Source organism: Streptomyces sp. NPDC051172, assembly GCF_040682555.1.
Lineage (GTDB): Bacteria > Actinomycetota > Actinomycetes > Streptomycetales > Streptomycetaceae > Streptomyces.
This window is the reverse complement of the sequence record NZ_JBFBBE010000006.1, coordinates 133,769-177,215: the sequence shown is the minus strand read 5'-3', so window position 1 is coordinate 177,215 and position 43,447 is coordinate 133,769. Positions and strand designations below refer to the sequence as shown.

Sequence of the window (43,447 nt, the reverse complement as noted above, 5' to 3'; positions counted from 1 at the left end):
CAGGAACAGCTGCGTGTAGAGCGTCAGCGAGGTGTGGCCGGGGGACAGCACGAAACGATCCCGGCCGGTCCACTCGGGGTCCGCGGGATCGTGACACGACCTCTCTTGCTCACTTGCCCGGGCACTCCTTCCACGCCATGTGGTACGTGGTGCTGATGTTCCCGTCGGTCGAGTCCATGGTCATGAAGCTGACCTTGCCCGGGTTCGCGGTCCCCGCGTTCACTCTCAGCTCGGTGTTGATGTTGAAGTTGCGCTCAACTCCGCAGGGCGCCCAGACCAGTTGGGCCACGTCCGTGCTGTCGGTGGCCTGCCAGTCGTCGTTGTACGAGCCGCTGAACGGGTGGGTCTTGGGCACCGTGTTCGAGGAGCCCTGGAAGTAGTACGAGGCCTTCTGCGTCGCGGACGCGCCGGGCTGGAGCGAGAGGAAGCCCCGGTAGTCGGCACTGGCGATGGCGTAGGTGAAGCCCTGGGGGACGTGCACGATCAGGTTGAGCTGGCAGTTCTTGCGGAAGGCCGTGGGGTCGGAGTTGCCGCCGGACTGGGCGAGATACTGGCTGTAGGTCACCGTGAAGGCCGTGTTGTCCGGGGACACGGCGACGGCCGCGGTGCCCTGGGGACAGCCGGAGCCGTTCACGGTCGCCACGTCGATGACGATCTTGTCCGGGGGCGGGTTGTCGAAGACCCCGGACGAGTTGTGCGCGGGTATCGCGGTGGTGAGCAGAGCGGCTACGGCGCCGCCCAGAAGGAGTGCACCAGGCATGGTCTCTCCGGTTCTGTGAGTGGGGGGTGGCACACCCCGGCCCGCCCGGAGCCCTTTGAAGAAACCATGGGGATCCTGTGAAGGCACGAGGCGATCGCATCGTAGGGAGGCGCACGCGAACCCGTCAGGGCGAACTCAGGCCATTCACAGGTGGGGATTTCACACGGCAGAACGCCGCCCGGCCGCGATCACAGCAACGGCTCGATGATCTTCGCGAGCCGCCCTTCCGTCACCGCTCCCATCCGCACCGCCGCCACCTTCCCGGAGGAGTCGACGACGATCGTGAACGGCAGCCCCTGCGTGGTCACCACGCCTCGCGGCAGCCTCAACAGCTGCTTGCCCGAGGGGTCGTGCAGGGAGGGGTAGTCCAGCCGGTACTGCTTCTGGAAGGCGAGACCGGCACCCCGGCCGCCGTCGTTGTCGAGCCCGAGCACGCGCAGCCCGCGGGCGCCGTACTTCTGCTGGATCTTCTTGAGTTCGGGCGCCTCCGCCCGGCAGGGACCGCAGTAGGAGGCCCATGCGTTGATCAGGACGACCTTGCCACGGAAGTCGGACAGGCTGACCGTGCTGCCCTCAAGGGAGGGCCCGGAAAGGTCCGGAACAGCGGGTCGCTCGCCCTCCTTCCACGTCCTGATCAGCGGATCCCCGGGGCTGGTGTCGCTGATCGGCGCCGGGGCCGAGCAGCCGGCGAGGACCGCCGCACAAGCCACCGCCACCAGCACGTTCCGGTGTCGAGTCTTCGTCATCGGCCGGCCAGTCCCCCGCGCAGTTCGTCCGTCGCCGTCCCGCTGAGGACGACCTCCAGGCTTCCCGACCGCCAGACGCACAGCAGCCACGCGGCGGGCAGTTGGAGCGTGTACAGCGCGACGATCGCCATGACGAACGCCCAGTCGGCCGGTGCGCCGTCGCCTTCGGCCCACGCCGACACCCCCCAGCAGACCAGCAGCGCCGCCAGGTAGACAGACCCGTCGACCAGCGTCACGCGCCAGCGCGGCAGAGGCGCCAGCAGACGCCGGGCCGGCACCAGGGAGACGGTCGCGGCGCCCACGAAGACCGCGTGCCACGGGTTCTTCCACCAGAAATCGGCCCAGCCCCCGACGCTCCCGCCGGGGGCGGCCTGCCAGGCCAGGTCCACACCGGCGCCGACCAACCAGGACAGGACAACGACGGTGAGCGCGTACGAAACGGCGCCCCGCCAAGTGACGGTCACGTCACTCCCCCTTTCACCGACGGGCCCCAACTGCGGCCCGCCACACGGTCATTGTGCTCTCCGGCGCTGCGGGGACCCGGTCCGGGGTCGGCGGCGGACTGTCCTGACGTTCTGCCATGCCGTCGATACGTCTGCGTCCGACCCGCCTCACCCTGGCCGTGGGCCCCTGCGTCCTCGCCGGCGGCGCAGCCCTCGCCGCCCTCGCCGCCTACAGCTTCGCCTGCACCGACGCCGACGCCGGCGTACGCCCCGCCAGGTTCTCCGGCGCACCGCACTGCCACCGCATCGCCGACGGCGCCCCGGCCTCCCGCGGCGGCCTGTCCCGCAGGGACAGCAGCCTTATCGGGATCGCCGTCTGGGGGACCGGGACATCGTGCTGCGCTGCGGTGTCACGCCTCCGGGAGTCACCGGCGACCCGTGTTTAGGAGCTACCAGGGCGTTTCGGCAACGCGGCTGGGGGTCCCCCCACGCCCTTAAGGCAGTGGGGGAGTGCGTGCCAGGCGTCGCGCGCCCGGCCGGGGATATGACACAGGCTCTGACCTGCTAGGGGTTCTCCCAGGCCGCCGGCTCCGCCGCCAGTTCCCGTACCGGCTCCGGCAGGGCGTCCGCCGCGATGTCCGCGATGGTGACGCCCTCCAGGATGCGCCGGACGTTGGCCCGCAGCGCGATCCACAGCGGCAGCAGCGGCTGGGCGGACCCCGTGTACTCCAGTCCCGTGGGCCGCTCCCCGCGCACGGACACGATCGGGCCGTCGACCGCCCGGATCACATCCGCGACCGTGATCCGCGCGGCCTCGCGGGCCAGCCGGTAGCCGCCGCCTCCCCCGCGCCGGCTGTCGACGATGCCGCCGCGCCGCAGATCGCCGAGGATCCCCTCCAGGAACTTGTGCGGGATCTCCTGCGTGGCGGCGATGGCCTCCGCCTTCACGGGCCCGTCGTCCTGCCGGACCGCAAGTTCAAGAACCGCCCGTACCGCGTAATCCGCCCGTGCCGAGATCCTCATACGACCATTGTGCTGGCTGCGGCCGTACACAATGACCTCGCACGATGACCTCACACGCGCCGCCGACCGGCCGGTCCGACGGGAGGCCCCCTTGGGGCTCAGCAGACGTTCCTTCAACGCCCTCGCCGGCGCCACGGCCCTCGGTCTGGCGCTGGGCGGCAGCGGGGCCATGACCTGCGCCTACGCCGCCCAGACCGCCCCCACGGGCCCGCCGCCCGGCACGCCGGGCGCGGACGGGCGGCGGCACACGATCGGCTTCGACCGCTACTCGCTCCTCGTCGACGGCAGACGGCTGGTCGTCTGGTCGGGCGAGATGCACCCCTTCCGGCTGCCGAGCCCGTCCCTGTGGCGCGACGTCCTGCAGAAGATGCGCGCCCACGGCTACAACACGGTCAGCATCTATGTGTCCTGGAACTACCACTCCCCCGCACCCGGGCACTACGACTTCACCGGCGTCCGCGACCTGGACCTGTTCCTGCGGACGGCGAGCGAGACCGGTCTGTACGTCATCCTCCGCCCCGGCCCCTACATCAACGCCGAGATCGACGGCGGCGGCTTCCCCGGCTGGCTGACGGCCACCGAGGGCCGGGCCCGGACCGCCGACCCGGCCTATCTGTCGTACGTCGACGAGTGGCTGACCCAGGTGAACGCCATCGTCGCCCGGCACCTGTACACCAAGGGCGGCGGCACGGTCCTGCTCTACCAGATCGAGAACGAGTACGACGCGTACGTCGACGAGCCCACCGGTCGCGACTACATGGCCCATCTGTACCGCAAGGTCCGCTCCGACGGCATCGACGTACCGCTCTTCCACAACGACAAGGGCCGGAACGGGTACTGGATCCCCGGCTCCTTCGACACGGGCGGCGAGCGGGGCCGCTGGCTGTACGGCTTCGACGGCTATCCGTCGCCGACCCTGGCCCCGCCCGACTGGGGGCACTTCGGGACCGGCGGGGTCAAGGGCGGCGCGACCGCCAGTCCCCGAACGCCCGGTTTCGTACCGGAGTTCGGGGGTGGCTGGTTCGATCCGTGGGGCGGTGCCTGGTTCGGCGGGAAGGGGTACGCGGAGTCGCGGCGGCTGCGGGACGCGGCGTACGAGCGGCGCTTCTACCTCACCAACTTCGCCAACGGCATCACCCTGCACAGCGTCTACATGACCTTCGGCGGCACCTCGTGGGGCTGGCTGCCCGCGCCGGTCGTCTACACGTCGTACGACTACGGGGCTGCCATCGACGAGGGCCGGCAGCCGACCGCCAAGCTGATCCCCATGCACCAGCTCGGGCATCTGCTGCGGCACTTCCCCGATCTCGCCAAGCTGGACCGCGCGGCGGACGTCGAGCCGGACGCCGCGGCGGACGGGCTGAAGGTGTACCACCTGACCAACCCCGACACCGGCGCCCATGTGTACGTCCTGCGCAACGACGGCGAGGTGCCGGTCGCCTCCGAGCTTCCGCTGCACGGCGCCGAGCTCCCCGTCCCGGTGGCGGTCCCGGCGCAGGACGCGCGGCTGCTGGCCGCCGGGATCAGGCTGGGTCTGCGGAAGCTGCGCCACTCCAACGCCCAGCCCATGCTGGCCCTCACCGCCGGGCGACAGCAGATCGCCGTGCTCACCGGGCGGCCGGGAGAGGACACGGTGACCGCACTGGAGTGTGCGAGCGAGCCGACGGTCACCGTGCTGGAAGGGGAGGCCGAGCACGCGTACACGGACGGGCTGTTGCGGATCGAAGCCCAACTGGACGGTCTGACACGGGTGTCGGTGAGCGGCGGCGGGACCTCCACCCCCCTCCTGCTGCTCCTCGCGGACGACGAGACCTCCGTACGACTGTGGCCGCACGACACCCCGTCCGGCCCGGTCCTCGTGTACGGGCCCGCCCTGCTGCGGACCGCGGCCGTCGACGGAACGACGGTCCGGCTGACCGGGGACACCATCGAGGCGGCGGACCTGGAGGTGTGGGGACCACGCGGCATCCACGAACTGACCTGGAACGGACGCGGGTTGAAGGCCCACGCGACCTCCTCCGGCAGCCTGCGTGCCGCGCAGCCGCTGGCCGGTGTCGGGGCGGTGGCACTGCCCGCGCTGAGCAACAGCTGGCTGCGGAAGACGGAGAACCCCGAGTCGGCGCCCGCCTTCGACGACTCCTCCTGGACACCCGCCGACAAGACCACCACCCACAGCACCACACCGGTCCCCGCCGGACAGCCGGTCCTCTTCGCCGACGACTACTCCTTCCACTACGGCGACGTCTGGTACCGCGGGCGCTTCACCGACGCGACCGGCGCCGAGTCGGTGTCCCTCGCCTACAGCACGGGCACGCAGGGGCTCCTGATGGCCTGGCTGGACGGGCGGCCGCTGGGCACGCACCGGATGCCCGTGCCGGACAACAAAACTGTGCGTAAGGGGAGTTGGGCCGCCACGGCCGTCTTCTCCGTACCGCAGGAGCTGCGCACGGACGAGCCGCATGTGCTGTCGGTCCTCGTCCGCCGTATGCAGCACGACCAGGACGGAAAGTCCCTGGACACGCACAAGGTGGCGCGCGGGTTGACGGCGGTCACCTTCGCGGGGGCGGCCCCGCAGCTGAGCTGGCGGCTGCAGGGCGAGACCGCGCCGGACCCCGTGCGCGGGCCGCAGAACAACGGCGGGCTGTACGGGGAGCGCAACGGCTGGCATCTGCCGGGGTACGGCGACGGCGGCTGGGAGCCGGTGCAGCTGCCGCGGGCGGACCGGCGGCAGGGGGTGACCTGGTACCGGACGTCCTTCCGGCTCGCGGTCGACGCCGGCACCGACGCCTCCGTGGGGCTGGTCCTCGACGACGACCCGGCCCGCGCCTATCGCGTCCAGATCTTCCTGAACGGCTGGAACATGGGCCAGTACATCAACGACGTGGGCCCGCAGCACACCTTCCCGCTCCCGAACGGGATCCTGCGCACACGTGGCTCCAACACACTCGCCCTGGCCGTCCTGTCCGACGGAACCACACCATCGGGACCGTCGGACGTACGGCTGACGCTGCTGGGCGCGGCGGCCGGAGGAGTACCGGTGGCACCTGTTTCCTCCCCCGGCCGGTCGACCGCTAGGCCAGCCTGATCACGTTCCAGGACAGCGGCTCCAGTACGGCGGTGAGGGTGCCGTCCCGCAGCGCGGTGCCCTCGACCGTGTGCGGAGCCACCCGCTCGGGGTCGTCGAGGGTGTTGCGGGCGTCCGGGTCGGCGTCGGCGAGGGCGCTGTGCTCGACGACCTCCGTCAGGTCCAGGCCGTTCAGGGCGACTTCGAGGGGCAGCGCCTCGGTGCGGCTGCGGTTGACGGCGAAGACGGTGACGGCGCCGTCCTGCGCGCGCACGGCGGTGGCGTGCAGGAGGTCCGTCTCGCCGTACTTCTTCGTCTCGTACGTCGGTGAGTCGACCCGGACGTCGAGGACCTGGCCGCGGCCGTACCGCGAGGCCTGCGCGAAGGGGAAGAAGGTCGTCTGGCGCCACGCCGGGCCGCCGGGCTCGGTCATGATCGGGGCGATGACGTTGACGAGCTGGGCGAGACAGGCGACGGTGACGCGGTCCGCGTGCCGGAGGAGTGCGATGAGCAGCGAGCCGAAGACGACGGCGTCCAGGACGCTGTAGTTGTCCTCCAGGAGGCGGGGGGCCTCCGCCCAGTCCCGCGCGCCGGAGTTCTCGATCTCGTGCCACTTCGAGATGTACCAGACGTTCCACTCGTCGAAGGAGAGGTTGATCTTCTTCTTCGACTTCAGCTTCGCACCGATGTGGTCGGCGGTGGCGACCACGTTCTCGATGAAGGACTCCATGTCGACGGCGGAGGCCAGGAAGGAGTCGACGTCACCGTCCTCGGGCTGGTAGTAGGCGTGCAGGGAGATGTAGTCGACGAGGTCGTAGGTCTCCTCCAGGACCGTCGCCTCCCAGGCGGCGAAGGTCGGCATGGACTGGCTGGAGGAGCCGCAGGCGACGAGTTCGACGTCCGGGTCGATCTGGCGCATCGCGCGGGCGGTCTCGGCGGCGGTCCGGCCGTACTCCTGGGCGGTCTTGTGGCCGGTCTGCCAGGGGCCGTCCATCTCGTTGCCGAGGCACCAGAGCTTGATGCCGAAGGGGTCCTTGTCGCCGTGGGAGACACGGAGGTCGGACAGGGCGGTGCCGGCGGGGTGGTTGGCGTACTCCTGGAGTTCGAGGGCCTCGGCGACGCCTCGGGTGCCGAGGTTGAGGGCCATCATGGGCTCGGCCCGGGGGCCGATCTTCCTCAGGAAGTCGATGTACTCGGAGAGGCCGAAGCGGTTGGTCTCGGTGGAGCGCCAGGCGAGGTCGAGTCGGCGGGGGCGGTCCTCGGCCGGGCCGACCGAGTCCTCCCACTTGTAGCCGGAGACGAAGTTGCCTCCGGGGTAGCGGATGGCGGTGACGCCGAGTTCTCGGACGAGGTCCAGGACGTCCTGGCGGAGCCCGGCCTCGTCCGCCGCGGGGTGGTCCGGTTCGAAGATGCCGGTGTAGACGCAGCGGCCGAGGTGTTCTACGAACGAGCCGAAGAGGCGGGGGTTGACCTTGCCGACGGTGAAGGCTGGGTCGAGTGTGAAGCGGGCGGTGCTCATCTTGGCCTTTCAGGTTCAGTTTCGTCTGCAGGTGGTTCGTGGCTGGTCGCGCCCCTGAAAAACCTGTTACCCGGTTCGGTATTTCGGAATGCGCTCGTAACTTCGAACGGGACCGTAGATAGGGAGCGCTTGCCAGTCAATGGTTTGGACAGGAGTTACCGGCAAGGAGGCCGTTCGCCGTTGAACGACGGCGTAGTCTCGGACGGCCTGTTGTCGGAAGGGGGAGCGATGGACATCGCGGGCGCGCGGCGGAAAGCGGCCCGGATCGCCGCCGGGCTGCGGCGCTCGCGGAGGGTGTCCGGGATGCGGAAGCTGACGGACGGCCTCGGAGCGGCGATGCGGGCCAGACCCCGTCCGCCGGCCGATGCGCGGGAGCTGTGCCGGGCGCTGTGCGAGGAGATGAGCGTGCTGCGCGGCGGGCGGCCGGTGGAGCTGCGCTTCGAGCGGTTTCCCGACGAGATCGAAGTCACCGGGCTGTGGGTGGAGTTCTCCGACTTCGACCTGGTGATCGTCGAGGAGCGGGCCGAGGCGGTGCAGCAACTGGTCATCCTCGGCCATGAGTTGTGGCATCTGCACGCCGGGCACAGCCATCACCATGTGGCGGGGGCGGCACTGGCCGACCGGCGCAAGTGGAACGCCTTCAAGGACGCAGCCCTGTCGGTGGCCGCGCGCGACGGTTCCCGCGTCGCCGACGAGGCGGAGGCCGACGACTTCGGGCACCGGCTCGCGAGCACCTTCCGGCCACTGCTGACCGGGCATGGCGCGGACCCGCCGCCGGGCCCGCTGCAGCGTTCGCTGGGCTACCGCAGGGGCGGGAGGGCAGCGGGGTGAGCACGCAGTCGGCGCTCGAACCGTCCCGCCTCCTCGGCGAGGTGTACATCTCGTTCTGGATCCCCGCCGTCGTCCTGGCCACCGCACTGGTGATCAAGCTGCCCAGCATCCTCAAGCTGTGGCGGGACCCGCTGCTGCGTGCCGTCGGCGGACTGCTGCTGTTCGCGTGCGCGGTGTTCGCCTTTGCGGCCCCGGGCACCATCGTCTGGACCAACCGGGTCACCGGCGTGCCGAATATCGCCGCGCCCTTGGTGTACTCGCTGATCACCGCGTTGTCCGCGTCCTGGCTCCTGCTGGTCGTGCACTGGCGCAACGGCCCCACCGACCGCCGGGAGCAGACGCGGCGCGCAACCCGCTGGGTGATCTCCGTCTACGCGGCCGTGGTCATCACCCTCTGGGTGCTGTTCGCGCTCGCCGACGTGCCCGTGGAACAGCCCCGGAACCTGGACACCTACTACGCCAGTACGCCGTTCATGCGCGAGGAGATCCTGCTCTATCTCACCGCGCACACCGTGGCCTGCACGATCACGACCCGGCTCGTATGGAACTGGATCCGCACCGACGGCCTGGACGCCTGGCTGCGCTGGGGGCTCAGGTTCCTGGGCATCGGTTACGCGACGAACCTGCTCTTCAGCGCGGCCAAGTTCACGGCGGTGGCAGCCCGGTGGACCGGTCACGACCTGGACTGGCTGAACGCCAACATCGCACCGTCGGCCGCCTGCATCGCCGCCACCCTCGTCGCGGTCGGCTTCATCGTCCCGCACGCCGGACAGTACCTCCAGGACCGCTGGCTGGTGCGCCGGCGGCACCGGGAGCTGAAGCCGCTCGCCCGGCTGATGCGGACCGTCGTGGGCAGCCGAGAACCGCTCGCTCTGCGCGCTACCGCGGAGATCCGCCTGATCCGCCGCGAGACCTACATCCGCGACGCGCTCCTGCAGCTGTCGAGGTTCCTCGACGAGGACCTGCGCGGCCGGGCCCACGACGCCGCTCTCGCCCTCGGCCACGAACGCGGCCGGGCGCAGGCCCTCGCCGCCGCCGTGACGATCCTTCAGGCCGTCGGGACCGGACGGCACGCTGCGGACGGCGACGGCGACGGTGGCACTGACGGGCCCGACACCTCGTATCTGCTCCAGGAGATCCAGGCCGTTTCCGAGGCCCTGCGCCACCCCGACGAGATCACGGCGGTACGCACCCTCGCGACCGCCCCGGCAGAGAGCATGTCCACGCATGACTGAACGTCCCTCCCCCGCCAGAGTCGCCGTAGTCCTCGGGGGATCCCACACCGGCATGCTCGCGGCCGGGGCCCTGGCCGGCCTCGCCGACCGGGTCATCGTCGTGGAACGCGACGAACTGCCCGCCACACCCGCGCCCCGCAAGGGACTTCCGCAGGCCGGGCACGCCCATATGCTCTGGTCGGGCGGGGTACGGGCGACGGAGGAACTGCTGCCGGGCATCACCGGGGCGCTCCTGGACGCCGGGGCGCGCCGGGCGCCGGTCACCACGGACGTCGTCGCCCTGTCGGCGCACGGCTGGTTCAGGCGCTGGCCCGAGTCCCACCATGTCGTCCTGGCCGGGCGGGACCTGCTGGACGCGACGATCCGGGCGCACGTCCTCGCGGACGACCGCGTCGAGGTGCTCCAGGGCACGGAGGTACTGGGGCTCGCGGGCGGCGCGAAGGCCGTCACCGGGGTCCGGGTACGCGCACGCGACGGCCGGGAGCGGACCCTCGACGCCGGCATGGTCGTCGACGCCACCGGCCGCGGCTCCGGAGCGCCCCGCTGGCTCGCGGCCCTCGGACTGCCCGCGCCGGAGCGCCGCCAGGTCGACACCGGCCTCGCCTACGCCAGCCGGCTGTACCTCGCGCCCGACGGGGCCCGCGACGGTTTCCCGGTGGTCAACGTGGCGCCGGACCCGCGGGACGGCAGCCCCGGCCGGGCGGGCTTCCTGCTGCCCATCGAGAACGGCCGCTGGATCGTCACCCTCAACGGCACCCGCGGGGGTGAACCGACCTCCGCCAACGCCGACTTCCTCCCGTTCGCCCGCGAGCGGCTGCGCCACCCGCTGATCGGCGACCTGCTCGCGCAGGCCGAGCCGCTGTCCGACGTCGCCTTCACCCGCGCCACCGTCAACCGCCGGTACTTCTACGAACGGATGCCGGCCTGGCCCGACAACTTCACGGTCCTCGGCGACGCGCTGGCCGCGTACAACCCCGTCTACGGTCATGGACTCGCCGTGGGCGCCCAAAGCGCCCTTCTTCTACGTGAGTCGACTCGGCATCACGGCTTTGGTGCGTCCGGCCTGTCCCGGCGCGTCCAGAAGGCGGTCGCCCGGCCGGTCTCAGCGGCCTGGGACTTCGCCATAGGGCAGGACGTGTTCTATCCGGGAGCGACCAAGGACGGGCCGACGGTGCGGGATCGCATCGTGGCCGCGTACGTGTCCCGGCTCATGTACACGGCCACGGGGAACGGGCGGATCGCCCGCCGTGTGACGGATGTGACGTCGCTGGAGCGGGGAGCGGGGGTGCTGCTGACACCGTCCGTGCTGCTGGCCGCACTCGTCGGCCCGCTCAGACCGGCGTTGAGCGGGCCGCCGTTGACGGCCGAGGAGCGCAAGGCGGCGGGGCTCAGCCCCTGAAGGGCGGTTGCTCCAGCCCCTTTCCGGCGCCGGGTACGACCAGCAGGGAACCCGCCACCGGGTGGGGTGCCGCAAGGCCCACCCGGGCTGTGGTGATGTACAGGTCCGTGAGGTCGGGGCCGCCGAAGGTGCAGGCGGTCACGCGGGGCGTGGGGAGTTCGATCACGCGGTCCAGTTCGCCGTCGGGCGTGTAGCGGCGTACCGCCGCGCCGTCCCACAGCGCCACCCACACACAGCCGTCGGCGTCCACCGTCAGCCCGTCGGGGAAGCCGGCGCCGTCCTCGATCTGCGCGAACCTGCGGCGGTCCGCGACCCGGCCGTCCTCGTGGTGGAAGACGTCGACCTGCCGCGTCGGCGAGTCGATGTAGTACATCAGGCGGCCGTCGGGGCTCCAGCCGGTGCCGTTGCTCACGGCCACGTCGTCGAGGACGAGCTCGACCGAGCCGTCCCCGGTGATCCGGGACAGTGTGCCGCCGCCCGCCGCCTCGTCGTAGCGCATGGTGCCGGCCCACAGGGAGCCGTCGGGGGCGACGGCGGCGTCGTTGGCACGGCGGCCGGGGACGACCTCGCGGTGCAGCCAGCGGAAAGTGCCGTCGGGGTCGACGAGGCCGACTCCGTCCCGGAGGTTCAGGACCAGCCCGCCGCCGGCCCTCGGCTTCGCCGCGCCCACGTGCTGGTCGGTGACGCGGGTCGTGCGACGGCCGGTCACCGGGTCGTACGTGTGGACCCGCGCGCCGAGGATGTCGATCCAGATCAGCCGTCCGGCCGCCGCGTCCCAGGTCGGCCCCTCGCCCAGGGTGGCCTCGGCACGCACCGCCACCTCGTACGCCGTCATACGACGGTCCGGTGGCCGAGGCGCTCCGACAGCTCGACGGCACCCTTGGCGGCGAGCTGCTCCAGCTCGGCGCGGCGCTCGTCGCTCCAGCGGATCATGGGCACGGAGATCGAGAGCGCGGCCACCACCTGCCCGGTGCGGTCCCGCACGGGCGCCGCCACACAGCTCACGTCCGGGTTGGACTCACGGTTCTCGACCGCGAGCCCGCGCTGACGGATCTGCGCCAGGGCCTCGCGCAGGGCGGACGGCTCGGTGATGCTGTTGGGAGTCATCGCGACGAGCTCGGCGTCGTCCGGGATCCGCGCGGTGAGCTCCTGCTCCGGAAGGGAGGCCAGCAGCATCTTCCCCACAGACGTGCAGTGCGCCGGCAGCCGCCGTCCGGCCGCCGACACCATACGCACCGCATGGGTGGAGTCCACCTTGGCGATGTAGATGACGTCGGTACCCTCGAGGATCGCCACGTGCACCGTCTCGTCACAGGTCTCGGCGACGGACCGGGCCACCTGCTGCCCCTCGGCCGGGAGGTCCAGCTGCTCGGCGTACCGGCTCCCGAGCTGGTACGGACGTACACCGAGCCGGTAGCGTCCCGGCTGCCCGGGCACCTGGACGATGTACGACCGGGCGGCGAGCGTGGTGACCAGCTCGTGCACGGTGGTGCGCGGCAGCTGCAGCTTGCGCACTATGTCGGGGGCGGAGAGCGTCCCGTCCCCGTCGAGGAAGAGCTCAAGAATGTCGAGAGCCCGGGTCACGGCAGGTACAAGGCGTCCCACGACCGGCCCCCTCCCTTGTTATCTGAGGCTGTCTGTTCGAAATTTCAACAGACGATCGGCATGACGAACACAGGCTACGCATGGTGCGTTTGCCAGGGCAATGGTTCTGCGCAGACCAGGTGGGTCAAGGAAAGCCCAGTAGCTCCCAAACCGAGTCGAACCATGCCTGCGCGCCCTCCGCGAGCATGAGGCACCAAACAGACCTGCCGAATCTCGCAGCCCACCAACGCCACGAGCCGAGTGACCTTGAGCGTGATTCTTTCCGGGCGCCCGGCCGACGGAGATGGCCGTGGGTGGCTGCTTCCCTCGATCGGGTGATCCGTTCCGAACGTGTGGTGGCGGCCCGTACAGCTGTGTACGTTCGGTGATCGTGAAGCTGATCGTGCAGGTGAAACTGCTGCCGACACCCGTACAGGCGGCGGCACTTGAAGCGACCCTGCACGCGTGCAACGAGGCCGCCACCTGGTGCAGCCGGGTCGCCTTCGAGAAGGACGTGAAGCGCAACTTCGCGTTGCGAGAGCACGCCTACGGGGAGATCAGGACCCGGTGGAGCCTGGGCGCGCAGGCCGCCCAGCACGTCATCAAGAAGACCTGCGACGCGTACGCCACCCTGAAGGCGAATCTCAAGGCCGGGAACCTGGGCAGACCCGGCTCGAAACGCTACCGCAGGGCGACCGAGAAACCGGTCGCCTTCCGGCCCGAGGGCGCGCAGCCCTACGACGACCGGATGCTGTCCTGGCAGATCACCGAACGGCGGGTCTCGATCTGGACGGTGGCGGGCCGGGTCAAGGACGTGGCCCTCACCGCATCGTCGGAGCAACTGGCCACGCTGGCCCTGTACCGCCAAGGCGAGTCCGACCTCGTGTGCCGCGACGGCATGTGGTTCCTGCTGGCTACGTGCGAGGTCCCCGAGGCACCGCCGAACACCGATCCGGTGGACTTCCTCGGCGTCGACCTGGGCATCGTCAACATCGCCACCACCAGCGACGGCGAGATCATGGCCGGACGCGAGCTCAACCGCATCCGTGCGCGGGAGCGGAAGTTGCGCGCCAAGCTGCAGAAGAGGAACACCCCGTCCGCCAAGCGCCGGCTGAAGAAGCGCAGGCGCAAGGAGGCGCGGCGGGCCAAGGACATCAACCACAAGATCGCGAAACATGTGGTGGCCGAGGCAGAACGCACCGGTCGCGGGATCGCCCTGGAAGACCTCACGGGCATCCGCGAACGGGTACGGCTTCGCAAGCCCCAACGGTCCACCCACTCCAGCTGGTCCTTCCACCAGCTGGGGCAGTTCATCGCATACAAGGCATGCAAGGCGGGAGTGCCGGTAGTGCACGTCGATCCGGCGTACACCTCCCGTACCTGCGCCGAATGCGGGCACGTAGACAAGGCGAACCGGGTCTCGCAGGCCTGGTTCGCGTGCCGGAACTGCGGATTCGTTGATCACGCAGACCGGAACGGCTCCCGTAACATCCGCGCCCGCGCGTGGGAGTTGTGGCGACGCGGGGCCCCGTCAACGGCCCCTGCCCCACCACCGCGCCAGCGGGACGGGGCTGGACGCAGACGCACCATCACAGCCAGTGATGCCCGTTGTGCAAGCCCGGCGCTTTAGCGCCTGGGTAGTTGACCTTCACCACGGTCGATGTGCGGGACGTGGCCGACGCGCACGTCGCCGCGGCCGAGAGGCCGGACGCACACGGGCGTTACATCGTCGCGGCGCAGCGGATGACGTCCTCCCACGAGATGGCGCGGATCATTCCGGGGCAGCATCCGAGGAATGTGCGGCAGCCGCGAACCCGCATTCCACACGGGCTAGTTCGCATCCTCGGCCCTGCTCTCGGGGTCACCCAGGACTACATCCGGGGGCACCTCGGCATCAGGTTCCGGGTCGACAACAGCCGTAGCGTGCGGTGGTTGGGGATCGCCTACCGGCCCGCCGAGGAGACCCTGCTGGACCACTACGAAGCGAGGCGCCCACAGCGCTCCAAGTGACGCGGGTGAGGCAAACCTCCGTCGCCCCGGCGGCGACCCGGAGGTGAAATCCCGTCCATTACGGCCTCTGAGCCCTGCCGGCCTGACTTTCGTCACCGCCGCCCCGCCTCCCCCACCACCCCCCTCAACCGCTGGGCCCTGAGCACCAGTTCCAGCTCGAAGCGGCGGTCCGGGTCGTCGATCTCGTCGCCCCACAGCTCGCGGATCTGGCGGAGGCGGTAGCGGACGGTCTGGGGGTGGACGCCCAGCCGGGCAGCCACCTCCGGGGCCCCGCCTCGCGTCTCCAGCCAAGCCAGTAACGTTTCAGCAAGCCGGCGCCCGTGCGCCGGGCCGCAGTGGGCGAGCGGGGCCAGACAGCGCAGCGCCAGGTCGTCGATGAGTTCCTCGGGCTGCAGCAGGACCAGGGCCTCGGTGTGTTCCGTGCAGTACAGGACGTCCCCGGCGGGCAGCAGCCCCCGTTCCATCAGGCCTACGGCCGCCTCGGCCCAGCGCAGCGACTTCCCCGCGTCGGACAGGGGTACGGGCGGCCCGATCGCCCCGGACCAGCCGGTCAGCGCGCGGTGCAGCAGTTCGGGGCGGCCGGCCGCGTCGGGTTCGGGGACGACCATGCGGGGCTGCTCGTACTCCATGTCGAGCAGCACGCCCTCTCCCACGGCGGGTGCGACCGCCTCGCGGGCCGGGCGCAGCAGCACGCCCACCGCGACCTTGCGCGGCAGCGTCCAGCCGACCCGGGCGGCCCGTTCGGTCAGCGCGTCCGCCGGGTCGCCCCGGTGGTGTTCGGCGAGCAGCAGTTCCATCAGCCGCCGCTGGAGCCTCAGCCGCTCCCCGGCCTGCCTGGCCGCCGCCTCCGCATAGCCACGCACCGACTGGTCGACCAGGCCGTCCAGGTACTCGTAACCCGCGTCGACGAGTTCGTACATCGCGGGCGGCGGGATCTCGACCCGCTGCCCGATCTCGGCGAAACGGCGCCAGGCCAGGCGTACGCCCATCCGGTAGATCGCCTGCAGGGAGTCCAGTGAGCGGCCGTGCAGGCCCTCGCCTCGGCCGAAGTCCTGGAAGACGCCCGGCGGGACCGTCGGGCGGCCCTCCGACTGCTCCAGGTGCTGGACGAAGACCTCGATGGCGCGGCGGATGCCGACCATGGCCTTCGGCTCGCCCGACTCGTCGAGGACCACGGGCAGGTGCGGGTACTCGCGGCGGATCTCGCGCAGGATCTCCTCGGCGAGCGCGGGCGCCTCGGCCATGGCGAGGGCGGCGAACCGGCGGACCTGGAGACGGGGGACGTCGCGCCAGGCCGAGCGGGCGGTGACGGCCGGTGAGTGAGCGGGCGTCACCGGTCAACTCCCTTGCCCGGCTTGCTCGTACGTGATCAAGGGGGTGTTGGGCTGGGCGGGCGTCGCATCGAGCAGCGCGACGATGCCGAGCGCGGCGCCCACGGCGAGTGCGGCGGCGGCCACGACGGTGAGAAGGGCAGCGAGCAGTCTGGACATCGCAGGGTCAGCCTCTCTGTCCGGAGGTCGTCCCACCCCGGTGCCCCCACCCCTGCCTGTCGGCCCCAGTTTCGACAAGCATTGACACCCCGTCAAGAGCAGCCTACGGTTCCCGGCCCAAGGCCCTGTCTACTCGCCAGTCCGGCGTCGCGGGCCAGAGCGGCCCCAACTCCGTCATCCCTCCCCCTGGAGTGTCCGGATGCGCCGTACAGCCTCCCCCCTTTCGCTGATCCTGCTGGGACTCGGCACGTTTCTGCTGGTCCTGGCGCCGATGCTGGCCTGGTACGTCGAACCGCGGGCCGCCGTGAACCCGATCGACATCGACACCACAGCCGTCTACAGAGGCACCGGAAGCTACTTCGACACCGACCAGATCCAGACAGTCCACGACAAGCGGATCACGGTCACCCAGCAGGTGCGCGGCAATGTCGCGGACAGCGAGAAGAGCGGGCGGGCGGTGTGGGACGTGACGACGACGGTCGACACGGACAAGTCGCTGCCGGCCGCCGATCCGCACGACGCGCTGGAGTTCTTCCTCAACCGCTGGGTGACGAACCGCCACACCAACCAGCCGGTGCACTGCTGCAAGGAGAACCCGTACTTCGAAGGTGACGCCTATCTGAAGTTCCCGTTCGACGTGCGCCGAAAGTCGTACCAGTGGTGGGACAACTCACTTGGTTCTACCGTCACTTTGCATTACTCCGGTACCAAGAAGATCCAGGGATACCGGGGTTACCGCTTCACCGGCACCGTCCCGCCGTCGAAGATCGGGACGCGGCTGGTCCCCGGCACCATCGTCGGGCAGAAGAACAAACCGCAGGTCCTCGCCGAGGAGTGGTACTCCAACCACGGTATCGAGTTGGTCGTCGACCAGCGCACCGGCCGGGTGCTCTACGCCCAGGTCGGCCCGCGGCGCACCCTGCGGGCGCCGGGCGCCGAGAAGGATGCGGTGGTGCTGCTGGACAGCCAGAAGCTGGCGTTCACCACCGCCACGCAGAAGGACCAGGTGAAGCTGGCCAAAAAGGAGAGCGGCCGGCTGCTCATGGTGGGGCAGACGTTGCCGATTACCGCCGCTGTGGCCGGATTCGTACTGGCGGTAGTGGGTGCGGTTTTGGTGGTACGAGGACGGAAGCGTCCAGATTCACCCGAGATACCCCGGACTTCACAGGCTTAGCTCACGATGTGACATGACGTCAGTTCTAATAAGGCGGAAATTTGTCACCCCGGTGAGTAGCCGTGGCGAACGGCTGGGCGAAAACTGTCCAACCCCACCCAAGCACAACGTGTCCACACCCCCCGCCCATGAAGAGCTCAGTCCCCCCACAGCAAGTCCGGAAAGCCACTGCTGAGTTCCGCACCCTGAGACGAGTTGGAGCACCCATGCCCCAGCACGTGCCATCCCCGCTGCGCACCACGCACCCCTGGCCTCCGCAGCACCCCTCGGCGCTCCCCCCACAACCGCGCCGAATCGTTTTCCTCGCCCACCGGGATCTCGACAATCCGGCGGCCGGCGGCTCGGAGCTGCTGGTCGACCGGCTCGCCGACGGACTGACCGACCTGGGCCACCAGGTGACCCTGATCTGCGGGGGGCCCGCGGCCTTCCGGGACTACCGGGTCGTGTCGGCCGGCGGCGAGTTCGGCCACTATCTGCGTGCGCGTTCCGCCTTCGCCCGTCAGGTCGGCGAGACCGATCTGCTGGTCGAGGTCTGCAACGGCATGCCGTATCTCGCACCACTCTGGCACCACGGCCCCACCCTGTGTCTGGTCAACCACGTCCACTCCGACCTGTGGAAGATGCGGTTCGGCGGGCCCCTCGCGCCGGCCGCGCGGATCGGCCGAAGACTCGAGCAGTGGGCGCTGACCGGTGCGCAGCATCGCAGCCTGCTGGTTGCGGTCTCCCCCTCGACCGCGCATGCCCTGCGGGGGATCGGTGTCTCGCGGGACCGGATCCGTGTGGTGCACAACGGCGTGGAGGAGCCCGGACCGCGTGCCGACCGGTCGGCCGAGCCGCTGTTCGTGGCCGTCGGCCGGCTCGTCGAGTACAAGCGGATCGATCTGCTGCTGAGGCTTTGGGAGCGGGTGCGGCCGGTGACCGGCGGTCGGCTCGTCATCGTCGGTGACGGGCCCGAGCGGGGGCGGCTGGAGCAGCTTGCCGGGCCCGGCGTGGAGTTCGTGGGGCACGTCTCGGAGGCGGAGAAGCACCGGCTGTTGTGTGCGGCCTGGTTGTTGCTGCATCCGTCTGCGGTGGAAGGGTGGGGGTTGGTGGTCACCGAGGCTGCGACCCGGGAGACGCCGACCATTGCCTTTGATGTGCCGGGGCTGCGGGATTCCGTCGTGGACGGGGAGACCGGGGTGCTGGCGCACGGGGAGTCTTCGTTTGCGGCTGCCTGGTGCACGCTTGCCCTGTCCGGGCATCGGCGGGAGTTGATGGGGAAGGCTGCCCGTGACCGGGCGGCGCGGTATCGGTGGCACCGGACGGTGAGACAGTTTCGGGCGGTGGCTGCGGAGGCTCTGCGGGGCTGGGCTCCGTGAGTCGGCTGCGGGTGCGTCGTGGCTTGTCGCGCGCACGCGGCGGTAGCCGCATATTCAAAGCAGCCCCGCGCCCCTCTTGGGGCGCTCCGGTGCCCGGCGGTTTCAAAGATCCCTCCTTCCGACGTTCCCTTGCCCTCTTCCGTGCCTTTCGGCACGAACAGGACGACCCCGAGTCCTGTTACGAGTTGCTCGCCCGTGACGCTGCCGATCAGGTCGAGGCCTACGACGGGCCTGTCGTCGGTCGTACCGTCGTGGACGTCGGCGGTGGTGGCGGGTACTTCACGGAGGAGTTCAGGAGGCGGGGCGCCCAGGCCTACCTCTTCGAGCCGGACGTGCGGGAACTCGGGGAGAAGCCGCTCGAAGGGGCCGTGATCGCCGACGGGTATCTGTTGCCGTTGCGGGACGGCGCCGCCGACGTGACGTTCTCCTCCAACGTGCTGGAGCATGTGTCCGATCCGCAGACGTTCCTCAGTGAACTCGCCCGGGTGACGCGGCCCGGTGGGCTGATCTATGTGTCGTTCACCAACTGGCTGTCCCCGTGGGGCGGTCACGAATGGGCGCCGTGGCACTACCTCGGTGCCGGGCGGGCCCGTGCCCGCTACCGGCGGCGTACCGGAAAGCCCGCCAAGCACACCCTCGGCGAGAACCTCTTCGCCGTGCACATCGGCGCCACCCTGCGGCAGGTGCGCGCCCGCGACGACGTCACGGTCGTCTCGGCGCGCTCCCGCTACTGGCCCTTCCTCGCGGAGACCGTCGTGAAAGCGCCGGGGATACGTGAGGTGGCCACCTGGAACCTCCTCCTCATCCTCCGGCGGTGTCCCCCATGACGACCACGGTCCAGGCCCCTCCGCCGGCAGCCGTCCACACCACCGCGGCCACCTCGGGCCCGCCGGAGGGCCCCCGGTCGCGGCGCTGGCTGGTGGGGTTCTGGGCCGTGGCGTTGCTGCTGTTCCTGGTGGTCCACCCGGGGCGGCAGACCTTCGACACCAAGCTGGGCGTGACGGTCGACCCGGGTGCCTTCTTCTCCGGCCTGGGGCAGCTGTGGAACGACCAGGGCAGCTTCGGCGGGATCCAGGACCAGTACGCCGGCTATCTGTGGCCGATGCTGCCGTTCTACTGGCTGTGTCACGCGGTCGGTCTGCCCGTGTGGCTGGCGGAGCGGCTGTGGATGTCGTTGATCGTGTCCGTCGCCTTCTGGGGTGCGCTGCGGCTGGCCGAGCGGCTGCGGGCGGGGAGCAGTGGGGCGCGGCTGCTCGCGGGGGTCGCGTATGCGCTGTGGCCCGTCTTCACCATCGTCGTCGGGTCGACGTCCGCGGCCGCGCTGCCCGGTGCCTTTCTGCCCTGGGTGCTGCTGCCGCTGACGAACGAGCGGTACAGCGCCCGGGTCGCCGCCCTGCGCTCGGCGCTGGTCGTCCCCTTCATGGGCGGCGTCAACGGCGCCTCCACGCTGGCCTCGCTGCTGCCGGTCGGGCTGTATCTGCTCTCCCGCCCGCCCGGGCCACGGCAGCGCAAGCTGATCGCCTGGTGGGTGCCGGGTGTGATCGTGGCGACCGCCTGGTGGTGGGTACCGCTGCTCATGCTCGGGGTCTACGGCGAGAACTTCCTTCCGTACGTGGAGAGTTCGCAGACCACGACGGCCACCATGTCCGCTACGGAGGCGCTGCGCGGGGCCGGTAACTGGGTCGCCTATCTGCACTTCGGGCAGGCCTGGCTGCCGGCCGGGTGGACGGTCGCCGCGTCGGTGATCGTCGTCGTGTGTTCGGCGCTCGCCGCCGGGCTCGGTCTCGCGGGGCTCGCGAGACGGGACATGCCCGAGCGACGGTGGCTGGTTCTGACCGTGATCTCCACGGCTCTGGTGCTGCTCGCCGGATACGGCGGCGCGTTCGGCGCACCCTTCCACGGGGTCGTGCAGGACTGGCTGAACGGCGGGCTCGTTCCCTTCCGGAACATCTACAAGTTCCAGACGGGGCCGGCTCTGGCACTGGTGCTGGGGCTCGCGCACGTGGTCGGGATCGCGGCCGAGCCGCGGGGTGCCCGGCGGGTGCGTGGGCGCCGGTTCGCCCCACTGGTCGCTGCGTTGCTCATCCTGCCGGGACTGCTGTGGCCGTACCTCAACGGCTCGATCCTCAACCCGGGGTCGTTCCAGGAGCTCCCCAAGTACTGGAAGACCACGGCCGGTTGGCTGGAGAAGTACTCCCCCGACTCCCGCGCTCTCGTCGTCCCGGCCACCTCGCACGGCATCTACACCTGGGGCTCCCCCATCGACCAGCCCCTCGACGTCCTCGCCAAGTCCCGCTGGGCACAAAGGGATTACGTCCCCTTCGGCACCCCAGGCAACCGGCGCGCCATGGACGCGGTGGAGGACGCGCTGGCCTCCGGGAGCGACGTGCCGGGGCTTGCCGACTACCTGAGCCGGGCGGGGATCTATTACGTCCTCGTACGCAACGACCTCGATCCCGACCAGATCGGCTCCGTGCCGACCACGACGGTGAAGCGGACCCTGGAGCAGTCGGGGTACGTCCGGGTGACCGGGTTCGGGCCGGTCATGACCGGCGGCCGGATCGCCCATGACGCTCCGCTGCAGGTGGAAGGGCTCTATCCGCGGCAGCGGGCGGTCGAGGTCTACGAACCCACGGACAAGGACGTCCCGCGACCGGGCCAGGCCCATCTGCTGCCCGTCTCCGACACCGCGGTCGTCTCCGGCGGGCCCGAGGCCCTGCTGCCGCTCGCCTCCGAGCTGCGCGGCCGTGCGACCGTGCTGACCGGCGACAACCACCCCGGGCTCGGCTCCCCGCCGCTCCAGGTGGTCGGCGACGGACTGCGCCGCGCGGACACGCGGTTCGGGCTGGTCAGCGGCAACACCTCGTACACGTACACCAGTTCCGAGCGGAACGCGCCGGACGCCGTACAGGATGCGGGGAAGCAACCGCACCAGATCCTGCCGGCCAAGGGGCTCGACCACCAGACGGTGGCCCAGCTGCGCGGCGCCCGCTCGGTGACGGCGTCCTCCAGCGGCAACTGGCTCTTCCACCTCCCGCAGTACGACCCGGTGAACGCCTTCGACGGCAACCCGGACACCGCCTGGGCGGAGGGCGCACCCGGCTCGGCGGACGGGCAGTGGCTGCGGATCGGCTTCACCGGCTCGTACGACATGCCGTCCTCGTTCAAGGTGACCCCGCTGCCGCAGCAGAGCGTGCGGTCGGCCGCGACGAAGGTGCGGGTGGAGACGGAGAAGGGGGCCAGGACCAGTTTCCTGCGGCCGAACGGCCAGACGCAGAGCATCAAGGCACCCGCGGGCGCGACCAGTTGGATGAAGCTGACGATCGTCGACTCGGTGGAGCGCCGCTCGGGTCTGACGGGTGCGGGCTTCTCCGAGATCGCCCTCCCGCACGTCCAGGTGACCCGGCTGCTGCGGCTGCCGACGGACGCGGACGACTCCGACGCCGCCGCCACGCTGATCTCCCTGCACCGCACCCCCGACCCCACCGGCCTCTCCGCGACCGGCACCGAGGCGGGCCTGCACCGGCGCTTCACCACGGCCACGGCAGGGACGTACGAGGTGAAGGCGGGCGCCGTGCCGGTCAGCGGCGAGGCACTGGACAAGCTGCTGTACGAGGTCGCGCCCGACCAGCAGAACCGCATCGTCGCCACCGCCGACTCCACGGCGGCCCTCGGCGCGGGCCTGTCGGCGCGCAACCTCACCGACGGTGATCTGACCACGGCGTGGATCGCGGGCGACCGGCCGACGATCCATCTGAGCTGGAGCGGCAAACAGCCGGTGGGGGAGATCGTGCTGGCGCCCGCGGGCGGCCTGTCCACCCGTCCCACGCAGGTGGCCATCAGCTCCCCCGACGGCGCGACCATCGCCGGCGTCGACGAGAACGGCGTGGCCCGCTTCGACCCGATCACCACCGACCACCTGGACATCACGATCACCCAGACGGCACCCCTGACCCTGCACAACCCCGTCGCCGACGAGGACCTGCAGCTCCCGGTGGGCCTGAGCGAGGCGTACATCCCGGCGCTCGACCAGTACCGCACCCCGCAGCCCAGCAGCTCCCGCGCCTTCTCGCTGCCGTGCGGGCAGGGGCCGGACGTGGCGGTGGACGGCAAGCTGTACCAGACCAGCGCGAAGGGGACGGTACGGGATCTGACGGAGCGCCGGACGGTCGAGGTGACGCTCTGCCGGCAGGGCCGGGACGACGGCGAGGTGGAGCTGGCAGCCGGTACGCACCGCGTCGAGGCCGGGGACGCCGGACCGCTCACCCTCACCGATGTGACCCTGACCCGCGGCCCGGTCACCGAAGCCACCGCTGTGGAACGGCAGTTGACGATACGGGACTGGCTGGGCGACCGCCGCGAGGTGACGGTCGGCTCCGGGGCGGCCACGTATCTGACGACGTACGAGAACTACAACGACGGCTGGAAGGCCACCCTGGGCGGCAAGGAGCTGACCCCGGTCCGCCTCGACGGCTGGCAGCAGGGCTGGCGGATCCCGGCCGGGGCGGGCGGCACCGTCAAGCTGTCGTACGAGCCCGCGACGACCTACGAGGGCGGGCTGATCGGCGGCGCGGTGGGCCTGGCGGTCCTGGTCGGACTGGTCGTCTGGCGCCGCCGCTCGCCGAACCCCGACCTGCCGCAGCCGGTACCGCCGCTCCCCGGGCTCTGGCTCGGCACGGTGGCCCTGACCGTGGTGGGCGTGCTGATCGCCGGATGGTTCGCGCTGCTGGTACCGGCGCTGGCGCTGCTGGCGCACCGGCGGCACGCGCTGCTCGTGCCGGTCGCGTTCGTCGCCCTCGCGGGGGCCGGGATCGCGGCGGCCACGGGGGCCGGGGAACCCGTCGGCGCGGGCGGGGGCGCCTTCGGCCACACGGCCCAACTGCTCGCGCTGATCGGGCTGTTCGCGGGCGTGGTGAGCGTACGGGAGCCCGACGAGGGACCGGGCTCGACGGCGGTGCTGCCGCCGGCGCCGGGCTCCGAGGCACCCACCCGACCACTCCCACAGCGGCGCCGGGGCGTGACCGGACCGGTACCCGAGGGCGAGACCCCGCCGCCCCCGCCCCCCGACGCCGGGCCGACCGTCTCGGCACGCGGCCCCGGCGGGCCCGATCCCGACCCGCCGACCGCACGGATCCAGTTCCGCAAACCGAAGTTCCGGCCGACTCCGACCGAGCAACCGGAAGCCCCCAGGGGGAGGGACGAACCCACGTGACCGCACTCCAGCACCCCGCCCGCGCCGACGGCCCTGCGGCCCGACCGCCGGCCCGCATCCCCTTCCCCGTCGTCGACGAGGTCGCCCGGCACTGCCTTCAGGAGGAGGAACCGGAAACGGTCCACATCGAGGTCCACCTACCGGGCCGCCTGGACCGCGACCGCCTCCGCACAGCCTTCGCGGAGGCCCTCCACCGCCACCCCCGCGTCCTGATGCGCGAGGCCTCGGGCCCCTGGTACCGACGCCGCTACGAGTGGGAACTGACGGCGGCCCCGGACACGGAGGTGGTGACCTTCCCGCCAACGGGCCCGTCGGCGTTGCGGGACGCCCGGACACGGGCCCTGACGACGGCACCACCGCTGACCTTGTCACCGCCGATACGGCTGGAGGTGGTGGAGGGGGCGGGGCCGGCGGAGGGCAGCGAGGCGTCGGACGCCGTGGCGGCACCCCGCAAGCGCGGGCCGGCGAACCCACCCCCCGGCAAGAGCGCCTCCGGCGCCGTACAAGGCACCGGAACCGGCACCGTCCTCTTCCTCACCATCAACCACACGGCCCTGGACGGCCCCGCCTGCCTCCGGGTCCTGGCCACCGCGGCCGAGATCTACAGCGGCAAGGACAACTCCCCCGCCGCACCCCCCACACGCCCACCCGGCAGGACTCCGCAGGACCCCGTCGACACCCCGTCCAATTGGTCCCCACCCGCCAGGCTGGCCCAAGGCACCCCCGAACCCTCCCCCGGCAACGGCATGCTCGTCACCGAACTCCCCCTCCCCCACCGCCCCAAGGGCTCCCCCTACACGGTGAACGACCAGCTCATGGTCACCACAGCCCTCACCATCGCCCACTGGAACAGAGAACACGGCGCACCGCCCCGCCCCCTCCGCATCACCATGCCCGTGGACGACCGCCCCCGAGACGCCACCATGCCCATCGGCAACGGCACCCGCCTGGTCGAAGTCCCTTTCTCCCCCGAGGAATTGGCCGCCCACGACCCCACCGCCATGCCCGCCCTGCTGCGCCGCACGGCAACCCGCACACGCGCCCTCAAGTCCCTCCCCCGCCCCCAACTCGGCCACGGCGCAGCTTTCCTCACCGCCCCCGTCACCCCCGTGGCCTGGCGCGCCGCCCTCACCCGTGGCCTGCGCAGAGCAGCCGCCCCCTGGACGTCGACGACACTCCTCAGCAACATCGGCCGCATCCCGTACCCCCTCGACTTCGGCGAGGAGGCGGGCCGCGCGCACGCGGTCTGGTTCTCGGCGCCGGCCCGTATGCCCCGCGGCCTCACCGTCACCACCGCCTCCACCGCGGGCCGCCTCCATCTCGCCCTGCGCTGGTCCCGCGCCCTGCTCGGCCACGGCGACGGCGCACACCTCCGCGACCTGTTCGAGCACTATCTGCACTCCACGGAGGTGACCCCGTGAACGCGACCACCGCCCCCGTGCACCGCCCGGACCTGCGTGACTTCTACGAGGACCCCGCCGTACCGGTCGCCTCCGGCACGCCCCGCAGCCTCCGGCAGGCCCGGATGCTGGCCGCCGCGCTCGGCCCGGCGGCCACGGGCCCACCCCGCACCATCCTCGACATCGGCTGCGGCGACGGCACCGCGGCCGCCACCGCGGCCCCGCTGCTGACCGGCCACCGCATCATCGGCGTCGACTGGTCCCAGGACGCCCTGAAACGGGCCCGCACCCACCTGTCGTACGCCATCCGCGGCGAACTCACCGACGGCGGGCTCCCGTTCAAGTCCGGCTCCGCCGACGCCGTGCTGTTCAGCGAGGTGATCGAGCACCTGGTCGACCCGGACGCCGCCCTCGACGAGATCCGCCGCATCCTGCGTCCGGGCGGCCACCTGATGCTCTCCACCCCGAACCTGGCCGCCTGGTACAACCGAGCCCTGCTGCTGGCGGGCGTACAGCCCGTCTTCTCCGAGGTCAGCCTGCGCGCGATCCACGGCCGCCCGGGCACGGAGGTCGTGGGACACCTGCGGCTGTACACCGCCCGCGCGCTACGGGAGTTCGTCGCCGCGTCCGGCTTCGAGATCGTGGACGTCAAAGGCGCCCCCTTCCACGGCGTACCCCGGCCGCTGCGTCCCCTCGACCGCCTGGCCTGCTCCAGACCCTCGCTCGCCTCGATCCTTCTCCTGCACGCACGGAAGACAAAGACGTAGAGGGGGCACGTCATGTGGTGGGGAGTGGCCGCGGCGCTGCTGGCGAACACCCTGTACAGCCTCGGTTTCGTCCTGGAGAAACGGGCGCTCACCGCGCTGCCCGAGGTGACCATCCGCAACCCCGCCCGGCTGCTGAGACTGGTGCTGGGCAGTCCGCTGTGGATCGGCGGCTCCCTCGCCCTCGCCTCCGGTTTCGGCGCACAGCTCGTCGTGTACCGGACGCTGCCGATCGCCGCCGCCCAGGGCATCTTCGTCTCCGGTCTGGTGCTTCTCGTCCTGCTCTCCGCCCGGCTGCTGGGCGAGGAGACGACCGGGCGGGAACGGTATGCGCTCGGTGCGATCCTCGCCGCGCTGCTGATGGTCGTGCTCTCCCTCAAGGAGGGCTCGGACACGGTCAGCCGCAGCGCCCCCTACCAGCTGATCCTGCTGGTGTGCGTGCCGTCACTGGCGGGCGGTGTGTGGCTGTACGGCGCCGCGGAGCGACGCACCCGGCACCGCCACCGCGCACCGACGACGGGCGTGGAGTACGGAGTGGCCGTCGGCCTGCTGTACGGGGTCAGCTCGCTCGCCATCAAGGGCGTGTCGAGCTACCTGACGTCGAGCGGGCTGGGCGGTGCGGTGGCCGGCCTGCTCAAGTCCCCGTATCCGTATCTCCTCCTCTTCACCGGCGCGTTCGGTCTGGTGATGTCGCAGGCCGCGCTGCAGCGCTGCCGGGCCTCGCTGATCGTGCCGGTGTGCACGACGGTGACCTGCCTCTACACGGCCGTACTCGGCACCCTCTCCTTCGGCGAGGCGCTCCCGCACGACCCGCTGCGGCTCGCCCTGCGTCTTGCGGGCACGGTCCTCGCCGTCTCCGTCCTGCTGGCCATGCCCAAACACGACCAGCCCCCGCCTCCGACGCCTTCCCAACCCCCCGTCGCCACCAAGGAGTTGACCCCTCCATGAACCCCGACGACCCGCTGCTGCGGATCCTGGCGTGCCCGCTCGACAAGGGCCCGCTGCACCTCGTGAGGCCGGACGGCCCGGCCGTCCCCGAGGCGCTGTACAACCCGCGCCTGCACCGCCGTTACCCGATCGTCGACGGCATCCCGCAGCTGCTGCCGTCGTCCGGGGAGCAGGTGTCGGACGACGAGCACGAGGCCTTGCTGAAGCGGATGGCCCAGTGACCGTGACCCCGCCCCGCACCCTGGCCGCCCGACTGGCCCCGCTCCTGCCCGTCCGCGTGGTGGCCGCCGCCGCCCGCGCGGTCTACCCGCGCTTCGAACCCGAGCTGGCCCGGCTCGCCGACCTGTGCCCGCCCGGCTGCGGCACCGCCGTGGACGTAGGCGGCTGGTACGGCCCCTGGACCCGGCGCCTGGCCACCCGCTCCCGCCAGGTGGTGACCGTCGAACCGGTCCCCCATCTGGCCCGCCTGCTCACCTCCGCCGCCCCGCCGAACGTCCGTGTCGTCCAGGCCGCCGCCTCCGACCGCCCCGGCACCGCCCGGCTGTGGCTCCCGCCGGACGACGCGGGCGACCGGGGCGTGTCCTCGCTGGTCCGCCGCGACATCCACGCCCGGGCCCTGCACGTCCCCTGTGTCACCCTCGACGAACTCGGCCTGCGGGACGTCGGCTTCATCAAGATCGACGTGGACGGCAACGAGCTCGCGGTGCTGCGCGGCGCCACGGGCCTGCTGGCCCGCGACCGCCCGGCCCTCTTCGTCGAACTGGAGTCCCGGATCCAGCCGGTCACACCGGTCGTCACCTACCTCTCCCTCCTGCGCTACGAGGGCTGGGTGCTGCCCGGCGACACCTGGATCCCGCTGTCCCGCTTCCCCCTGGAGGCCCATCAGGCAACCGCCTCGCACGTCGTCGCCCAGGGCCTGCTGGGCCGCGTCCTGCCCTTCCGCAAGCACCCGCGCTACGTCAACTCGGTCCTCTTCCTCCCGGACGGCCGCCGTCCGGGCGCCGACACGGTGGGCCACCATGGTTCCCATGCCGTCCGCCAAGCGCCCCGCTAGCCGCCCCTTCACGCCCCTCGACTTCCAGCTGGTCCTGCTGCGCCGCATGGCCGACCACAACCCGGACCTGGTGGAGGACGCCCGCCGCGCACTGGGCGTCTCCATCGCCGACATGAGGGAGGCCAACAGGCGGTGGCAGGCGATGCTGCACTCGCCACACTCCCGAGCCGCCGCCACGCGGTACCGCTCGATCCTGGGCGCCCCCGAGTCGACGATCACCCGCAAGGTCGGCGACCTGGACTGCGAGGCCCTCCTCTGGCCCGTTCCCCTCTGGCCCGACCTGCGCTTCGAAGTACTCCTCGCCCCGAACGGCGCCGTCTGGAACGAATGGCTGGTCCGCGCCCCGGGCACCCCCGGCCCGACCCTGCGCACCCTCGACGACCTCACCCCCTGGTCCTGCACCGTCGACGAGGCAGCCCGCGCCTTCGCCCCCGCCCGGCCCCTGGAGGGCACGGCACCCACGCGGTGGGGGCTGGCGTTCACGGCGCCGGACGGGAAGGGGGTGCGGCGGGAGGTGACCGCCGAGTTCTCCTGGGGGTTGTTGCAGCGGGTGGCGGTCAGCGACCGGTCGCCGTCGCCAGAATCGCGTCCCTGACCACCGCCACCGACCCGGGATGCAGACCGAGGAACAGATTCGGCTCGACCAGCTCCAGCTCCATCAGCCGCGGCTCCCCGTCCGCTCCGTCGACGAGGTCCACGCGCGCGTACAGCAGCTCGGGGGCATCCGGAACGGCAGCCAACGCCCGTTCCGCGACGGCGAGTTCGGCCTGGGTCGGGGTCCACGGGACCAGGTCCGGGTGGGCCACCTTGGTGGCGTCGTAGGCCGTGCCCGGTGCCAGTACGGCGCCCTTGCGGATGGCGTGCAGGAAGCGGCCGCCGAAGAACTGCAGGGCCCGCTCGCCGCTGACGTCGATGCCGGACAGATACGGCTGGACGATCGCGGTCAGCCCCTCCTCGTGCATGCGCGCGAGGTGCCGTACGGCCGTGTCGTGGTCGTCCGGTGTGTAGCGGGCGGCGTACCGGGCGCCCGCGCCGGAGGTCGGCTTGACGACGTACTCGTGGTCGTCGGGCAGGTCGGGGGCGTCGCCGGGCGCGAGATACCGGGTGGGGACCACCGGTACTCCCGCCTCCGCCAGGTCCCCGAGGTACCGCTTGTCGGTGTTCCAGCGCACGACCTCGGCCGGGTTGGCCAGCCGGGTGACCGCGGTGCACTTCTCGGCCCACGCCACGAATTCCTCCGCCCGCCAGCTGTAGTCCCAGGTGGACCGGATGACGACGAGGTCGAAGCCGCTCCAGTCGGTGTCGGGGTCGTCCCACGGGACGGCGACGGCCTCGGCTCCGGCGTCCCGCAGAGCCTGCACCAGCACGGGCAGGTCGCGGTCCTTGCTCGGCTGCGCGCCGGGGTCGTAGGTGGCGAGTGCGACTCGGGGCACGGCGGACTCCAGTTCGTAGGTCATACGGCGGTCAATCGTTCCGCAGGCTAACCACGGTCCCCGCAACCGAAGCAACCGGATTGACCTTCCCCCTCGGTGAAGCCGCAGCATCGGTGACAGGAACACGGAGAGGACTGCCGGATGCGCAGGGACATCCTCACGATCGGTGCGTTCGCACGGGCCTGCCGGCTCTCGCCGAAGGCTCTCCGCCTCTACGACGAGCTGGAGCTGCTGCGCCCCGCCCGGGTCGACCCGCACACCGGCTACCGCTACTACGCCCTCGGACAGCTGGAGCAGGCCCGGCTGGTGGCGTGGCTGCGGCGGCTGGGCATGCCGCTGGCCCTGATCCGGGAGGTGTGCGCTCTCGATCCGGTGGCCGCCGCCCGGGAGATCCGCGCGTACTGGGCGCGGGTGGAGGCCGAGACGGCGGTACGGCGGGATCTCGCCGCGTTCCTCGTGGATCACCTGACGGAAGAAACCAGGAAGGACACCACCATGCTGGAACTGCGTTACTTCGCCCACTCCGACCGCGGCCGGGTGCGGCCCGCCAACCAGGACACGGCGTATGCGGGCACGCGTCTGCTCGCCGTCGCCGACGGCTTCGGGCCGGCCGGTGCGCCCGCGAGCAGCGCGGCCGTCGAGGCGCTCAGGTTCCTGGACACTCAGGAGGTGCCGGCCGGCAGTGTGCTCAACCTCCTGGAGGACGCCGTGCAGGGCGCGACCGAGGCGGTCCGGGACGCGACGGACGACCCCGACTCGAACGGCACGACCCTCACCGCCCTGCTCTGGACGGGCTCCCGCCTCGCCCTCGTCCACATCGGCGACTCCCGCGCCTATCTGCTGCGCGACGGGGAGCTGTTCCGCATCACCCACGACCACACGGTGGTCCAGTCGCTGATCGACGAGGGCCGGCTGACCGAGGAGGAGGCCACGGCCCATCCGCAGCGCACCCTCCTGCTCAAGGCCCTCGGCACCGGCACCCCGGACCTGCGTCTGCACGACGCCGCCCCCGGCGACCGCTACCTCCTGTGCTCGGACGGTCTGCCCACCGTGCTTCCCGACGCCCGTATACGAGAGCTTCTCTCCACCGGGGCCCCGGACGTGGCCGTCAGGGCCCTGGTGGACGCGGCGAACGAGGCCGGGGGCCCGGACAACGTGAGCTGTGTGGTGGCGGACGTGGTGCGGGAGGCCTCCTGATCGTCGTCGTCGGGGCGGCTGGTGTAGGAACGGGGGTGTCGTTCTGCCCTGACGGATGGAGTGCATCGCGTGTCCTCTCTCTTTCCCGCCCTCCAGAGCCCGAGCGAGCGGGTGGCTCTGCGCTTCGGCGACCGGTCCCTGACGTACGCCGAACTCGCCACCGCGACCGGTGCCCTGGCGGCCCGGCTCCCGCCCGGCGGACGGGTCGCGATCTGGGCCACGCCCACCCTGGAGACCGCGGTGGCCGCGGTGGCGGTGCTGCGGGCCGGGGCGGCCGCCGTTCCGCTCAATCCGAAGTCGGGCGGCAAGGAGCTCGGGCACATCCTGTCCGACAGTGCGCCATCGGTGGTACTGGCGGCTCCAGGTGATGAACTGCCTATGCCTGTACGGGACTTGGAGCGCATCGATGTCGACGTGGCCGGCACCGGAAGCACCGCCCTCGCCCTCCTGACCGACGACGAGGCCCCCGCCCTGATCGTCTACACCTCCGGCACCACCGGCCCGCCCAAGGGCGCCGTCCTGCCCCGCCGGGCGATCGCCACCACGCTGGACGCGCTCGCCGACGCCTGGCAGTGGACCGGCGACGACGTACTCGTGCACGGGCTGCCGCTGTTCCATGTGCACGGGCTGGTGCTGGGCATCCTGGGCCCGCTCCGGCGCGGCGGCTCCGTCCGCCATCTGGGGAGGTTCAGCACGGAGGGCGTGGCGCGCGAGCTGAACGGGGGCGCGAGCATGCTGTTCGGGGTGCCGACGATGTACCACCGGATCGCCGGGGCCCTGTCCGAGGAGCCGGAGCTGGCGAAGGCCCTCGGACGGGCGCGGCTGCTGGTCTCCGGGTCCGCCGCGCTCCCGGTCCACGACCACGAGCGCATCGAGGCCGCGACCGGACGGCGGGTCATCGAGCGGTACGGCATGACGGAGACGCTGATGAACACGAGCGTGCGGGCGGACGGCGAGCCGCGCGCGGGCACGGTGGGCGTGCCGCTGCCGGGTGTCGAGCTGCGGCTGGTGGAGGAGGACGGAACGGCGATCACGTCGTACGACGGCGAGACGGTCGGCGAGATCCAGGTGCGCGGCCCGAACCTGTTCACCGAGTACCTGAACCGGCCCGACGCCACGGCCGCCGCCTTCACCGCCGACGGGTTCTTCCGGATGGGCGACATGGCCGTCCGCGAGTCCGACGGGTACGTCCGCATCGTCGGCCGCAAGGCCACCGACCTGATCAAGAGCGGAGGTTACAAGATCGGGGCCGGTGAGATCGAGAACGCGCTTCTGGAGCATGCGGGGGTGCAGGAGGCGGCGGTCACCGGGGAGCCGGACGCGGACCTGGGTGAGCGGATCGTGGCATGGGTGGTTCCGTCGGACCCCCAATCGCCGCCCGCCGCCGAGGAGTTGGCGGACCACGTGGCGGCCCGTCTCGCCCCGCACAAGCGCCCACGCGTGGTCCACTACCTGGAGAGCCTCCCCCGCAACGACATGGGGAAGATCATGAAGCGGGCCCTGCACCGTGCCTGAGCCCCGCCTCTCCGCCCGCGAGCTGCTCGCGCTCGTCACCGACGCCTCGACCCTCACCGAACTCCCGTACCCGGCAAGGGAGTCCAGGCCCGACGGGCCCCTCGCCTGGCAGGGCTACGACGCCTCGCGCGCCCGCGCGGTCGAGCGCACCGGCGAGACGGAGTCGGTCGTGTGCGGCACGGCCATGGTCGCGGGCACTCAGGCGGTGCTGATCGCCTTCGAGTTCGGCTTCCTCGGCGGCTCGCTCGGCGAGCGGACCGGCGACCGCCTGGAGGCCGCCTACGGCCACGCCCGTGCACACCGCCTCCCGGTCGTGCCGCTGGTCGCCACGGGCGGCAGCCGTATGCAGGAGGGCATGATCGCCCTCACCCAACTCCAGCGCGTGGCCCGCCAGTCGGCACTCACCCGCGAGGCCGGCCTCCCCCAGATCGCCGTCCTCAGGGACCCCACGACGGGCGGCGGCTGGGCCACCCTCGGCGCGGGCGCAGACGTGATCCTCGCCCTGCCGGCCGCCCAGGTCGGCTTCGCGGGCTCCCGGGTACGGCCGGCGGACGCGGACCCGTCGGCGTATACGGCGGAGGCGCAGCTGGCGGCGGGGGCGGCGGACGCGGTGGTGCCGGTGGCAGACCTGCGGGAGACACTGGGGCTATGGCTCCGCCTGCTTTCGAGCCCGACGGCGCGGGAAGCGCCCCGAAGGGGCGCGGGGCTGTATCGATCAGCGGCTCCGCCGCGGGGCGCGACCAGCCACCACGGCGCCGCAGACGCCATACGACCCAACCCCGCACCACCAGCAGCGCCGCCCCCCTCCGCCCTCGGCGCCGAGGAAACGCCCACCACCGGCTGGGACGCAGTCCAACGCGCCCGCTCCCCCCAACGCCCCCGCGCCCACGCCTACTTGGACGCCTACTTCACCCACCGCGCAGCAATCCAAGGCGACCGCTCCGGCGGCACAGACACCGAGGGCATCCTCTGCGGCTTCGGCGAACACGCGGGCCGCACAGTCGCCTACGCCGCCCAGACCGGCACCCCCACCCGCCCGGCGGGCTACCGGACAGCGACCCGCCTGGTCCGGCTGGCGGACCGCCTCGGCATCCCGGTGCTGACCCTGGTGGACACCCCGGGCGCGGCCAACGACGCGGAGGCGGAACGGCTGGGCGCGGGCGCCGCGATCGCGGACCTGTTCGCCGCGGTGGCCGCCGCCCGCGTCCCGGTCACCACCCTGGTCATCGGCGAGGGCGGCTCCGGCGGCGCGCTGGCGCTGGCCGCGGCGGGCAACACCTGGGCCACACCGGACAGTTACTTCTCGGTGATCGCACCGGAGCTCGCCGCCGCGATTCTCAAACGGCCGGCACAGGAGGTCGAGGCCACGGCCGACCAGCTGCGGATCCGGCCGCAGGACCTGGTGGAGCTGGGGGTGATCCGGGGCATCGTCGGGCCCTGACCGGCAGCCCGTCCCCGCAGAACCCGGGACATCGCCAAGCACCGTCGGCAACAATGAAGTTCGGCGAGGTCACACAGCACACGGGGGAGCGAGCGGCGCCATGGACGGGTTGATGGAGTTCAGGACCGAGGACGGTGCCCGGGTGGTCGTGGAGGGCGTGCAGAGCGGGACCGGCGCCCGGCTCGTCTCCCGCGGCGGCAGTCCCGTGCTGGCCGCGCGGACTTTCGAAAGCGCCCTGGACGGGGTGCGGGCGGCGGCCGAGTCGGCGCTCAGGGTGTTCCGGGACGGTTCGCTGAGGCCCGACACCGTGGAGCTCGAGTTCGGGGTGAAGCTCAGTGCGGAGACGGGCGCGGTCATCGCGAAGGGCGCCGCGGAGGGGCATCTGGTGGTGAAGCTCAGCTGGTCGCCGGAGCAGTCCCGGCCCGCTCCGGAACCGCCGCAGGCGCCTTCCGCGGACGCCGGCCGGTCATGAGCACAGCTGCCTGGCACGCCCGTATCGAGTGCGGGAACGAGGTCGGCGCGGGTTTCCTCGTCTCCGCCCGGCGGGTGCTGACGTGTGCCCATGTCGTCAGGCAGAGCGGCGCGGCGGCCGTGACGGTGTCGTTCCCGCAGCGCATGGAGCTCGGCGCACTGTCCGCCTCGGTTGCGGTGCACGGCGGCTGGCAGGGCGCCGCGGCCGACCCGGGCGACCTGGCCGTACTGGAGCTGGACCGTGAAGTCCCGCTGGCCCCGGCCGTGTTCGCCCCGCCGGGGACCGAGCACGGCGTGCCCTCGCCGCTGCTGGAGGCCTACGGCTTCCCGGACGGCTACGACGAGGGCACGCTCGCCCAGTACCGAGCCGTGTCGAGCACGCTGATCGCCGGCGAGTGGGTGCAGCTGGAGGCCGCAACCGCGCACGGACAGCCGCTCGCCGCCGGGTTCAGCGGGGCGGCGGTGACCCTGGGGGACGGCCGGGTCGTCGGCATGGTCTCGGCGATCGCGGGCGCGAGGGACGTACGGGTGGGCCGGATGCTGCCCACCCAGGTGATGGCCCGCTACTGGCCGGAGCTCGGCGAACTGGTCCCCACGCCCGAACACCGGCCCGATGCGATGAAGCGGCTGTACACGCTGGTACGGCGGGCGGTGGCCGAGGGCGCGGACTGCGACCCGGACCGGCTGTACGTCGACGCCGTGGGCCCTTTCGGGCCGCCGCTGCCCGAGGGCGGGTTCGGGTCGCTGTGGGACGCGACCGGGTATGTGCAGTGGGAGGTGCCCGATCCCGAGGCGGCGACCCGGCTCGCCGACCGGCTCGCGGAGCTGCTCGACGCGCCGGACGGTGCCGCCGCGTCCGCCTGGTCCCCGATCCTCGTCGAGCTCGACCGCAGCGGCGCGGGCGTCGACCAGGTCACCGTGGAGGTGTCCGCCTACCGGGGCGGACAGCGGCGGCGGGTGGGCTCGCACCGGCTTCCGCGCACCGCCGTACGGGCCTACGTCCAGGAGCGCATCGACGAGGCGTTCACCCAGCTCGCCCCGGACGCGGACGAGCTGATCACGTTCGTGCTGCCCCGCGAGTGGCTCAACGAGCCGGTGGCGCAGTGGGAGTGCGGTACCGACGACTCCACACCGCTGGGCTGCGCCTATCCCCTCGTCGTGGTGGACCGGGCCCGGTACCGCAGCGGTGGCCTGCGCCACCGGCTGGCGAAGAAGTGGCAGAAGCTCGATGCCTGTCCGGGGGCGCGGCTGCACCGCGTCGAGTGCGGCACCCCGGAGCAACCGCCCAGACTGCGCAAGCGGCTGCGGGACGACGACGCCGAGCTGGCCGGCTTCGGCTTCCCGCCCGCCACCGCCCGGCGCCACTTCGAGATCGGCCTCAACACGCCCGTCCCGGTGCTGCTGTGGCCGCGCACGGGCTGCGCCGACTCCCGGCACCGCACCCCGTGCACCGGTACCGCGTTCCTCGACGAGCTCGCCGCCTCGGTCGCCGGCATTCCGCCCGCCGAACTACCTTCCCATATAAGGGAGTTGCGGGAGACCGCGGAAGCGGACGAGGACCCGGAGCAGCACTGGGCGAGGGACGTACAGCTCCTGTGGGACGATCCGCGCTGCTTCCCCGAGCCCGCCGCCAGCCTCCACTCGCCCGTCGCCTGAGCCGCCCGCCGCACCTCACGGAGAGAAGCCCCATGCCCCTGTGGCCCGTCTACACCGGCACCAACGAGCCGCACGACGGCATCACCGAGCTGCCGCCGCCCCCGCCCTGGCGGGCCTTCGACGGCGGACCGGTCCTAGACCTGCCGGACCCGGGCGAGGACACCGCGGCCGCCTCCCCGGACCGCACCCATCGCGCCGAGACCTACCGGGCCACCGAGCAGACCGTCCAGCTCGTCAACGCGGCCCTGTATCTGCGCCGCCCGCTGCTGGTCACCGGACCGCCCGGCACGGGCAAGTCCTCCCTGGTCTACGCGGTCGCCCGCGAGCTGCGCCTGGGCCCGGTGCTGCGCTGGAACATCACCAGCCGCAGCACCCTGCACGACGCCCTCTACCAGTACGACCCGCTCTCCCGCCTGTACGCGGCCCGGGGCAGCACGACCTCGGAGACGGGCATCGAGGACCATCTGCGCCTGGGCCCCCTGGGCACCGCACTCCTGCCCTACGCCCGCCCCCGCGCCCTGCTCATCGACGAGATCGACAAGAGCGACCTGGACCTGCCCAACGACCTGCTGAACGTGTTGGAGGAGGGCCAGTACGAGATCCCCGAACTGGTCCGCACCGCCCGCCGCACCCCCGAGGCGGAGGTGATGGTCGACGGCACCGACGAGCGGGTGACCGTGCGCCGCGGCCGGGTCCGCTGCAAGGCGTTCCCCTTCGTCGTGCTCACCAGCAACGGCGAGCGCGAGTTCCCGCCCGCCTTCCTGCGCCGCTGCGTCACCCTGCGCCTGCGCCAGCCCGACGACGGCCGGCTCGCCGACATCGTCCGCGCCCACTTCGACGAGGAGCCCGACGCGGACGCGCAGCGGCTGATCGACCGGTTCCTGGCCCGGGTGGGCGGCGGCGACCTGGCCACCGACCAGCTTCTCAACGCGATCTATCTGGCCCGGTCCTCCGACCTGCCCGCCGAGAACCTCGACGAGCTGGCGGAGCAGCTCATGCCCTATCTCGGCGAGACCTCGCAGAGCGATGCCTTCTGAACCCTCCGGCGCCCCGGAGCCCCTCGCCCGCCTGGCCGACGTACTGGCCCAGGCGGCCGACGGCACCCGCCCGACCCCGCTCGAACTCGCCGAACTCCTCTGGCTGGCCGGCCACCTGGAGCCCGCCGCCGAGCCTGCCGCACCCCCGGCGCCACAGCCTCCCGCACCGGAACCCCACCCGGCAGAAACGCCCGAACCCGCACCCACGCCACGCCCGCCCCACCACGACCCGGCCCTCGCCCGGCCCTCGCGACCCCACCGCGTCCCCCTGCACCTCCCCGGCCCCGGACCTGCGACGAAACCGCACACCACCCTGCTGGCCCCCGCACCGCCGATGCTGCGCCACCCCCTGGCCCTGCAGCGCTCCCTGCGCCCGCTCAAGCGCCGTATCGACGCTCCCGTACACCTCGAACTGGACGAGCAGGCCACCGCCGACCGCATCGCCCGCCTGGGCGCGGGCCCCGAGTGGTGGCTGCCGGTCCTGCGCCCCGCCCAGGAGCGCTGGCTGCGTCTGAACCTCGTCCACGACGACGGGCCGACGATGCCGGTCTGGCGCCCCCTGATCCACGAACTGCACACCGCGCTGGCCCAGTCGGGCATCTTCCGCACGGTCGCCCTCCACCGCGCCGGCCCCGACGGCACGATCCGCCGACCCGGCGACCACACCCCCGCCGACGGCCGCACGGTCACCCTCCTGGTCAGCGACTGCATGGGCCCGCAATGGCGGGAGGGCCCCGCGGGCAGCCGCTGGTACGGCATGCTGCGCCGCTGGGCCCGGCGGATGCCACTGGCCGTGGTGCAGCCGCTGCCGGAGCACCTCTGGCCGGACACCGCCCTGCCGACGACTCCCGGCCGGCTGTCCGCGCCGCACCCGGCGGCCCCCACCGCCGCGCTCACTTTCACACCGTACGACCCGACGGTCCGCCACGAGGGCAACGGCGCCATCGCCCTCCCGGTGCTGGAACCGGGGCCGCAGTGGCTGGCGCACTGGGCGGCGCTGATCGCCACGCCGGGAGGCACGGAGCATCCCGGCTCGGCGGCCCTCCTCACCGGTCCCCTCCCTGCCGACGCCGACGACCGCACGGATCTCGCCCGCCTCTCCCCCGAGGACCTGGTCCTCCGGTTCCGGGCCACGGCCTCCGCGGAGGCCTTCCGGCTGGCCGGTCACCTCGCCCTCGGCCGCCCCGACCTGCCCGTCATGCGGCTGGTCCACGCGGCGCTCGAACCCCGGCCGCGCCCCCAGCACCTCGCCGAGGTGATCCTGAGCGGCATGCTCACGACGGTCCCGGGCCCGCCCGGTTCGTACGCCTTCCGCCCCGGTGTGCGCGACCTGCTGCTGCGCGGCCTGCCCCGCACGGCACGCGGGCGGACCACGGAACTGCTTGCCCGGGTGGGCGGGTTGATCGACGAGCGGGCCGGGGCGGCACCCGGGGAGTTCCGGGCCACGACGCCCGCGACGGGCGGGACACCGACGGCCGTGGACGGCGAGGCGTTCGCGACCATACGGCCGGAGAGTGCGCGGCAGCTGAGCGGGGCGGGCGGCCTGACGCCGGCCTCGGTTCCGGGGCGCCTGGGCACCCGCTACCGGGTGGTTCGGCGGCTCGGGCCGACCAGGTCCCTGTGGCAGGCGCAGGACACCGAGGAGAACCGCACGGTGGTGCTGCGCCTGCACGAACCGGTCACGGATCCCGCCCGTCGCGGGGCGTTCCTGCGGGACGCACGGCTGCTGCGGGAACTGAACCAGCGCAACGTGGTCACCGTCCACGACTTCGGCATTGAGGACGACGTTCCGTACGTCGTCATGGAGCACTTGGACGGCCTTGCTCTGAACAGCCTTGCGGCACCGAGTGGTTACCGTCTGCCGGCGCCGCTGACCGTGTCACTGGGGTGGCAACTCGCCCAGGCCGTCGGCGCGCTGCACAAGGCCGGTTTCGCCCACATCGGGCTGGACATGACAAAGGTGCTCCTGCTGCCCGACGGTACGGCCAAGCTCACCTTGCTCCCACCGGAGCGGATGACGGATCAGGACGCATACTCGGCGGACCTCCGGACGCTCGGGCAGTTGCTGTTCCATCTGGCGTCGGGCCACCCGGGCGGGGACGGCACGCCGGTCTCGCCCGATCGCCTCACGGGCCTACCGGTCCCGCTGCGCGCGCATTTCGCGGCGGCGCTCGACGCGCTCCTCGGCGGCGATCTCGACGACCAGCGGGGCGGCCTCGGCCGGCTCCAACACCCGACGCTCCTGTCTCCCCTGGCGACGGCGCACGCTCCCCTCCGCTACGCCCTCCTCGGCCCACCCGCCGTCCACCGGAGCGAAGGCCGCCCCCTCGCCCTCGGTTCCCCCCAGGAACAGGCGATGCTGTGCATGCTCCTCCTCCACCACGGCCGTAAGGTGACCCGCGCCGAGCTCACCGAAGGCATCTGGGGGCGCAAGCCTCCCGCACGCGCCGACGCCCTCCTGGGCACCTACGCCTCCAGACTCCGCAACGCCCTGGGCCCCGGCGTCCTGGCCACCCTGTCCGACGGGTACGCCGTGCACACCAGCGCCGACATCGTGGACGTGATCCACTGCCAGCAACTGGTGGTCGACGCGGACAGGGAACGTACGGCAGGTCGCGTCGAACTCGCCCACAGGTGGGTGAACGAAGCCCTGGGCCTGTGGCACGGCGACACCGCCCTGGACGGTGTTCCCGGCCCCGCCGCGGCCGCCGCCCGCACCCGGCTGCTCCGACTCCGTCTCGACCTGTACCGCACCCGGGCCGAACTCGACCTGGACCAGGGCGAGTTCGAGACGGCCGCGACCGGTCTCGAACACCTGGTCGGCGAGTACCCGTCCCGCGAGGACTTCCGCCGTCTGTACCTGATCGCCCTGAAGCGCCAGGGCCGGATCGCCGAGGCCCTGGAGGTCTACGAGGAGTACCGGCTCTCCGGCGGCACAAACCCCGAACTGCGCCTGCTGGGGCGGGAACTGCGCGAGGAGCTCGGCGAGACCGCCGACGAGGAGCCGGAGCCGGAGTACGAGCCGGGCCCGGACCAGAACACCAGCTTCGGCCTGTTCGCTCCGGACGAGACACCGGAGGGCAGCTTCCGGCCGGAGGAACTGCCTTCGCTGCTGTACCCGGACGAGGAGCCCGCCGAGGCCCCGCCCGGGTATGCGGCCGTCGCCTTCTACGACCTCGCCGACGACCCCGAGGACCAGGACTCCCTCCCGGCGCTGGGCCGCTGGGTGCTGCGGCTGATCACGGAGAGCGGACTGGAGGAGAGCTCCTACGAGTTGCGCGGGCGCGAGAAGGGCTACGCCGTGTCCATGGACTCCGGTACAGCGCGGCCCCTTCTCAGCGCCACCTTGAGCCGGTCGGAGGGCCGGCTGACCGAACCGGCCGGCACCCGGCCGGCCATCAGCTTCCACGCCGTGGCGGACGAAGAGCCCGACTGGGCGGCGGCCCGGCGGCTCCTGGACACGTCCGGCGCGCCCGGCGTCATCGCCGTGTCACCCGTCCTGCGAACCGAGCTGGGCGTGACCTCCGGGTCGGCGGCCGGCTGGCAGCCCCTCCCCCACCTGCCGAGCGGGTCCCCCGACAGCGCCCCTCCTCCTCTCGCGCTGGGCCCGTATCCCCTGCCCGTCGGGCAGCCCCTCCCCGAACCCCGCGGCAGAACGCGGAACGTCGTCTACGTCCTCCCCGGCGGCGAGCTGAGCCTCACACGCGCCCCGTACGCCGAGAGCTACTACGAGGTCGACCTCACCGTCCGGCATGCCGCCCGCGAGGTCGTCCTGCCGAGTTCCGGGGGCGGCACGTTCATCGCGTCCGTCGAACTGTCCTGGCACGTCGACGATCCGGTGGAACACGTCCGCGGCGAACCGGCGAACGTTGCCGAACGCCTCCTGAACCACCTCATCGGGGAGGCGCGTCGAATCACCCGCCGCCATCCGTCCACGCGCGGCGGGGCTGCCCAGAACGCCCTGCGTGACGCACTGCGCCACTGGCCGGTGCCGGGGATATCCGTGGCGTGCTCGATTCGGCTGACGGATCAAGACTGGGCCTAGCGACCCCACAGCGCCGAACATAAACCGCAAAACCCCCATTCGGCTGCGCCCCGACCGGCCCCCCACAAAAGGCGCCACCCGCCTCCGGCACCGCACGATGCCATTGGGACCCGCTGCCCGGCGGCCCCACGGTCTGCGTTTTTCTGGAGGACCCTGCATGACCGCAAGTCTGGAGCAGTTGCGGCGCTGCCATTTCGCCGTCGACCTGGGGGCGGCCCGGACCCGTGTCTACGTCAGGGGCGTCGGCCTCGTCGTCGACCAACCGTCCGTCGCCGCCGTGAACACCCGTAGCGGTGCCCTCATCGCCGTGGGTGACTTCGCCGAGCGGATGAGGGGCCGCACCCCGAGCCACATCCGCGTGGTGCGCCCGGTGTCCGGCGGCACCGTCGTCGACATCGAGATGGCGCAGCGCATGCTCCGGGGCCTGCTCGGCGACAGACTCCGCCGCGCCCTGCGCCGCAAGCCCTTCCTGCGCGCCGCGGCCTGCACCCCGCACGAGGCCGACCCGCTGGCCCGGCGGGCGGCCGTCGAGACGCTGGTCGGGCTCGGCGCACGGCGCGTGGAGCTCGTCGACACGCTCATCGCCGCGGCCGTGGGGTGCGGGCTGCCCGTGCAGCAGCCCGAGGCCACCATGATCATGGCCTGCGGGACGGCGACCACCCAGGTGGCCGTGCTCTCGCTCGGTTCGACCGTGAGCTCCGAACGCATTCCCGTCGGCGGCGACGCCGTGGACCACGCGATCGTGCAACACCTTCGCCACCAGCACGAGTTGATGCTCCCCAGCCAGTCCGTACGCCCTCTGCACCTGGCCCTCTCCGACATAGGGCTCACCGCCCAGGGTCCGAAGTCCACCGTGATCCGGGGGCGGGACGTGGTCACCGGTCTCGTCCGTTCGGTGCAGGTCGACACCGCCACCGTGCGCGAGGCGATCGAGACCCCGCTGACCGCCGTGGTCGACGTCATCGGCCGGGTGCTGCGGGAGTGCCCGCCCGATCTGGTGGCCGACCTCGTCGACCGCGGGATCATGCTGGTGGGCGGCAGCGCGCTGCTGCCGGGGCTGGACGAGATGGTCCGGCAGGCCACCGGCATGCCGGTGCACATCGCCGAACGGCCCGACGTGTGTGCCGTACAGGGCCTGGGCTACATGCTCGAGGGCAGGGTCGAGCCGCTGGTGCTCGGTGCGACCGTCATGTGAGCCCCGGACGGACGCCGAGGAGTAAGGCGCCCGGTCAACGGGCGAACCAGCAGCGCACGGTGGTGCCGTCCGGACCGGTGTACACACGCACCAGGTCCGCGACGAGGTTGACCATGAGGAGCCCACGGCCGCCGCGCTGTTCACGCGGGACCGGTCTGCGGCCGGCCAGCGGGTCGACCAGGTGGCCCTTGTCGCGGACCTCGCACACCACGTACCCGTCCTCGGCCCACACGCCGAGCACACCCGAACCGCCGCCGTGCACCACGCTGTTGGTGACCAGCTCGGCGGTGGCCAGCGCCAGGTCCTCGGCCCGACAGGACGCGAGGCCGAGGCGTACGGCCTCGTCGACGGCGAGGTGGCGGGCCTGGGAGAGGGAGTCCGTGTCGAAGCGGAAGGACAGGGAGGGCGGGACGTCGGGTACGGGCGGCAGCGGTTCGTTGTAGCGGGCCACGACCTCCCCGGGAGCGTAGGCCCGGCTGTCCTCCTGCCGTCCGGAGCCGCCGCGGACGAGGGTGGGGTGGGTGGCGAAGGCGTCCGCGACGACCTGCGGGTCGAGGCGCAGGATGTCGTACGGGCACAGGATGGTCGCACTCCGGCCGCGGAAGGCCGCGTTGATCAGTGCCTCGTGCTGGACGCAGGCGGGGTATTCGGAGGGTGTACGGCCGGCCCAGATCGGTTCGCCGATGATGCTCACGCGGGTGCCGGGCGGCTGGGCGTCGGCGAAGGAGCGCAGCACCGCGGGGATGATCCGGCCGGGGTTGCGCCCGGCCTCCCGCATGTCCAGGAACCGCACGGTGGCGGCGTCCTCGCCGAGCGCGTCCCGGATCAGCCGGAGGCGCTCCCCGGGCACGGCCACGGCGACGGGTTCACCGGCCGCGAGGGCGTCCCGGACGAACGGGACGGTGCCCGCGAGGTACTCGTCCTCGTCGCCGTAGAGGAGCGCGGGGTGCACGAAGGGGGCGAGATCTGTGTCGGCGGGGGTCACTGCCGACCACTCCCGTCGACGTACATGCTCACCACCGCCTCCCCTGCCCCACTGGCTCCCTTGATGCAGCCCGCGTACCCCGAAGGACGGCCGCCATTCCTCCCAGGGCCCCGGGAGTCGTCGGTTGCGGTATCAGTACGGCAGGATCCGCCCCGAGGGCGTCCTGCGGTCGATGGTGGTGTCGCGGGGCGCGGCGGGCCTGCGGTTGACACGGACGCGGGTCTGACGGTTCATGACGCCCTCCTCGGACCGGCTGGCTTACGTGAACCAGCCTGGTCCGCGCGCCACTTCGCCACATCGTGCCCACGGAGACACCTGCCATGCCTCCGAAGCACGACCCGGGGCAGAAACCGCCACTCCCCCGGGATGAGGACGACCCTTAGACACCCATTGGCCCGCTATGTGCGAGCCGGCTTGAACCAGTCCGGATCGGCCCAGCGCTCGCGGCCGGCCAGGTC

General features: G+C 72.0%; 36 protein-coding genes and 2 pseudogenes (1 of these 38 only partly in view). 25 read left to right on the top strand and 13 right to left on the bottom strand.

Annotated features, from left to right (window positions below):
* The 4 genes and pseudogenes from AB0N07_RS05620 to AB0N07_RS05605 form a co-directional block, all read right to left on the bottom strand.
* Positions 1 to 93: pseudogene (locus tag AB0N07_RS05620) on the bottom strand (hypothetical protein); the annotation flags it as partial.
* Positions 94 to 109: 16 nt separating this feature from the next.
* Positions 110 to 760, bottom strand: coding sequence for a DUF4360 domain-containing protein (locus AB0N07_RS05615; protein WP_365832354.1), 651 nt, complete (start codon positions 758 to 760; stop codon positions 110 to 112).
* A gap of 188 nt (positions 761 to 948) precedes the next feature.
* Positions 949 to 1,506, bottom strand: coding sequence for a TlpA disulfide reductase family protein (locus tag AB0N07_RS05610; RefSeq protein ID WP_365832352.1), 558 nt, complete (start codon positions 1,504 to 1,506; stop codon positions 949 to 951).
* Positions 1,503 to 1,970, bottom strand: coding sequence for a hypothetical protein (locus AB0N07_RS05605; protein ID WP_365832350.1), 468 nt, complete (start codon positions 1,968 to 1,970; stop codon positions 1,503 to 1,505). The genes AB0N07_RS05610 and AB0N07_RS05605 overlap by 4 nt, the downstream gene beginning before the upstream one ends.
* Positions 1,971 to 2,086: 116 nt before the next feature.
* On the opposite strand from AB0N07_RS05605, the gene AB0N07_RS05600 reads away from it, so the two are divergent.
* Entirely contained in the window at positions 2,087 to 2,395 is a 309-nt protein-coding gene (locus AB0N07_RS05600) for a hypothetical protein (RefSeq protein ID WP_365832348.1), read from the top strand.
* A 118-nt stretch (positions 2,396 to 2,513) separates the two neighbouring features.
* Here the strand turns inward: AB0N07_RS05600 and AB0N07_RS05595 are convergent, their stop codons facing one another.
* Positions 2,514 to 2,972, bottom strand: coding sequence for an Rrf2 family transcriptional regulator (locus tag AB0N07_RS05595; protein ID WP_115908355.1), 459 nt, complete (start codon positions 2,970 to 2,972; stop codon positions 2,514 to 2,516).
* Positions 2,973 to 3,063: 91 nt separating this feature from the next.
* Here AB0N07_RS05595 and AB0N07_RS05590 point away from each other — a divergent pair, with 91 nt between their 5' ends.
* Positions 3,064 to 6,057, top strand: a complete 2,994-nt coding sequence (locus AB0N07_RS05590; protein ID WP_365832346.1) for a beta-galactosidase — start codon at positions 3,064 to 3,066, stop codon at positions 6,055 to 6,057.
* Here the strand turns inward: AB0N07_RS05590 and AB0N07_RS05585 are convergent.
* Positions 6,044 to 7,555, bottom strand: a complete 1,512-nt coding sequence (locus AB0N07_RS05585) for an alpha-N-arabinofuranosidase (RefSeq protein WP_365832344.1) — start codon at positions 7,553 to 7,555, stop codon at positions 6,044 to 6,046. The genes AB0N07_RS05590 and AB0N07_RS05585 overlap by 14 nt on opposite strands.
* A 228-nt stretch (positions 7,556 to 7,783) precedes the next feature.
* On the opposite strand from AB0N07_RS05585, the gene AB0N07_RS05580 reads away from it, so the two are divergent.
* From AB0N07_RS05580 to AB0N07_RS05570, 3 genes are read left to right on the top strand one after another with little or no spacing between them, the layout of a single operon-like run.
* Positions 7,784 to 8,386, top strand: a complete 603-nt coding sequence (locus AB0N07_RS05580; RefSeq protein WP_365832378.1) for a toxin-antitoxin system, toxin component family protein — start codon at positions 7,784 to 7,786, stop codon at positions 8,384 to 8,386.
* Positions 8,383 to 9,621, top strand: coding sequence for an MAB_1171c family putative transporter (locus AB0N07_RS05575; protein WP_365832342.1), 1,239 nt, complete (start codon positions 8,383 to 8,385; stop codon positions 9,619 to 9,621). Before AB0N07_RS05580 ends, AB0N07_RS05575 begins: the two co-directional genes overlap by 4 nt.
* A complete protein-coding gene (locus tag AB0N07_RS05570; RefSeq protein ID WP_365832340.1) occupies positions 9,614 to 11,020 on the top strand; it encodes a pyridine nucleotide-disulfide oxidoreductase in 1,407 nt (468 codons plus the stop codon). Before AB0N07_RS05575 ends, AB0N07_RS05570 begins: the two co-directional genes overlap by 8 nt.
* Here the strand turns inward: AB0N07_RS05570 and AB0N07_RS05565 are convergent.
* On the bottom strand, positions 11,010 to 11,855 hold the full coding sequence (locus tag AB0N07_RS05565; RefSeq protein WP_365832338.1) for an SMP-30/gluconolactonase/LRE family protein: 846 nt from the start codon (positions 11,853 to 11,855) through the stop codon (positions 11,010 to 11,012). The genes AB0N07_RS05570 and AB0N07_RS05565 overlap by 11 nt on opposite strands.
* Positions 11,852 to 12,625: an IclR family transcriptional regulator gene (locus AB0N07_RS05560; RefSeq protein WP_365832336.1), complete on the bottom strand. Its 774-nt coding sequence runs from the start codon at positions 12,623 to 12,625 to the stop codon at positions 11,852 to 11,854. The genes AB0N07_RS05565 and AB0N07_RS05560 overlap by 4 nt, the downstream gene beginning before the upstream one ends.
* A 370-nt stretch (positions 12,626 to 12,995) precedes the next feature.
* Between AB0N07_RS05560 and AB0N07_RS05555 the strand changes: the two genes are divergently transcribed.
* Positions 12,996 to 14,234 carry a transposase gene (locus tag AB0N07_RS05555; protein ID WP_365832334.1) on the top strand — a complete coding sequence of 413 codons (1,239 nt, stop codon included), beginning with the start codon at positions 12,996 to 12,998 and terminating at the stop codon, positions 14,232 to 14,234.
* 14 nt (positions 14,235 to 14,248) lie between these two features.
* Positions 14,249 to 14,614: pseudogene (locus AB0N07_RS05550) on the top strand (cinnamyl alcohol dehydrogenase); the annotation flags it as partial.
* Between the two features lie 92 nt (positions 14,615 to 14,706).
* On the opposite strand, the gene AB0N07_RS05545 reads toward AB0N07_RS05550, so the two are convergent.
* Both AB0N07_RS05545 and AB0N07_RS05540 read right to left on the bottom strand, forming a co-directional pair.
* Complete coding sequence (locus tag AB0N07_RS05545; RefSeq protein ID WP_365832332.1) at positions 14,707 to 15,948, bottom strand: helix-turn-helix domain-containing protein; 1,242 nt, start codon at positions 15,946 to 15,948, stop codon at positions 14,707 to 14,709.
* Between the two features lie 3 nt (positions 15,949 to 15,951).
* Positions 15,952 to 16,104, bottom strand: coding sequence for a hypothetical protein (locus tag AB0N07_RS05540; RefSeq protein WP_344406642.1), 153 nt, complete (start codon positions 16,102 to 16,104; stop codon positions 15,952 to 15,954).
* A 199-nt stretch (positions 16,105 to 16,303) separates the two neighbouring features.
* On the opposite strand from AB0N07_RS05540, the gene AB0N07_RS05535 reads away from it, so the two are divergent.
* The 10 genes from AB0N07_RS05535 (at position 16,304) to AB0N07_RS05490 (ending at position 28,609) form a co-directional block, all read left to right on the top strand.
* Complete coding sequence (locus AB0N07_RS05535) at positions 16,304 to 17,278, top strand: DUF3068 domain-containing protein (RefSeq protein WP_365832330.1); 975 nt, start codon at positions 16,304 to 16,306, stop codon at positions 17,276 to 17,278.
* 206 nt (positions 17,279 to 17,484) lie between these two features.
* Positions 17,485 to 18,636, top strand: coding sequence for a glycosyltransferase family 4 protein (locus tag AB0N07_RS05530; RefSeq protein ID WP_365832328.1), 1,152 nt, complete (start codon positions 17,485 to 17,487; stop codon positions 18,634 to 18,636).
* A 50-nt stretch (positions 18,637 to 18,686) separates the two neighbouring features.
* The gene (locus AB0N07_RS05525) at positions 18,687 to 19,463 is read left to right on the top strand and encodes a class I SAM-dependent methyltransferase (RefSeq protein ID WP_365832376.1); all 777 of its coding nucleotides are present in this window, start codon (positions 18,687 to 18,689) and stop codon (positions 19,461 to 19,463) included.
* Positions 19,460 to 23,848 carry an alpha-(1->3)-arabinofuranosyltransferase family protein gene (locus tag AB0N07_RS05520; protein ID WP_365832325.1) on the top strand — a complete coding sequence of 1,463 codons (4,389 nt, stop codon included), beginning with the start codon at positions 19,460 to 19,462 and terminating at the stop codon, positions 23,846 to 23,848. Before AB0N07_RS05525 ends, AB0N07_RS05520 begins: the two co-directional genes overlap by 4 nt.
* The gene (locus AB0N07_RS05515) at positions 23,845 to 25,269 is read left to right on the top strand and encodes a condensation protein (protein ID WP_365832323.1); all 1,425 of its coding nucleotides are present in this window, start codon (positions 23,845 to 23,847) and stop codon (positions 25,267 to 25,269) included. The genes AB0N07_RS05520 and AB0N07_RS05515 overlap by 4 nt, the downstream gene beginning before the upstream one ends.
* Positions 25,266 to 26,015 (top strand): class I SAM-dependent methyltransferase, encoded by a 750-nt coding sequence (locus AB0N07_RS05510; protein WP_365832321.1) that lies wholly within the window; start codon positions 25,266 to 25,268, stop codon positions 26,013 to 26,015. Before AB0N07_RS05515 ends, AB0N07_RS05510 begins: the two co-directional genes overlap by 4 nt.
* Before the next feature lie 24 nt (positions 26,016 to 26,039).
* Positions 26,040 to 26,960, top strand: coding sequence for a hypothetical protein (locus tag AB0N07_RS05505; protein ID WP_365832374.1), 921 nt, complete (start codon positions 26,040 to 26,042; stop codon positions 26,958 to 26,960).
* The gene (locus AB0N07_RS05500) at positions 26,957 to 27,181 is read left to right on the top strand and encodes a Trm112 family protein (protein ID WP_115908341.1); all 225 of its coding nucleotides are present in this window, start codon (positions 26,957 to 26,959) and stop codon (positions 27,179 to 27,181) included. Before AB0N07_RS05505 ends, AB0N07_RS05500 begins: the two co-directional genes overlap by 4 nt.
* A gap of 2 nt (positions 27,182 to 27,183) precedes the next feature.
* Positions 27,184 to 28,014 carry an FkbM family methyltransferase gene (locus tag AB0N07_RS05495; protein ID WP_365832372.1) on the top strand — a complete coding sequence of 277 codons (831 nt, stop codon included), beginning with the start codon at positions 27,184 to 27,186 and terminating at the stop codon, positions 28,012 to 28,014.
* Positions 27,980 to 28,609 (top strand): hypothetical protein, encoded by a 630-nt coding sequence (locus AB0N07_RS05490; RefSeq protein WP_365832319.1) that lies wholly within the window; start codon positions 27,980 to 27,982, stop codon positions 28,607 to 28,609. Before AB0N07_RS05495 ends, AB0N07_RS05490 begins: the two co-directional genes overlap by 35 nt.
* Here AB0N07_RS05490 and AB0N07_RS05485 read toward each other — a convergent pair.
* Positions 28,572 to 29,447, bottom strand: coding sequence for a hypothetical protein (locus AB0N07_RS05485; RefSeq protein ID WP_365832370.1), 876 nt, complete (start codon positions 29,445 to 29,447; stop codon positions 28,572 to 28,574). The two genes, AB0N07_RS05490 and AB0N07_RS05485, sit on opposite strands and share 38 nt — an antisense overlap.
* Before the next feature lie 141 nt (positions 29,448 to 29,588).
* Here AB0N07_RS05485 and AB0N07_RS05480 point away from each other — a divergent pair, with 141 nt between their 5' ends.
* The 8 genes from AB0N07_RS05480 (at position 29,589) to AB0N07_RS05445 (ending at position 42,004) form a co-directional block, all read left to right on the top strand.
* The gene (locus tag AB0N07_RS05480; protein ID WP_365832317.1) at positions 29,589 to 30,644 is read left to right on the top strand and encodes a MerR family transcriptional regulator; all 1,056 of its coding nucleotides are present in this window, start codon (positions 29,589 to 29,591) and stop codon (positions 30,642 to 30,644) included.
* 69 nt (positions 30,645 to 30,713) lie between these two features.
* Positions 30,714 to 32,159, top strand: coding sequence for an acyl-CoA synthetase (locus tag AB0N07_RS05475; RefSeq protein ID WP_365832315.1), 1,446 nt, complete (start codon positions 30,714 to 30,716; stop codon positions 32,157 to 32,159).
* Complete coding sequence (locus AB0N07_RS05470) at positions 32,152 to 33,600, top strand: carboxyl transferase domain-containing protein (protein ID WP_365832313.1); 1,449 nt, start codon at positions 32,152 to 32,154, stop codon at positions 33,598 to 33,600. Before AB0N07_RS05475 ends, AB0N07_RS05470 begins: the two co-directional genes overlap by 8 nt.
* A 100-nt stretch (positions 33,601 to 33,700) precedes the next feature.
* Entirely contained in the window at positions 33,701 to 34,072 is a 372-nt protein-coding gene (locus AB0N07_RS05465; protein WP_365832311.1) for a CU044_2847 family protein, read from the top strand.
* The gene (locus tag AB0N07_RS05460; protein WP_365832309.1) at positions 34,069 to 35,727 is read left to right on the top strand and encodes a trypsin-like peptidase domain-containing protein; all 1,659 of its coding nucleotides are present in this window, start codon (positions 34,069 to 34,071) and stop codon (positions 35,725 to 35,727) included. The genes AB0N07_RS05465 and AB0N07_RS05460 overlap by 4 nt, the downstream gene beginning before the upstream one ends.
* Positions 35,728 to 35,759: 32 nt before the next feature.
* Positions 35,760 to 36,764 (top strand): MoxR family ATPase, encoded by a 1,005-nt coding sequence (locus tag AB0N07_RS05455; protein ID WP_365832307.1) that lies wholly within the window; start codon positions 35,760 to 35,762, stop codon positions 36,762 to 36,764.
* Positions 36,754 to 40,809 (top strand): SAV_2336 N-terminal domain-related protein, encoded by a 4,056-nt coding sequence (locus AB0N07_RS05450; protein ID WP_365832305.1) that lies wholly within the window; start codon positions 36,754 to 36,756, stop codon positions 40,807 to 40,809. The genes AB0N07_RS05455 and AB0N07_RS05450 overlap by 11 nt, the downstream gene beginning before the upstream one ends.
* 157 nt (positions 40,810 to 40,966) lie before the next feature.
* Positions 40,967 to 42,004, top strand: a complete 1,038-nt coding sequence (locus AB0N07_RS05445; RefSeq protein ID WP_365832303.1) for a rod shape-determining protein — start codon at positions 40,967 to 40,969, stop codon at positions 42,002 to 42,004.
* Between the two features lie 34 nt (positions 42,005 to 42,038).
* On the opposite strand, the gene AB0N07_RS05440 is transcribed toward AB0N07_RS05445, so the two are convergent.
* Both AB0N07_RS05440 and AB0N07_RS05435 read right to left on the bottom strand, forming a co-directional pair.
* Complete coding sequence (locus tag AB0N07_RS05440; protein ID WP_365832301.1) at positions 42,039 to 42,989, bottom strand: anti-sigma factor RsbA family regulatory protein; 951 nt, start codon at positions 42,987 to 42,989, stop codon at positions 42,039 to 42,041.
* Positions 42,990 to 43,387: 398 nt separating this feature from the next.
* Positions 43,388 to 43,447, bottom strand: the 3' portion of a protein-coding gene (locus tag AB0N07_RS05435) for a DUF2235 domain-containing protein (protein ID WP_365832299.1). 1,062 nt of this gene lie beyond the right edge of the window; the window shows 60 of its 1,122 coding nt (coding positions 1,063-1,122); the start codon falls outside the window, past its right edge; its stop codon occupies positions 43,388 to 43,390.

What these genes read in the sequence shown, in the direction of transcription:
- AB0N07_RS05490 (WP_365832319.1), top strand. Translation starts at nt 27,980, where the DNA reads ATGGTTCCCATGCCGTCCGCCAAGCGCCCCGCTAGCCGCCCCTTCACG.
- AB0N07_RS05530 (WP_365832328.1), top strand. Translation starts at nt 17,485, where the DNA reads ATGCCCCAGCACGTGCCATCCCCGCTGCGCACCACGCACCCCTGGCCT.
- AB0N07_RS05595 (WP_115908355.1), bottom strand. Translation starts at nt 2,972, where the DNA reads ATGAGGATCTCGGCACGGGCGGATTACGCGGTACGGGCGGTTCTTGAA.
- AB0N07_RS05585 (WP_365832344.1), bottom strand. Translation starts at nt 7,555, where the DNA reads ATGAGCACCGCCCGCTTCACACTCGACCCAGCCTTCACCGTCGGCAAG.
- AB0N07_RS05615 (WP_365832354.1), bottom strand. Translation starts at nt 760, where the DNA reads ATGCCTGGTGCACTCCTTCTGGGCGGCGCCGTAGCCGCTCTGCTCACC.
- AB0N07_RS05480 (WP_365832317.1), top strand. Translation starts at nt 29,589, where the DNA reads ATGCGCAGGGACATCCTCACGATCGGTGCGTTCGCACGGGCCTGCCGG.
- AB0N07_RS05580 (WP_365832378.1), top strand. Translation starts at nt 7,784, where the DNA reads ATGGACATCGCGGGCGCGCGGCGGAAAGCGGCCCGGATCGCCGCCGGG.
- AB0N07_RS05600 (WP_365832348.1), top strand. Translation starts at nt 2,087, where the DNA reads ATGCCGTCGATACGTCTGCGTCCGACCCGCCTCACCCTGGCCGTGGGC.
- AB0N07_RS05500 (WP_115908341.1), top strand. Translation starts at nt 26,957, where the DNA reads ATGAACCCCGACGACCCGCTGCTGCGGATCCTGGCGTGCCCGCTCGAC.
- AB0N07_RS05520 (WP_365832325.1), top strand. Translation starts at nt 19,460, where the DNA reads ATGACGACCACGGTCCAGGCCCCTCCGCCGGCAGCCGTCCACACCACC.
- AB0N07_RS05460 (WP_365832309.1), top strand. Translation starts at nt 34,069, where the DNA reads ATGAGCACAGCTGCCTGGCACGCCCGTATCGAGTGCGGGAACGAGGTC.
- AB0N07_RS05610 (WP_365832352.1), bottom strand. Translation starts at nt 1,506, where the DNA reads ATGACGAAGACTCGACACCGGAACGTGCTGGTGGCGGTGGCTTGTGCG.
- AB0N07_RS05455 (WP_365832307.1), top strand. Translation starts at nt 35,760, where the DNA reads ATGCCCCTGTGGCCCGTCTACACCGGCACCAACGAGCCGCACGACGGC.
- AB0N07_RS05535 (WP_365832330.1), top strand. Translation starts at nt 16,304, where the DNA reads ATGCGCCGTACAGCCTCCCCCCTTTCGCTGATCCTGCTGGGACTCGGC.
- AB0N07_RS05570 (WP_365832340.1), top strand. Translation starts at nt 9,614, where the DNA reads ATGACTGAACGTCCCTCCCCCGCCAGAGTCGCCGTAGTCCTCGGGGGA.
- AB0N07_RS05565 (WP_365832338.1), bottom strand. Translation starts at nt 11,855, where the DNA reads ATGACGGCGTACGAGGTGGCGGTGCGTGCCGAGGCCACCCTGGGCGAG.
- AB0N07_RS05450 (WP_365832305.1), top strand. Translation starts at nt 36,754, where the DNA reads ATGCCTTCTGAACCCTCCGGCGCCCCGGAGCCCCTCGCCCGCCTGGCC.
- AB0N07_RS05445 (WP_365832303.1), top strand. Translation starts at nt 40,967, where the DNA reads ATGACCGCAAGTCTGGAGCAGTTGCGGCGCTGCCATTTCGCCGTCGAC.
- AB0N07_RS05540 (WP_344406642.1), bottom strand. Translation starts at nt 16,104, where the DNA reads ATGTCCAGACTGCTCGCTGCCCTTCTCACCGTCGTGGCCGCCGCCGCA.
- AB0N07_RS05465 (WP_365832311.1), top strand. Translation starts at nt 33,701, where the DNA reads ATGGACGGGTTGATGGAGTTCAGGACCGAGGACGGTGCCCGGGTGGTC.